Here is a 46,940-nt window from a genome sequence, read left to right on the forward strand (position 1 = left end):
TACGCGGCCGCCGGCGGTCACCTCGTACTCCCACTGGGGGTACTCGACACCACCCAGGGTGGCGGTGGCCAGGCGCCCACGCAGTCGGTGTTGACGGTCCGGATCCCGCATGGAGATCGGATCGCTGCGTAGCGTCTCGTAACACCGCCGGGTGTTACTCGCGGCCTCATTACACAGCTCCGCCCAGCCTTTCGCCGCGTCGGTCGTGGCGAAGCGTAGCCGCCACTCGTCGCCGACCGGTGGCGGCGGGACGTCGTCGCCCCGTTCCGGACTCATGGAGCGGGCACCTCTCCATGATCCTCATCGGGAAGAGAAGTGGTCAGCCGATCCGTCAGCTCCGGATCGGCCAGGATCCGCGCGGTGGCCCGCCACTCCACGATGACGCGGTGGAGGTTGGAATGTACGTCCAGTTCAGCCGCGTCACGGACGGCATCGACGAGATCGATCACGAACTCGCGAACCTCCGTCGCCGAGAGGTGGCGGACCCAGGGGAACACCTGCGGGAGGGCGAGGAGGACGGCACGAGCGCCTTCGTCGTTGCTGATCAGCGCGGTGAACAAACGTGTGGTGACGTCCGCGGTCTCTTCGCGCTGCCGGTCGTGATGCTCGGTGGTGAGGTACAGATCCTCACCATCACGCCGCGTGACATGCACACGCTGCGCACGTTCTACGGTCTCGGCGACCCGCTTGGAGTTCTTCGACAGCTCGGAGAACGAAACGACAGGAGTGGACACGACCACACAATAGTTCGGAATACGTTCCGAAGTCAATCGCTCTTGTCTCTCCCCGGTACCGAGACGACAGTCCCGGTCAGGATCACCTCTAGGCCTGCACGGAATCGCTGGTCGCGATCGCCGGTGAGGATCGCGACGGCGTCGGAGCTTCGACCGGCTTCAGTTCCGCCCTGGCGTGGCAGCGACTGGACGAGGGCCTCCCATTCCCCGCTCGACATGAGGGCGAGGTATGCCTGTTCTTCGATGACGAAGCCGGTGGTGTAGTTGCGGAGGGCATAGGCGATGTCTCCGGCGTCGAAGGACGGCAGGATGACGCCTTCCAGCAGCTTGCGCAGTGTGGCCGAGATCGTCGCAGTCGCGGCGAAAGGTGAGTAGGAACCTGCGACGACGCGGCCGCCGTCACGGAAGGCGAGCATCGCCGCGCGCATGCGTTCGCAGCAGGTGATCACCTGATCGACGGTGGGCGAGTTCACGTCGATGTCAGCCAGGTCGATTGTGGCGTAGACCGCGTCGGCCATCGCGCGTTGGAGATCGCGCCTGTCCCGGAAGTGCTTGTAGAGCGCGCCTGGCGTGACCTCGGCCGCGACGGCCAAACGGCGCATCGTCAGTGCGTCCAACCCGTTCGCCGCCACGTAGTCATGGGCGATCGCCACGAGCCGGCGCCGGCTCAATCCACGCGAAGACATCGCCGTACAGCCTAGAGCGGCACGTTGACCGTCCCGCCACTCCCGATCTATCGTCTGCCTGGTGAACAGTGTTTACCAGTCTCCGCGTGTTCTGAAGCCGACCGTTCCTCTGGTCGTTGTTCTCGTTCTCGCCTGCGGCGCGCAGCTCATGGTGGTGCTCGACGGACTGATCGTGAACGTGGCGCTGCCGCAGATGCAGGCGGAGCTGGGGCTGTCGGCGTCGGCGCAGCAGTGGGTGGTGAACGGCTACCTGATCTCCTTCGGCGGCCTGCTGTTGCTCGCCGCGCGGGCCACGGACCTGATAGGCCACCGGAAGATCTTCCTCGCCGGGGTCACGGTGTTCACCCTGGCCAGCCTCGCCGGCGGTCTCGCCCACGATCCGGCGACGCTGCTCGCCGCGCGCCTGGTGCAGGGAATCGGCGCGGCCGCGTTGGCGCCGAGCAGTCTGAGCCTGCTCACGATGACCCACACCGGCGAGCAACGCACCCGCGCCCTGTCCATCTGGAGCGCCACGTCCGGCTCAGCGGGAGCACTCGGCCTTGTATTGGGCGGAGCGATCACAAGCGGCCTGGGCTGGCGCTGGGTGCTGCTCATCAACGTCCCGATCGGCGCCGCGCTGTGGATCTCGGCATCGGCGTCCCTCATCCCGTCGCACAACCGCGACCGACGGCCCCTCGACCTTCCCGGAGCGGTCACAGTGACCCTCGGCGCAGCGGCACTGACCTTTGGCATCTCCCAGGTCGGCGGATACGGATGGACCTCAGAACGCGTCATCGTCGCCGTGCTCGCCGCGGCCGCCCTGCTGGGGCTGTTCGTCGTCGCCGAACAGCGCGGTCCGGCCCCTCTGGTCCAGCTGTCGATCCTGCGACGCGGCAACATCCTCGTCGCGAATGTGATCGTCGCCGGCCTCGGCGCGATCATGACGGCGACCCTGTACTTCCTGTCCCTCTACCAGCAGCGGGTCCTCGGTGACAGCCCTCTGCGAACCGGGCTCGCCCTTGTGCCGATGAGCGCCGTCCTGACGCTCGGCGCGATCACCTCCAAGTCGCTGCTACCCAGGTTCGGCGCACGCCGCCTCGTAGTCGCGGGAGGCCTCGTGATGGCGGGCGGTCTGGTTTGGCTGGCCACCATTTCGGCGCACAGCGACTATCTGCCGCACATCCTCGGGCCAACGCTGGTCTGGGCAGCCGGAGCGAGCATCGTGACCCTGCCCTGCGTCGCCCTCGCTACCGCCGGCGTCGATGCCGAACATGCGGGCCTCGCATCAGGACTCGTCAACACCGCACGACAGACCGGGGGTGCAATGGGTCTGGCCGCCCTGGCCACCGTCGCCAGTAGGGCAACCGCCCACTCGCGCTCCACCGAATCGCTGGACCGCGTCGTTCACGGGTACAGCGTCGCCATGCTTGTCGCGGGGGGTATCGCCGTGCTTGTTGCGCTCGTCGCACTGGGGCCCGGACGAACGAAGAGATGGAAGGCTGTTGGATCAGACACCATCGCTGACCGATAGGGGTGCGGGTCGGCCGGGGTGTGCAGAAGGCTCGGCGACCGCGTGTCCGAAAGGGACCTAAGCCCGCGCGTGGGCACTGCGGGCGGAGCTTTTCCGAGCCATCGGCACGGCCCTCTGACACCGCCCCCGGGACGGTCTGGGCATACGCGACGCATCGCGCGCCTGAGGCGCGTCTCGTCTCGCCGGTGTCCCCTCAGACGGTGCCTTGGGCCGGCTGAGGGGACGCCTGGGAACGCGATGGTGGCCGGCGGACGGCCGATCTGGGATCAGGGCAGGGCGGCGACGAGTTCGGAGACCGGCTTGCGGGCGCCGGTGTAGAACGGGATCTCCTCGCGGACGTGGCGCCGCGCCGCCGCGCCGCGCAGGTGGCGCATCAGGTCGACGATGCGGTGCAGCTCGTCCGCCTCGAAGGCCAGGATCCACTCGTAGTCGCCGAGCGAGAACGACGAGACCGTGTTGGCCCGCACGTCCGGGTAGCCGCGCGCCATCATCCCGTGCTCGGCGAGCATCGCGCGGCGCTCCTCGTCGGGCAGGAGGTACCACTCGTAGGACCGGACGAACGGGTAGACGGAGACGTAGGCGCGCGGCTCTTCGTCGGCGAGGAACGCCGGGACGTGGCTCTTGTTGAACTCCGCCGGGCGGTGCAGGGCCATCACCGACCACACCGGCTCGGAGGCGCGGCCGAGCGCCGTCCGGCGGAAGCGGTGGTAGATCTCCTGCAGGTCGTCGGAGCTCGGCGCGTGCCACCAGAACATGTAGTCGGCGTCGGCGCGCAGCCCGGCGACGTCGTACAGGCCGCGGGTCGTGACGTCCTTGGCCGCCGCCTGCTCGAGCAGGTCCTCGACCTCACGGGCGACCGCCGCGCGGTCCGCCTCGGCGAGGTCGCGGGCCCGGAACACCGACCACATGGTGTACCGGATGACCTCGTTGAGCTCCCGTGCCTTCGGTCGGCCCGTCTCTGCGGCACTCACGGTCGCACTCCTCATCGTTGTTCGGGGGACGCCTGCGGGGGTCACTCGGGCCGGCCGCCACGGTCGCCGACCGGCTCGGCGCCCCGGTTCGATTCTCCCCGACCCTTCAGGTGGTCGAGCACCCGGGCCGCCGCGACCCGGGCGGACGCGACGCACGCGGGGACGCCGACGCCGTCGTAGGCCGCGCCGCACACCGCCACACCGGGCAGCCCGGCGACCGCCGCGCGGATCCGCGCCACCCGTTCGAGGTGCCCGACGGTGTACTGCGGCAGCCCGCCGCCCCACCGGGTGACCCGCGAGTCGATCGGCAGCTCGTTGACGTCGGCGGTACGGGCCAGCTCCGTCATCGCCGCGGCCTTCAGCTCCTCGTCGGAACGCTGGAGCGCCTGCTCGTCGCCGTACCGGCCGATGGAACAGCGGACGACCACCAGGTCGGGCGAACCGTCGGTGAGGTGCGGCCACTTGGTCGTGCTGAACGTGACGGCCTTGACGTCCCGCGTCTCGATCGCGGGCACCAGGTAGCCGCTGCGGTACGGCCGCTCGGGGAAGGCCGTGACCGAGTACGCGAGTGTGATGATCGCCATGCTCGCGTACTCGACGCGGTCGAGTTCGGCGGCCGCGACCGGGGACGCGTCCTTCAGGAGGCGTCCGGTGGGCCGGGCGGGCACCGCCAGGACGACGGCGTCCACGTCGAGGGACTCGGGCGCGCGGGCGGGTCCGATCGTGAGGCGCCAGCCATCGGGCGTACGGGCCAGCTCGCGCACCATCGCCCCGGTGCGCACGGTGCCGCCGAGCTCGGCGACCTTGGCGGCCAGCGCGCCCGGCAGCGCGCCCATCCCGTCGACGAGCGTGGTGAACACCGGCCCGGGGTTGGCGGGCGCCGCCTCGACGACGGCGCGGGCGGCGTTGATCAGGGACCGGCGGCTCCGGGAGGCGGCGGCCAGCCCGCCCATCGTCGCCTCGAACGAGAGCTCCTCGACCCGTCCGGCGTACACCCCGCCGAGCAGCGGCTCGACCAGGCGGTCCACCACCTCGCGGCCGACGCGCGCGCCGACGTAGTCGGCCACCGACACGTCCTCGCCCCGGGGGGTCTCGGGGCGGACCAGGTCGAGCGGCACCCGGGCCAGGCCGGCGGGTGAGAGCACCTGGGAGCGGGCGAGGGCGGCCAGGTCGGCGGGCACGCCCATCACCTGCCCGGCGGGCATCGGGTGCAGGGCGCCCCGGCTCCAGATCGCCGACGACGTGGTGCCGGGGTAGACGAGCCGGTCGCCGAGCCCGAGCTCGCGGACGAGATCCAGGCCCTCGGGGCGGCGGGCGAGCATCGCCTCGGCGCCCTCGTCCACGGCGACACCGGCGATCTCGCTCGCCCTCAGCTTTCCCCCGACGTCCGTCGTCCCCTCCAGGAGGGTGACGCGGGCGCCCTGCTTCGCCAGCTCGTACGCGGCGGTCAGCCCGGCGACTCCCCCGCCGACGACGGCGACGTGGCCACGGTGCGACTGCTTGGTCATGGGTCCACGATGGCAGACGTTCCGGGCGACCGGCGTTCAGGGTCGCGGCGCGTCCGTGATCCCGGCGCGTCGGGAACGTGACGGGATCGCGACCGCGCCCCGCGAACCGTGATTCACGTCACGACGTCTTCTTTACATGAGGGCTTTTCTCTGGGTGTTAGTCACCGTGCTGCTCGTCGGAGGCTGCGCCGGCTCGAGCGGTTCGAGCGGCGTCAACGGTGCGGCCCGCTCGGGCGCGGCGGGGGCCGCGGCGCTGAGGGGACCGGCGGGCGGCGCCGCGAAGACCGCCGCGGCGGCGAACCTCACGCCCGCCCAGGCGATCGTGTACACCGCCTCCGTGACCGTGCGGGCCGGGGACGTCACCGCCGCGGCGTCGCGGGCGAAGCAGATCGTCACCGGCGCGGGCGGCTACATCGGCGGTGAGGACGCCGAGACCTCCTCCGGCTCCCGGCCGGGGACGACGATCACGTTCAAGGTCCCGGCGGCACGGTACGCGGAGGTCCTCGACCGACTGGGATCCGCGCGGATCGGCCGGCGGACGTCGCTGCAGCAACATGCCGAGGACGTGACGCAAGAGGTCGCGGACGTCGACAGCCGGGTCGCCTCGGCCAAGGCCACGCTCGCCTCGTTCCGCGCCCTCCTGGCCAAGGCGACGACCGTGAGCGAGGTGATACAGGTCGAGCAGGAGATCTCCCAGCGAGAGTCGGACCTGGAGTCGCTGCAGGCGCGTCAGCGGACGCTGGCCCGGCAGACGGCGTACGCGACCGTCACCCTGCGCGTCGAGGGCGGCGGCGCGCCGGCGAAGCGGCGGACGCACGGCTTCACCGGCGGGCTCGCGGCCGGCTGGCGGGCGTTCACCGCGTTCGTCGGCGTGCTCACGCTGGTGCTCGGGTGGGCACTGCCGTTCCTCGTCGTCGCCGCGGTGATCGGCCTGCCGGTCTACGGGCTGCGGAGGCGCCGGCGTCTCTCGCGGCCCGGAGCCGAACCGCAGGGTCCGGCCTGACCCGCGACGCCGCTCATCCGGCCCGGCGCCCCCTCGAGCCTGCGGCGTCGGTCAGCGGGCCGACTCCTCGTGGACGAGGTCGACGAGGCGGGCGAGCTTGTCGGGGTCGGTCGTGGGCAGCACGCCGTGGCCCAGGTTGAAGACGTGCCCCTCGGCGGTACGGCCGCGGGCGAGCACGTCGCGGGTGCGGTCCGCGATGACGTCCCAGGGGGCGAACAGGATCGCCGGGTCGAGGTTGCCCTGCAGCGCCTTGCCGGGGCCGACGCGCAGAACGGCCTCGTCGAGCGGCACCCGCCAGTCGACGCCGACGACGTCGGCGCCGGCCTCGCCCATCAGGCCGAGGAGCTCACCGGTCCCGACGCCGAAGTGGATGCGCGGCACGTCGTACGGCGCCAGCGCTTCGAAGATCTTGCGGCTGTGCGGCAGCACCGACGTCCGGTAGTCCTCCGGGCCGACGCCGCCCACCCACGAGTCGAACAGCTGGATCGCGCGTGCCCCGGCCTCGACCTGGACCTTCAGGTAGGCCGCGGCGATGTCGGCCAGCCGGTCGAGCAGGCGGGCCCACAGCTCGGGCTCGCCGTACATCATCGCCTTCGTCCGGTCGTGGGTCTTGGACGGACCGCCCTCGATGAGGTACGACGCGAGCGTGAACGGGCCGCCGGCGAACCCGATCAGCGGGGTGCCGCCGAGTTCGCCGGTGAGCGCCTGGACCGCCTCGGTGGCGAAGGCGACGTCGCCGGGCTCCAGCGGGCGCAGCCGGTCGACCGCGGCGGCGTCGCGGACGGGGTCGGCGATCACCGGGCCGACGCCGGGCTTGATGTCGAGGTCGATGCCGATCGCCTTGAGCGGCACGACGATGTCGCTGAAGAAGATCGCCGCGTCGACGGCGTAGCGCCGGACGGGCTGCATCGTGATCTCGACGACGAGGTCGGGCCGGGCGCAGGCCTCGAGCATGGGGATGCCCGCACGCGCCTCGCGGTACTCCGGCAGCGAGCGGCCCGCCTGGCGCATGAACCACACGGGCGTGTGCGGCACCGGCCGGCGGCGGCAGGCGAGCAGGAAGGCGCTCTCCTCGCCCGGCCCGGAGGCGGCCGTGGCGCTGTCTTGCGGCATGACAGTGCTCTCCCGTCTGGCTTCCCGCGAAACGTTGTGGGCTTGAGGCACGCTCTGGATCGTCCCACGAATCGGCGCGCCGCTACGCACCGGCCCGCGGACCGGCCCCGGCGGTGACCCGCTCCGGGACCCGCGCGGTCGAACGGCTCCGACGGTGGGCCCGCTCCGGACGTGCGCGTTGGAACGGTCCCGCAGCCGTTCCGGGTCCCATACGATGTGGTCCCGACGCGGGCGGACGGGAACGTCGTCAAGGGCATGGCCCTAAGTCCGTTATGAGAATCTTCAGGACACGCCGAGCGATGTCCTGCGATCGCGGCGGGGCACATGCGACCGTGTGAACGCTCCCCTGCCGAATCGAGGGAGGTCACCGAGATGGCCCTCACACGTCATTGTTCCGCCTGTGGCGGCGAACGCCGCTTCGAGCAGCCGCCGTGCGCGGACGGCCACGGCGTGGACTGCCCCGAGTGGGCGTGTGTGGACTGTGGCATGGCGATCCTGATCGGCGACACGCCCGAGATCCTGATCACCGTTCGATCCGAGGCCGCCTGAGGCCTCTTGTGCTGATTTGTCCGTCAACGCGTTCCGAGGTGTGCCCGGTGGATCGGCCGTACGCCCGATGACCGCCCGAAGTGACCCCGCTCCGGGACCGTTCCAACGCGCGCTTGAGACCTTGCGCGCCGTGGTCGACGCCGAACCGGCGCGACCGGAACTCCTGATCGAGGACATGCCCGCCCCGCAGCGGCTGGCGCCGTACGCCGCTGCGATCATGGCGACGGTGTACCGCGAGGACGACACCGAGCTCGCCGTCGGCCGCCTGATCGTGCTGTACGACCCCGAGGGGCAGCGCGGCTGGGACGGGGACTTCCGGCTGGTCGCCTACGTACGGGCCGAGCTGGAGCCGGAGATCGCGGCGGACCCGCTGATCGGCCCGGTCGGGTGGAGCTGGCTGACCGAGGCCCTGGAGGGTCATCGGGCCGGTTACAAGGCCGCGTCGGGCACGATCACCCGTGCGGTCTCGGAGAGCTTCGGGGACAAGGGCGCCGATCCGGCCACGACCGAGCTGGAGCTTCGCGCCTCCTGGTCACCGATGAGTGATGATATTGCTGGGCATATCAGTGCGTGGTGCGATGTTCTATGTCAGGCGGCCGGCTTGCCGCCGGCGGGAGTCACCTCACTGCCGAGTCCAGGAGCTTGAACACATACGGTAGGCGCGTGGAAGTGTCGGAAGCAGAAGTCGTACCCCTACTTGAACCACGGGAGGGCATTCCTCCGGTCATCGAGACTCCGGAGGTGCTCCAAGAGGCCGTCGAGCGCCTGGCCGCCGGGGAGGGCCCGGTCGCGGTGGACGCCGAACGCGCGTCCGGCTACCGCTATGGCCAGCGGGCCTACCTCGTACAGGTGCGCCGCCGCGGCGCCGGATCGTTCCTGATCGACCCGGTTCCCTGCTCCGACCTGTCCGCGCTGGACGCCGCGCTCGCCGACGCCGAGATGGTGCTGCACGCGGCCAGCCAGGACCTGCCGTGCCTGTCCGAACTCGGGCTGACGCCCCGGCGCCTGTTCGACACCGAACTGGCCGGCCGGCTGCTCGGCTACCCGCGCGTCGGCCTCGGCACGATGGTCGAGACCATCCTCGGCTTCACCCTGGAGAAGGGGCACTCGGCGGCCGACTGGTCCAGCCGTCCGCTGCCCGCCGACTGGCTCCGCTACGCCGCGCTCGACGTCGAGCTCCTGGTCGAGCTGCGCGACGCGCTGCAGGTGGAGCTGGAGGAGGCGGGCAAGCTCGAGTGGGCCCTGGAGGAGTTCGCCGCGATCCTGGCCACGCCGCCGAAGGAGCCCCGGCAGGACCCCTGGCGCCGCACCTCCGGCATCCACCGGCTGCGCAGCCGCCGGAGCCTCGCCGTCGTCCGCGAGCTGTGGACGACCCGCGACCGGATCGCCCGCGACCGCGACCTGTCCCCCGGCCGGGTCCTGCCCGACGCCGCGATCGTCGAGGCCGCGCTCGAACTCCCCCGCACCCCGGACGACCTGGCGGCGCTGTCGACGTTCCGCGGGCGCAACACCCGGCGGCACGCGCCGGCGTGGTTCCGCGCGGTGCAGCGGGGGCGCACGCTCCCGGACACCTCGCTGCCCGAGCACAGCGTTCCCGGTGACGGGCCGCCGCCCGCGCACCGCTGGGCCGAGCGCGACCCGGCGGCGGCCGAGCGGCTCAGCGCCCTGCGGTCCGTGGTCGCCGCGCTGGCCGACGAGCACACGCTGCCCACGGAGAACCTCCTGCAGCCCGATTCCGTACGCCGGCTCGCCTGGTCCCCGCCCGAGGAGGCCACGCCGGAGGCGGTGGGCGCCGCGCTCAGCGGCCTCGGGGCGCGTACCTGGCAGGTCACGCTGACGGCCACGCCTCTCGCCAAGGCGCTGTTCCGGCTGGCCGCCAAGCGTGAGTCCTGATCGGCGGGCCTCCGGCGCCGACCGGATCGTCACGCGACGTCTCGTCCTGGACCGGCTCGAACCTCGCTCCGCCCGCGCGCTCTCCCAGGGCGACTGCTCGGGGATGGTCCCCGCGCGCGGGTGGCCGACGGACGCGACCGCGATCGTCGCGCACCGGGCGGCCGTGGACGCCGAGGCGCTCACCTGGCTGATCCACCGGGAGGGCGCCGTGATCGGGGAGTGCGGGATCAAGCACGGCCCGGGCGCCGACGGGGCGGTCGAGATCGGCTACGGGCTCGGCGCGCCCTGGCGGTCGCAGGGGTACGGCACGGAGGCGGTCCGCGGGCTGCTGGGCCGGCTCGAGGAGCTCCCGGCCTGCCACCGGGCCACCGCCGAGGTCCACGAGGCGAACCTCCCGTCCCGGCGGCTCCTGGAACGGCTCGGGTTCTCCATCGACGCCCTCACACCGCCGTACGTCTGGTACGCCCGCGCCCTCGGGTGACAGGGCCTGAGCCGGACGCCCTCACAGGGCCAGAACTGGACGCCCTCACAGGATCGGAACTGGACGCCCTCACAGGGTCAGAGCTGGACGAATGACAGGCCGCGGGCCTGGAGCTTCGGGAGGACCTGCCGTAGCGCCTTGATCGTCTCGGAGCGGTCGCCGCCACCGTCGTGGCACAGCAGGATGTCGCCGCCCTTGGCGGCCAGCATGCTCCGTTTGATGTGGGCGGTGCCCGGGCGGGACCAGTCCTTCGGGTCGATGTCCCAGTCGATCGGCACCATCCCGTGCCGGGCGGCCGAGCCGAAGACCGCGCGCGACCAGGCCCCGCCGGGCGAGCGGAAGAACTTCGGGGCGACCCCGGTGGCGTCGGCGATCCGGTGGTGCGCCTCGGTGATCTCCTTGTCCACCTTGTGGGAGGACATCTCGGCGATCCACAGCGGGTGGTTCATCGTGTGGTTGCAGAGCTGGTGGCCCGCCTCGACGATCCGCCGCGCGAGTTTCGGGTACTGCTTCACCTGGATGCCGATCAGCGAGAATGTCGCCTTCACCTCGTGCTCGGCGAGCACGTCGAGCATCTTCGGCGTCCACTCCGGATGCGGGCCGTCGTCGATGGTCAGCGCGATCGCGTTGGGCGGCGCCTCCGGAAGGAGGTCGTGGACCCGGTGCACGGCCTCCTTGCGGCGCGGCACGGGCGGCAGCGGAGGCGGTGGCACGGGCTTCGGCGTGGGTGACGGGCTGGTGTTCACGGGCGGGATGACCGCCCGGCCCCGCGCGAGCGGAGGGCGGGGCCCGGCCGGTGCGCCCTTGACCCTGTCCCCGGCAAGGAGAAGTGCGGCGCCCGCGGCGCCGAGGGTCAGCATCCGACGGCGAGTCATCACGTCCCGAAACTCCACATGTCAAACGCTATGCCCTGACGGCGGGGACTGCGGACGTAATTGATCCGATCGGAGGGCGAGTATCGGGAACGTGACCCATCAGACATGGAAACCGGCGTCTGGGTGACATTCCGGGCTTGCGATCGCGCAGCCCCTCCCCCACACTCAGGTTAGGTTAGGTATGCCTAATGTGACCTGACGTCTGGTTCGTCCGAAGGAGCGCGTCCCTTGTTGCTCGGCAACTTCCTCATCGGCCTGCGCGAAGGGCTGGAAGCCTCGCTCGTCGTCAGCATCCTCATCGCGTACCTGGTCAAGTCGGGCAACCGTCGGGCACTCACCCCCGTCTGGGCCGGCATCGGCGCCGCGATCGCGATCAGCGTGGCGTTCTGCGTGCTGCTGAGCGTCGCCTCGGGCGAGATGCAGTTCAAGACGCAGGAGACGTTCGGCGGGACGCTGTCGATCGTCGCCGTCGGCCTGGTGACGTGGATGGTGTTCTGGATGCGCCGGGCCGCGCGGTCGATGAAGGCCGAGCTCGAGGGCAAACTGGAGGGCGCGCTGTCCCTGGGGACCGGGGCGCTCTTCGCCGTCGCGATCCTGGCGGTCGGCCGGGAGGGCCTGGAGACGGCCCTGTTCCTGTGGACCAACATCGACGCCGCCCAGAGCAACAGCGTCCAGCCGATCGTCGGCGCCGTGCTCGGCCTGCTCACCGCCGCCCTGCTCGGATATCTCCTCTACCGCGGCGGGCTCCGGCTCAACCTCAAGCGCTTCTTCACGATCACCGGCGCCGCGCTGATCGTGGTGGCCGCCGGGGTCTTCGGCTACGGCTTCCACGACCTGCAGGAGGCCGGCATCCTGCCCGGCCTCAGATCCTGGGCGTTCGAGCCGAGCACCTGGTTCGACGGCATGGGGACCCCCGGGCAGTGGCTGCAGACCGCCCTGCAGGGCGTCTTCAACCTGACGCCTCAGGTGACCACGGTCCAGGCCGTGATGTGGGTTCTCTACCTGGTGCCGGTCATGGCCCTGTTCCTCCGCCCGGCCAAGCCGTCCACCCCCAAGCCGCAGCGGCGGACCGCCGCCGCGCAGAGCTGATCACGCGGCCCGTACGGGCACGGTTCCCGCCTCGCCGAGCCGGCGGCGCGGCCCCGGGTTACCCGCCAGTCGTTACTGATGAGTAACCTATGGGTAGGAGTACCAGGAGTGCTCCGCAGACTCTGTCAGAAGGAGAACCGACCGTGCCCCGTACCGCACGTGACGTGGTCTTCGTCGACGGCGTTCGCACGCCGTTCGGCAAGGCGGGCCCCAAGGGGCTCTACGCCGAGACCCGCGCAGATGATCTCGTCGTCCGCGTGATCCGCGAGTTGCGGAGGCGCAACCCCTCCCTGCCTGCCGACCGCGTCGACGAGGTCGCGATCGCCGCGACCACCCAGATCGGCGACCAGGGCCTCACCATCGGCCGCTCGGCCGCCGTGCTCGCCGGACTGCCCAAGAGCGTCCCCGGATACGCCATCGACCGCATGTGCGCCGGCGCGATGACGGCCGTCACGACCGTGGCCGGCGGCATCGCATTCGGCGCGTACGACGTCGCGATCGCCGGCGGCGTCGAGCACATGGGCCGGCACCCGATGGGCGAGGGCGTCGACCCGAACCCGCGGTTCCTCGCCGAGAAGCTCGTCGACCCCTCAGCACTGGTGATGGGGTCGACGGCGGAGAACCTGCACGACCGGTACCCGCACATCACCCGCGAGCGCGCCGACGCGTACGCCCTGCGCAGCCAGCAGAAGGTCGCCGCGGCGTACGAGGCCGGCAAGATCCAGCCCGACCTGGTGCCGATGGCGATCCGCTCGCCGGAGAAGGGCTACGGCCTGGCCACCCGCGACGAGCCGCCGCGTCCCGACACGACGCTGGAGGGCCTGGCCGGCCTGAAGACGCCGTTCCGGCCGCACGGCCACGTCACCGCGGGCAACGCCGCCGGCCTCAACGACGGCGCCACCGGGTGCATCGTCGCGGCCGAGGACGTCGCCGCCGAGCTGGGCCTGCCGGCCAGGATGCGGCTCGTCGACTACTCCTTCGCGGGCGTCGAGCCCGAGGTCATGGGCGTCGGCCCGGTACCGGCCACCGAGAAGCTCCTGGCCCGTAACTCGATCACGGTGGACGACATCGGCCTGATCGAGATCAACGAGGCGTTCGCCGTCCAGGTCATCGCCTTCCTCGATCACTTCAAGATCGCCGATGACGACCCGCGGGTGAACCCCTGGGGCGGCGCGATCGCGCTCGGCCACCCGCTCGCGTCCTCCGGGGTTCGGCTGATGATGCAGCTGGCCCGCCAGTTCGCCGAGCGGCCCGACGTCCGCTTCGGCCTGACGACGATGTGCGTCGGGATGGGCATGGGCGGCACGGTCCTGTGGGAGAACCCGAACTTCGAGGGGGGCAAGTGAGCACGGTGCAGACCTGGCGGTCGCTGCTGGAGGGCGACGGCCCGAGCCACGACGAGGTCGTGACGCACGCGCGCGTCCTCGACGTCGAGCTGCCGTACGGCGCGGGCACCCTGGCGCTGATCACGCTCGACAACGGGTTCGACCACACCAAGCCGAACACCTTCGGCCCGCGCGGCCTGCTCGAGCTGAACGACGCCCTCGACCAGGTGGCCGCGCGCGACGACCTCGCGGCCGTCGGTGTGACCGGCAAGCCGTTCATCTTCGCGGTCGGCGCGGACCTCAAGGGCGTCTCGGCGCTGGAGGGCCGCGAGCAGGCCGAGCTGGTCGCCCGGCTCGGGCACGACGTGTTCCGGCGGCTCGGCGAGCTGACCGTCCCGTCGTTCGCGTTCGTGAACGGCGCGGCCATGGGCGGCGGCGTCGAGGTGGCGCTGCACTGCGCGTACCGGACCATCTCCTCGGGCGTGCCGGCCCTGGCGCTGCCCGAGTGCTTCCTGGGCCTGGTGCCCGGCTGGGGCGGGACGTACCTGCTGCCGCGGCTGATCGGCGCGGCGAACGCCCTCAAGGTCATCATCGAGAACCCGCTGAACCAGAACAAGATGCTCCGCGGGCCGCAGGCGTACGAGCTGGGCATCGCGGACGCCATGTTCGAGCCGGCCGACTTCCTGGAGGAGTCGCTGCGCTGGGCCGCCCGGGTGCTGACCGGCGAGACGACGGTCGAGCGCGCCGAGGTCGACACCGGCAAGGCGTGGGACGACGCCGTCGCGCAGGCCCGGTGGTTCGCCGAGGGCAAGCTGCACGGCGCGGCCCCCGCGCCGCTGCGGGCGCTGGACCTCGTGGCCGCGGCCAAGGACCGCAGCCGTGACGAGGGGTTCGCCGCCGAGGACGAGGCCCTCGCCGACCTCATCATGAGCCCGGAGTTCCGGTCCGGTCTGTACTCCTTCGACCTGGTGCAGAAGCGCGCGAAGCGGCCCGCCGGAGCCCCCGACAAGGCCCTCGCGCGGCCGGTGACGAAGGTGGGCGTGGTCGGCGCCGGGCTGATGGCCTCCCAGCTGGCCCTGCTGTTCGCCCGGCGGCTGAACGTCCCGGTCGTGCTCACCGACCTGGACCAGGAGCGCCTGGACAAGGGTGTCGGGTACGTCCACGGCGAGGTCGACAAGCTGCTCGGCAGGGGCCGCGTCTCGGCGGACGAGGCGTCGCGGCTCAAGGGCCTCGTCACCGGCTCGCTGACCAAGGACGCGTTCGCCGACGCCGACTTCGTCATCGAGGCCGTCTTCGAGGAGATGGGCGTCAAGCAGAAGGTCTTCGCCGAGGTCGAGGCGGTCGTCTCGCCCGAGTGCGTGCTGGCCACCAACACCTCCTCGCTGTCGGTGTCCGAGATGGCCGCGAAGCTCAAGCACCCCGAGCGGGTCGTCGGCTTCCACTTCTTCAACCCGGTCGCGGTCCTGCCGCTGCTGGAGATCGTCCGTGGCGAGCGGACCGACGACGCCGCGCTGGCGACGGCGTTCGCCACCGGCAAGGCGCTGAAGAAGTCCTGCGTGCTGGTCAAGGACGCCCCCGCGTTCGTGGTCAACCGCATCCTGCTGCGACTGCAGGCGGAGATCCTCAAGACGGTGCAGGAGGGCACGCCGATCGAGGTCGTCGAGCGCTCCACGAACCCGCTCGGCCTGCCGATGTCGCCCTTCGTGCTCATGGGGCTGGTCGGCCCGGCCATCGCGCTGCACGTCGGCGAGACGCTGCACGCGGCGTTCCCCGAGCGCTTCCCGCTCTCGGACGGCCTGGCCAAGCTGGTCGCGGCGGGCAAGCCCGGCGTCTACCGGCCGGACTTCAGCCTCGACCCCGAGGCCGTCGCGCTGTTCGAGGGCGGCACGTCCCCGTCCACGGAGGAGCAGGTCCTCTCCCGGGCCCTCGACGGGCTCGCCGAGGAGATCAAGATCATGCTGGACGAGGGCGTCGTCGCCGCGCCCGAGGACATCGACCTGTGCCTGATCCTGGGCGCGGGCTGGCCGTTCCACCTGGGCGGCATCACGCCCTACCTCGACCGCACCGGCATCGCGGAGAAGGTCGACGGAGCGCGTTTCCACTCCTGACGCCCGCTCCACCTCGCCGTTCCACCACGCTGCTCCACCGCGGGCGCCCCGGCACGTCGTGCCGGGGGCGCCGCCGCCGCGGCGGCGGGGGGCGGGGGGGGGGCGGGGGGGGCGCGCGGGGGGCCCCGGGGCGCCCGCGTACGCGTACGGTCGTCAGGGCGTGTGCGGGCGGCAGGCGCGGCGGAGGGCGTCCCAGCCGGTCAGCTTGACCCGTTCGCCGCGGGCGAGCGAGCGGGCGAGCTCGATCTCCTCGGCGTCGATGCCCAGCCAGTCGTCGTACGTCACCGCGCGGACGTTGCGCGCCTCCAGCAGCCCCTCGATGGACGGATGTTCGCGGACCCTGCCGTCCAGGTCCGCGAGCAGGGCGCGGACCGTCTCGGCGGCGTCGGCCTTGTTCGTGCCGATCACCCCGGTGGGGCCCCGTTTGAGCCAGCCGGCGACGTACTCCCCCGGAGCCGGCGCGCCGTCCTCGCCGAGCACCCGCCCGGCCTCGTTCGGGACGACGTACGCCCGCGGGTCGAACGGCACGCCGGGCAGCGGAACGCTCTGGTAGCCGACCGAGCGCAGCACCATCCCGACCGGCAGGGTCTCGTACTCGCCGGTGCCGACGACCCGGCCCTCGGCGTTCAGCGCGGTGCGTTCCAGGCGCAGGCCCTCGACCCGATCGGTGCCGAGGATCTCCACGGGCCGCAGCCAGAACCGCAGGTCGAGCCGGCGCGGCCGGCCCTCGACCGGGCGGCCGACCCAGTCGCGCATGACCGCGACGTTGCCGCGCACGTGCCGGTCGGACTCGGCGAGCGCGGCGCTCGCCGGGTCGAGCTCCAGGTCCGCGGGCCGGACGTGGACCTCGGTGTGCGGCAGCGCGCCCAGCTCACGCAGCTCCTTCGTGGTGAACTTGGCCTGCGCGGGCCCGCGCCGGCCGATCATGTGGATGTGCCGCACGCCGCTGCCGCCGAGCAGGTCGAGCACCGGTTCGGGCACGTCCGTGGCGCGCAGTTCGTCCGCGGTCTTGGCGAGGATCCGGGCGACGTCGACGGCGACGTTGCCGACCCCGATGACCGCCACCTCGTCGGCGGACAGGTCGACGTCGAGGCCGGAGGCGTCGGGGTGGCCGCAGTACCAGTTGACGAAGTCGGTGGCCGCGACGCTGCCCGGCAGGTCCTCTCCCGGCACGCCGAGGTGCCGGTCGACCATGGCGCCGGTCGCGTAGATCACCGCGTCGTAGCAGGCGAGCAGGTCGTCCCGCGTGACGTCGGAGCCGAACTCCACGCCGCCGAGGAAGCGCACCCCGGGGTGCTCCAGCACCCGCTGCAGGTAGCGCGCGATGGATTTGATCGACGTGTGGTCCGGCGCGACGCCGTACCGTACGAGGCCGTACGGCGTCGGAAGCCGGTCGAAGACGTCGACGAGTACGTTGCCGTCCGCCTGCTTCACCAGGGCCTCGGCGGCGTAGATGCCCGCCGGCCCGGACCCGATGACCGCCACGCGGAGCGGATGTGTGTCCGCCACCTCGCCATTGTGCGCACAGACCCCGCCGGAACATCAGGACCGGCGTGGCCACATCACCGGGATTCGACCGACGGTTTACCGGCCCTGCTGTGGGCGTGCCCGTACGAGAAGTAGATGACGAAGCCGATGAGCATCCAGAGGACGAACCGGATCCACGTCTCGACGGGCAGGTTCAGCATGAGGTAGACGCAGGCCAGGACGGACAGGATCGGCACCACGGGCGACGCCGGGACGCGGAACGACCGCGGCAGGTCCGGCCGGGTCCGGCGCAGCAGCACCACGCCGATCGAGACGACCACGAACGCGAACAGGGTGCCGATGTTGACCAGGTCGGCCAGGGCCGACAGCGGGACCAGGCCGGCGATGACCGCGACGACCACCCCGATGATGACGGTCATCCGGGCGGGCGTGCCGTACTTGGGGTGGACCTCGGCCAGCCACGCCGGGAGCAGCCCGTCCCGGCTCATCGCGAAGAACACCCGGCTCTGGCCGAGGATGAGGATCAGCACGACGGTGGTCAGGCCGGCGAGCGCGCCGATGCTGATGATCGTGGCGAACCCGGAGTGGCCGATCGCCTTGAACGCGTCGGCCAGCGGCGCGTCGACGCTCAGCTGCCGGTAGTTCTGGATGCCGACGACGACGAGGGACACGGCGACGTACAGCGCGGTGCAGATGACGAGCGAGGCGATGATGCCGATCGGCATGTCGCGCTGCGGCTTCTTGGTCTCCTCGGCCGCGGTGGCGACGATGTCGAAGCCGATGAAGGCGAAGAAGACGATCGCCGCGCCCGCGAAGACGCCGGCCCAGCCGTACGTGGACGGCACGAAGCCGAAGATGACCTGGATCAGCGGCGTCTTCCCGCCGTGCGCCTCCGGCGTGGGAACGGCCTTCGGGACGAACGGGTGGTAGTTGGCGCCCTTGATGAAGAACAGGCCCGCGACGATCACGAAGAGGACGACGACGATCTTGATCGCCACGATGACGGCGTTCACCCGTGAGGAGACCTTCACGCCGAGGACGAGGACGCCCGTCACGACCAGCACGATGAGAGCCGCGGGGATGTTGAAGGTCGCGTGCTCGCCGGCGACCGATGTGGGCAGGTCCCAGCCGAGGTCGCTGAGCAGTGTTCTGGCGTAGCCGGACCAGCCCACCGCCACGGTCGCCGCCGCGAGCGCCAGCTCCAGGACCAGGTCCCAGCCGATGATCCAGGCGGGTAGCTCGCCGAGCGTCGCGAACGAGAACGTGTACGCGGAGCCCGCCACCGGAACGGTCGAGGCGAACTCCGCGTAGCACAGCGCGGCGAGACCACAGGCGATGGCCGCGGCGACGAAGGACAACGCCACCGCGGGCCCGGACTTCTCCTTGGCGACCTCGCCGGTGAGCACGAAGATGCCGGTGCCGATGATGACCCCGACGCCGAAGACGGTCAGGTCGAGTGCGCTGAGATCCCGTCGTAGTCGGTGACCGGGTTCGTCCGTGTCTTGAATGGACCGCTCAACCGATTTTGTACGGAATACACGCACCGTCGCTCCTCGATGGGCTCTTTTGGCCCCTCCTCTACCCAGCGTTGGGAATATTAACGAACGATTTAATGATCAGGATTCGGTGGGTTCGAGTACTTCGTCCCTGGCGGTGGCCGCCGTGATCTCCCGGGCGAGCCCCTGCGGGGTCAGCCCCATGTCGGTGAGGAGCTGCGCGCGCTTCGCGTGGTCGAGGAACCGGTCGGGGATGCCGAACGTGCGGACCGGCACGTCGACGTCGGCGTCGCGCAGCGCCCGCGCCACCGCGTCGCCCACCCCGCCGACCCGGCAGTTGTCCTCGACGACCGCGACGACCCGGTGCTCGGCCGCCAGGCCGGGCAGCGCCGCGTCCAGCGGCTTGACCCAGCGCGGGTCCACGACCGTGACGCCGATGCCGTGCGCGTCGATGGTCCGGGCGGCCTCGACCGCGACGCCCGCCATCGGGCCCGCCGCGACGATCAGCACGTCGTGCTCGCCCGACCGGACGAGGACGTCCATCCCCCCGACCCGGTCGACGGCCGGGACGTCCTCGGCGACCGGCCCCTTCGGGAACCGGAGGACCGTCGGCCCGTCGGCGACGCCCACCGCCTCGCGCAGCAGCTCCGTCAGCCGCGTTTCGTCCCGCGGCGCGGCGACGCGCAGGCCCGGCACGACCTGCAGGATCGACATGTCCCACATGCCGTTGTGGCTCGGCCCGTCGTCGCCGGTCACCCCGGCCCGGTCGAGGACGACCGTGACCGGCAGCCGGTGCAGCGCGACGTCCATGAGCAACTGGTCGAACGCGCGGTTGAGGAACGTGGCGTACACCGCGACGACCGGGTGCATGCCGCCGAAGGCCAGGCCCGCGGCGGACGTCACCGCGTGCTGCTCGGCGATCCCCACGTCGAACGTGCGCTCGGGGTAGGCCTCGGCGAACGCGGCGAGCCCGGTCGGGTGCAGCATCGCCGCGGTGATGGCCACCACCTCGGGACGCTCGGCGCCCAGCGCCACGAGCTCGTCGCTGAACACGTTGGTCCAGGTACGCGAGCTCTTGGCGAGCTTGCGCCCGGTGGCCGCGTCGAACAGGCCGGGGGCGTGGAACGCCTCCTCCTCGTCGTTCTCCGCGGGCGCGTAGCCGAAGCCCTTGCGGGTGATGCAGTGCACGATCACCGGCTCGCCGAAGTCCTTGGCCTTGCGCAGCGCGTGCTCGACGGCCTCCTCGTCGTGCCCGTCGATCGGTCCGAGGTACTTCAGGCCGAGGTCCTCGAACATCGCCTGCGGCTGCAGGATGTCCTTGATCCCCTTCTTGATGCCGTGCAGCGCCTCGTACGCCATCGGCCCCACGACCGGGGTGCGCGGCACGGTGCGCTTGATGAGGTCCAGCGCGTGCTCGTACCCCCGCGTCATCCGCAGGTCCGCGAGGTGGCTGGCCAGCCCGCCGATCGTCGGGGAGTACGACCGGCCGTTGTCGTTGACGACGATGACGACCTTGCGGTCCCTGCCCGCCGCGATGTTGTTCAGCGCCTCCCAGGCCATGCCGCCGGTCAGCGCGCCGTCGCCGATGAACGGCACGACGAACCGGTCGCCCTCGCCGCGCAGCTGGTAGGCCTTGGCCAGGCCGTCGGCGTACGACAGGGCGGTGGAGGCGTGGGAGTTCTCGATCACGTCGTGCTCGGACTCGGCCTGGCTCGGGTAGCCGGACAGGCCGCCGGCCTGCCGCAGCGTGCCGAAGTCCTGCCGCCCGGTGAGCAGCTTGTGGACGTACGCCTGGTGGCCCGTGTCGAAGAGGATGCGGTCGCGCGGCGAGTCGAAGACGCGGTGCATGGCGATGGTGAGCTCGACCACTCCGAGGTTGGGGCCGAGGTGACCGCCGTTCTTCGACGTCGACACCGCGGTGACGAGGAGGTCTCGTATCTCGCCGGCGAGCTGCGGAAGCTGCTCCGGAGCCAGGCGCTTGAGGTCCTCGGGCCCTCGGATCGAGTCAAGAAGGGTCACGCGGGTCATCTCCTCGTTTTTTCTGCGGATGCTGATTTTAGTGGCCGCTCGACTATGAGACGCGAAGCCCCTGCGCCGAGTTCACGTGGCGCAGCGTAGCGATCGGATATAAAGAGAGTGATGGATGACGAACGAATCGTGCTGCTGGGCGCCGACGGCCATGCCATCGGCACTGCCCCGAAGGCGTCGAGTCACCACGACGCCACGCCCCTTCATCTGGCGTTCTCGTGCTACCTCGTGGACCCGGCCGGGCGCATCCTGATCACTCAACGAGCGCACGGGAAGCGAACGTTCCCATCCGTGTGGACCAACAGCTGCTGCGGTCATCCCGCACCCGGCGAGGGCCTGCGCGACGCCGTGCGCCGTCGCGTCCGCCTGGAGCTGGGGCTGGAGATCGAGAGCATGACGCTCATTCTCCCGGAGTTCCGCTACCGCGCGACCGCCGCGGACGGCGTCGTGGAGTACGAGCTGTGCCCCGTGGTCCGCGCCGCCGCCGACGGCGACCTGCGCCTCCATCCGGAGGAGACCGCCGCGGCCGACTGGCGCGACTGGGCGGCCTGCGTGGCGCTGGTGGACGACCCTTCGGCGTCCCCGTGGTACCGCGAGCAGATGGCCGAGCTCATCCCGCTGGGCAAGCCTGCCGACTGGCCGGCCGCGCCCACCTCCCTGCTGCCGCCCGCCATCGCCTGGTAGCCGCGGCGCGCGGTCCGGCGGCTCACGTTCCTTCGGCGGCTCACGCTCACGTTCCTCCGGCCGCTCACGCTCACGTTCCTCCGGCCGCTCACGCTCACGTTCCTCCGGCCGCTCACGCTCACGTTCCTCCGGCGGCTCACGTTCCACGGACCTGCTTCGCATGCCGGCCTCACCCGCTCCTTGACCTTCACATCAATGTGAAGGCCTACCCTCCCGTCATCCAGTGATCCCGAAAAAGGAGCCGGTGATGCCGGGTGCAGTGATCATCGGAGCCGGGCCGGGCATCGGCCGCGCGGTGGCCCGCCGGTTCGGCCGCGAAGGCCTGCCGGTCGCCCTGCTGGCCAGGACGGACTCGACGCTGAAGGCGTCGGCCGACGCGGTGGCCGCCACCGGGACACGGGCCCTCCCTCTCACCGCCGACGCGGCCGACGAGACGTCGCTGCGCGCCGCCCTCGACACGGCCGCCGCCGAACTCGGGCCGCCGGACGTCGTCGTGTACAACGCCGCGATCATCCGGCCCGACGGTCCGGGCGACCTGACCGTGCGCGAGCACCTGGACTTCTGGGCCGTCAACGTGGTCGGCGCGATCGTCGCCGCCGCCCACGCCGCCCCCGGGATGGCGGCGCGCGGCGGCGGCTCGTTCCTCATCACCGGCGGGATGCCGGAGCCGAAACGCGAGTACGTCAGCCTCTCTCTCGGCAAGGCCGGGGTGCGCACGCTGGTGGAACTGCTCGACCAGGAGTACGGCCCCTCGGGCGTCCACGTGGCGAGCGTGACCGTGGCCGGCCCGGTCGCCCCGGGCACCGCCTTCGACCCCGACGACATCGCCGAGCACTATTGGCGGCTGCACACCCAGCCCCGCGAGGAGTGGCAGCGGGAGGTCGTCCACTGGGGAGCCTGAGATCATCGCCACGGGGAATCCGCGCCAGATCTCCGGACCCCGTGGCGTGGCCCTACTGGGCGGTCTCCCTGACGCGGCGGAACTCCTCGGCCAGCGCCGCCGGCGTGTAGTGCGCGTTGAGGCCGGAGGGATTCGGCAGGATCCACAGGACCGCCCCGGCCAGGTGGTCCGCCTGCGGGCCGATCTTGACCTTCGGCCGCCCGAACGCCGTACGGAACGCGGTGACGCCGAGCACCGCGACGATCCGCGGCCGGTGCCGCGCCACGAACTTCTCCAGCAGCGCACCGCCCTCCCGCAGCTCGTCGGCGGTCAGCTCGGCGGCCTGCGCGGTGGCGCGGGCGGCCAGGTTGGTGATGCCCGCGCCGTACGACGGCAGCAGGTGCTGTTCGCTCGGGTGCAGCAGCCGGTCGGTGAACCCGGACCGGTGCAGGGCGGGCCAGAACCGGTTGCCCGGCCGCGCGAAGTGCCACCCGGTCGCGGCCGAGTAGAGGCCGGGGTTGATCCCGCAGAACAGCACGCCGCCCGCTGGCGGCACGACGTCCGGGATCGTCCGGTCCCGCGCGGCCTCCAGGTCCGCGGCGGTCGGTCGGCTCGTCACCCTCGGACCATACCGGCCGGTCGGCCCGGTCAGGGCTGGACCTCGGCGAGGAACGACCCGATCCGCCCGGCCAGATCCTCCGGCGCCTCCTCCGCCATGTGGTGGCCGCAGTCCAGGCCGCTGCCACGCAGGTCGGTCGCCCAGGGGCGCCAGACGGCGAGCGGGTCGCCGTACAGCTCCTCCATGTCGTCCTTCACCCCCCACAGCACCAGCGTCGGGCAGGAGACCCGGCGACCGGCGGCCCGGTCGGCGTCGTCGTGCGCGCGGTCCACGCCGAGCCCGGCGCGGTAGTCCTCCATCATCGCGTGCACGGTCGCCGGATCGTGGATGGCGTTCTGGTAGTCCGCCCACGCCTCGGGCTCCATGTACTCGTCCGTCGCGGTGTACCAGGCGTCCGGGCCGGCGTTGATGACCCGCTCCGCCGGCTTCTCGGTCTGTGCGAAGAAGAACCAGTGCCACCAGCTCGCCGCGAACCGCGCGTCACAGCGCGCCAGCGCCTCCCCGATCGGCACCACGTCCATGGCGATCAACGCCGTGACCGCGTCGGCGTGGTCGAGCGCCGTGCGCAGAGCCACGTAACCGCCCCGATCGTGGCCCGCGACGGCGAATTCCTCATGCCCGAGCGCCCGCATCAACGCCACGCAGTCGCGCGCCATCGCCCGCTTGGAATACGGCGCGTGGTCCGGCGTCGTGGGCGGCTTCGACGACTGTCCGTACCCCCGCAGGTCAGGGCAGACGACGGTGTACCGGTCGGCGAGCAACGGCGCGACCTTATGCCACGTCGCGTGCGTCCGCGGATGCCCGTGCAGCAGCAGAAGCGCCGGCCCGGATCCGCCATACCGCACCCGCAGCTCGGCCTCCCCGACGTCCACCCGTTCAAGGCTGAATTCCTCGAAGAACATGCCGGCCGATCTGCCCGGGCAGGCACGCCGCAAACTGACCATTGATCACTGACGCTTACTGCGTCCTAGGAGCAGCAATCGCCAGCGATCACGCGGGTCCCGTGAATCCGATCGCCGCACGACGACCTCGACACACTCGCCGCCCGTGCCATCGCTGTAGCTGCTCTTGTGCCACTGAACACTCGGCCGGCCCTGACAGCTCACAGATACTCCTTACGCGTCCGCTTCATCAGTTCGATGGATTCAGCCTGGCTTAGAGCCTCCCCGATCAGTGTGTTGAAATCCATGCCTGCCTTGAACACCTTGTCCCTGTCGTCGAGTAGCTGGCTGACGCCTCCTGATTCGATGTAGATGAGGTCTGTGTCATCCTCGAAGCTCAGCAGGATGAATCCGCCACCCAACGCGACCGAGGTGGTCCTTTCGAAGAGCATGATCCGCACCTGCACACGAGGTGACCACGCCAAGCCGATCAGGTGATCGACCTGTTCCACCATCACCTTGGCACCGCCGATCGGCCGTCGGAGTACGGACTCGTCGAGAACGAACATGGTCATCGGCGGCTTCTCGCGGGTAAGAATCGCTTGGCGTTCCATCCGCCCCTTGACACGGGCTTCTTGGAGCCGCCCAACTGGCGCTGGACGAGCCGAATGCTCGGTGAAGCCACCGAAACCAGCGCCCTTATCAGGACGAATAGCCCGCCAGCGCAGCCCTTCCCCGAGCATTACGCCTGGCCGAGCCCGGCTTGAGGCCATCCAGCCGGAACGATCAGCCACATTGACGTCGGTATGGGCCTACCAAGACCGGCGAACCGGGCATCACCTCGGCAACCCCGACGGCAACGCGGCCACAACAGCGGCGAAGTCGCGCAGCAACGGTCAGTTCGGTTCCGACTGTCCGGTCCGGAAGGCCCGGCGGTAGGCGCCTGGCGTCGTGCCCAGAGTGCCGAGGAAGCGCCGGCGGAGGTTGGTGGCCGAGGAGAGGCCGACGCGACGGGCGACGGCGTCCACGGGGAGGTCGGAGGACTCCAAAAGGCTCCGGGCCGTGGCGATCCGCTGGGCGAGCAGCCACTGTCCCGGACTGGTGCCGAGCTGCTCGACGAAACGTCGGGTGAGCGTTCGCGCCGAGACGCCCGCGTGCGCGGCCATGCTCTCGACGGTCAGCGGTTCGCCGAGTCTCCCGGTGATCCACTCCAGCAACGGCGCGAGCGAGCCGTCGATCTGTGCAGGGTGTGGCGGCGCCGCGTACTGCAACTGCCCGCCCTCGCGGTGGGGCGGCATGACCATGGTCCGCGCGACATGGGCGGCGTACCGCGCGCCCTGGTCACTGCGGACCAGGTGCATGCACAGGTCGAAGCCCGCCCCGGCGCCGGCGCTGGTGGCCACGTCACCGTGGTCCACGTACAGCACATCCGGATCGACCCGGATGCGCGGGAATCGCGCGGCGAACTCGTCCGCCAGCGCCCAGTGCGTGGTCGCCTCTCGTCCGTCCAGCAGACCGGCGTGCGCCAGCGCGAAGGCGCCGGAGCAGATGCCGGCCACCCGCGCTCCGCGGGAGTGCGCCCGGCGCAGTGCCCGGACGACCGCGCCCGAGGGTGGCTCGCCGGTGGGCAGCCAGCCCGGGACGACCACGGTGTCCGCCCGATCGAGCGCGTCCAGCCCGTCGGTCACGAACATGTCGTACCCGGCGTGGGTCGCGACCGGGCCGGGACGCTCGGAGCACACGCTGAAGGCGTATCGCGTCGGAAGTCCTGGCCGCTCGATCCCGAACACCTGGGCCGCACAGGCGAGTTCGAAGGTCGACTGCGGCGGGCGTACGAGCGCCACCACTTCATGCATGGCGGGAAAGTACCTCATGATGTCTTTCCTGACACTCGGCGGATCAATGGTCGCCCGCCAGGCTGACCACCATGACGCCAGAACAGAGCACGCCCGCCTACGTGTGGTCCGCCGTCCAGGACGCCCCGGTCCGCGAAATCTTCCCGGGCATCCGGCTGCGCCCGCTGTGGAGCGGGGACAACGGCGCGAAGGCCTTCGTGCTGGAGATGGACGCGAACACGTGCTGGCAGGGAGTCGACGTCCACGAACCGGGTCCCGAGGAGGTCTTCGTGGTCTCCGGCGTCTTCAACGACGGCGACCGGGACTATCCGGCGGGCTCCTTCATCCACGCCCCCGCGGGTTCCTCGCACGTCCCGCAGACGACGACGGGCTGCACCCTGTTCCTCTTCTACCCGGAGGGTTAGAGAAAGGGCCGTCCCGCCTCCGGGTGGAGGCGGGACGGCCCGTTTCGTTGCGGGTTACTTCTTCAGGAGGGAGCGGAGGACGTACTGCATGATGCCGCCGTGGCGGTAGTAGTCCGCCTCGCCCGGCGTGTCGATGCGGACGACCGCCTGGAACTCCTTGTCGCCGGCCTTGACCGTGACCTCGCGCGGGGTCTCGCCGCCGTTCAGCGCCTCGACGCCAACGATGTCGTAAATCTCGTGGCCGGTCAGGCCGAGCGACTCGACCGACTCGCCGTCCTTGAACTGCAGCGGCAGGACGCCCATGCCGATGAGGTTCGAGCGGTGGATGCGCTCGAACGACTCGGCGAGCACGGCGCGGACGCCGAGCAGCGCGGTGCCCTTGGCCGCCCAGTCACGCGAGGAGCCGGAGCCGTACTCCTTGCCGCCGAGCACGATCAGCGGCGTGTTCTCGGCGGCGTACGCCTGCGCGGCGTCGTAGATGGACTGCTGCTCGCCGTCCTTGACGGTGACGCCGCCCTCGGTGCCGGGCGCGAGCAGGTTGCGCAGCCGGATGTTGGCGAACGTGCCGCGGATCATCACCTCGTGGTTGCCGCGCCGGGAACCGTAGGAGTTGAAGTCACGCCGCTCGACGCCGTGCTCGGTCAGGTACCTCCCGGCCGGGCTGTCGGCCTTGATCGCACCGGCCGGCGAGATGTGGTCGGTGGTGACCGAGTCGCCGAGCAGCGCGAGGACCTTGGCGCCGCGGATGTCCTCCACCGGCTCCGGCTTGTCCGTCATGCCGTCGAAGTACGGGGCCTTGCGGACGTAGGTGGAGTCGGCGTCCCACTCGAAGGTGTTGCCGGTCGGCACCGGCAGGGCCTGCCAGCGCTGCTCGCCGGCGAACACGTCGGCGTAGTCGCGGCTGAACATCTCCTGCGCGATCGCCGAGTCGACGACCTCCTGGACCTCCTGCGGCGACGGCCAGATGTCCTTCAGGTACACCGGCTGCCCGTCGGAGCCCGTGCCGATCGGGTCCTTGGCGATGTCCACGTCCATGGAGCCGGCCAGGGCGTACGCGACGACGAGCGGCGGTGAGGCCAGGTAGTTCATCTTGACGTCGGGGTTGATCCGGCCCTCGAAGTTACGGTTGCCGGACAGCACCGAGGTGACGGCCAGGTCGTTCTCGTTGACGGCCGCGCTGATCTCCTCCGGCAGCGGGCCGGAGTTGCCGATGCAGGTCGTGCAGCCGTAGCCGACCAGGTTGAAGCCGAGCTTCTCGAGGTACGGGGTGAGGCCCGCGCGGTCGTAGTAGTCCATGACGACCTTGGAACCCGGGGCGAGGGAGGTCTTCACCCACGGCTTGCGGGACAGGCCCTTCTCGACGGCCTTCTTGGCGAGCAGCGCCGCGCCGATCATGACCGACGGGTTCGAGGTGTTGGTGCAGGAGGTGATCGCGGCGATCACCACCGCGCCGTGGTCGAGCTCGAACTCGGCGCCGTCCAGGCTGACGGTGATCGGGTTGCTCGGCCGGCCGGCCTTCGGGTCGGCGGCGCCCTCGTGGGGCCGGTCGCCGTTGGAGCCGTGCGAGATCGCCGGGGAGTCCGAGGCCGGGAAGGACTCGGCGGAGGCCTCGTCCGTGGGGCCCTCGAGGCCGTCCGGGACGTAGTCGCGGACGGCGGTGCGCCACGCGGACCTGGCGTCCGACAGCGCGATGCGGTCCTGCGGGCGCTTCGGGCCGGCGATCGAGGGGACGACGGTGGACAGGTCCAGCTCGAGGTACTCGGAGTACTCGGCCTCGCGGGACGGGTCGTGCCAGAGGCCCTGCTCCTTGGCGTACGCCTCGACGAGGTCGACCTGCTCGGCCGGGCGGCCGGTGAGCCGCATGTAGGTCACGGTCTCGTCGTCGATCGGGAAGATCGCGCAGGTGGAGCCGAACTCCGGGCTCATGTTGCCGATGGTGGCGCGGTTGGCCAGCGGCACCGCCGCGACGCCCTCGCCGTAGAACTCGACGAACTTGCCGACCACGCCGTGCTTGCGCAGCATCTCGGTGATCGTGAGCACGAGGTCGGTGGCGGTGGTGCCGGCCGGCAGCTCGCCGGTCAGCTTGAAGCCGACGACGCGCGGGATGAGCATCGAGATCGGCTGGCCGAGCATGGCCGCCTCGGCCTCGATGCCGCCGACGCCCCAGCCGAGGACGCCCAGACCGTTCTGCATGGTGGTGTGGGAGTCGGTGCCGACGCAGGTGTCGGGGTACGCCACGCCGTCGGTGTCGAAGACCACGCGGGCCAGGTGCTCGATGTTCACCTGGTGCACGATGCCGGTGCCCGGGGGGACGACCTTGAAGTTGTCGAAGGCCTTCTGGCCCCACTTGAGGAACTGGTAGCGCTCCTTGTTGCGGCCGTACTCGAACTCGACGTTCCGCTCGAAGGCGTCCTCCCGGCCGAAGACGTCGACCTGAACGGAGTGGTCGATGACCATCTCGGCGGGGTTCAACGGGTTGATCTTCGCCGGGTCGCCGCCGAGGTCGCGGACGGCCTCCCGCATCGTCGCCAGGTCCACGACGCACGGAACGCCGGTGAAGTCCTGCATGATGACCCGGGCCGGCGTGAACTGGATCTCCTGGTTCGGCTGGGCGTTCGGGTCCCAGGACGCCAGTGCGCGGATGTGCTCGCCGGTGACGTTGGCGCCGTCCTCGGTGCGCAGCAGGTTCTCCAGCAGGACCTTCAGGCTGTACGGGAGGCGCGCCGAACCCTCGACGGCATCCAGCCGGAAGATCTCATAGGACGCCTCGCCGACGCGCAGCGTCTGGCGGCTGCCGAAGCTGTTCAAGTCTTTTCCTCCTCTACGCGCTCCCCGAGCGCGGCTACCGCTCGTTCAGCGTACGCGGGGATTCATGGGTGGATACGTCAGCGATCCTGCCCCAGTAGCCCGCCGGCGCGCGCACCGGGGCTCGCCTAACTTCGCCGCAATTTCTCTCGACATCAAGGTATCACGAATATCTCGACATCAAGGTATCGACCCCTCCCTCTTGACAGCGAGCGGTTCCGATATATCGTTTGAGTATCGCGAACGCTCTCAGATGGTTCTCGGAAGGGAGTACCGAACATGCACAACGCGACATTCGACGCCCCGTGGCAGGCGTGGGCCGGCGGTCGCCGTGGCGGCCGGGGTCGAGGCAGGCGCGGCGGGCCCTGGGGTCCCCCGTTCGGCCCGTGGAGCGGGCCCCCGCCCTGGGCCGAGGGCCGGGCGAAGGCCCGGCGCGGCGACGTCCGCGCGGCGATCCTGGCTCTGCTCGCCGAGGAGCCGCGCAACGGCTACCAGCTCATCCAGGCGATCGAGGAGCGCAGCAACGGCGAGTGGCGGCCGAGCCCCGGCGCGGTCTACCCGGCGCTGCAGCAGCTCACCGACGAGGGGCTCATCGAGGGCACCGAGGGTGACGGCCGGAAGACCTTCCGGCTCACCGAGGCCGGCCGCGCGTACGTCGAGGAGCACGCCGACGAGGTCGGCGCGCCCTGGGAGGCGATGACCTCCGACGTCCGCGACGACGTGCGGGACCTTTTCAAGACCGCGGCCGGTGCCGGCGGGGCGGTCATGCAGATCGTCCGGACGGGCTCGGAGAGCCAGGTCGCCCAGGCCAAGGAGATCCTGGCCGAGACCCGCCGCCGCCTCTACCACCTGCTCGCCGAGGACGAGTGACCCGGCGCGATTCCCCCGGAGGACTCAGATGAACAGCGAGCTGCGGATCGGGGACGCGGAGCGGGACGCGGTCGCGTCGGCCCTGCACGAGCACTTCGCCCAGGGGCGACTGGACCGGGAGGAGCTCGACGAGCGGCTCTCGGCGACGCTGGCCGCCAAGACCGTCGGCGACCTGCGGCAGGTCACCCGCGACCTGCCCGCGAGCCCGGACGCGATCGCACCGCCGTTCGGCGCCGCGGACGAGACGGACCGGTTCGGCCGGCCGGGTCCGCGGTTGGGCGGCCCGTACTGGGGTGGTCCGTACTGGGGCGGGCCCCGGTGGCATGGGCGGTCCTGGGCCGAGCCGCACCCGGGCGGCCCGCCGTGGGCCCGGCACGCGGCGGCGAGGCGGATGGCCCACGGGGGCCGGCATCCGCGGTTCGCACCGCGCGCCGGCGTGTTCCTCATCGCGCTCTTCGCCGTCGCGGCCCTGACACGCGGGTGGTTCCTCTTCCCGCTGTTCGCCGTCGTCTGGTGCGCGATGGCCTTCGCCGGGATCCGGCACGCGCGCCACCGGCATCGCCTCAGCAGGTGACCGCGCCGCGAGCGGTAAGGCGGGTGGCAGGGCCCTCGGTGAGGGGAGCCCCGCCACCCGCGCCGTCAGTCGGCCGTGACGGCGAACCGGTCGAACTGCGCGTTGATGTACGAATCCAGCGCCAGACCCGACTGGCCGTGTTCGAAGGTCGCGTCGGTCACGGCGGCGACCTCCTTACCGTCGATCAGCGCGCCGACGGCCGTGCCCTGGAAGCGCAGCGCCAGGCGGTGCCAGGTGCCGGTGCCGAGGGCGTCGACCGTTCCTTCGGCGATGGTCCGGGGCGTGCCGTCGGCCTGGATGACGTACAGGGACCACTCGCCGGTGTCGGACACCTTGAAGTGGTAGCCCTGCCAGAGGACCAGGTTGGGCTTCTTGCGCGGGTCGTGCTGGCCGTTGATCCGGCCGAGCAGCACTTCGCCACCCCACGCCGCCGGCCAGTTGTTGACGTTCCTCCCCCGCCCGAAGGCGCGGGATTCCAACCCGATTTCTACCCGGGGGTGAGAACAGGTTGAGGTTCGCCGTTCACGGCCCCGCCCAGTGGCTGGAGGGCTCCTCGCGCTGTCACGGCACGTCCTGCCGCATGTTCTTGGCCGCGTTCACGTCCGCGTGATCGGTATGCCCGCAGGCGCGACAACGAAAGACCGCTTGGCTCTCACGGTTCTCCGCGGCGCAGTGCCCGCAGGCATGACAGATCTGAGACGTGTACGCGGGATCGACCTTCATGCCAGCGCCCCGCCCGATCCCGCCTCACCCGAAACGACTTCGCCTCGTCGGGGACCTGGCGGGACCAGCGGAACCGCACCCAGCCCACCTTCGGAATCGACACCTCACCGACTTTGCGAGACAGGCGGCATACGTCCCAGTGCTTGCCGCGTTTGCCGACGATCCGGAACCCCTCGTGCACGCCCGCCTTACGCCAGGTCGGCCGTCGGTGTGTCCCGGCGAAGAAGTTCGCCATGGCCTGGGCGAAGTCCCGCAAGGCCTGCTGCTGCACCGTCTGCGAACCCGCCGCCAACCACGCGAACTCCCGTCTGGTCTCGGTCAACTGGCGGGCCTGCTCGGCATAACCCGGTGCGCTCGCCCGGCCCGGCCGCCAGTGCTAATGCTGCTCGACCGCCAGATTCCACACATATCGGGCGTGCGAACAATGCTCCAGCAGCCCCTGCTCTTGAGCAGGCGTGGGCGCAAGCCGGAACCGCATGCCCGCAACCCAACCACCACCACCGACACCCTGAGGAGAAACGGCGCTGCCTTCCCGACCCGAAGGCCGGGGGCCTCCAGACAAACAGCCGATCAACGCCGTCATGCGGCCTTCGAAGTACGTGATATGTCAAGATCCTGCGCGGAGAGCGACCCGGGGAAGGTTAGGCGGCGAGGCTGGTGAGGACGCCGATCGGGTCCTCGAGGAGCGGCGCGAAGGCCAGCTCGGCCGCGCCGACCAACTGGGCGTCCGGGCCCAGCACGGAGGCCGCCATCCGTACCTGCTCGCGCGGCGCGACGAGGGACGACCGGGCGACGGTGTCGCGTACGACGTCCTCGGTCAGGACGAACAGCTCACCGAGCGGCCCGCCGAGCACGACGATGTCCGGGTTGAACGTGTTGACCAGCATGCCGACGCCGATCCCGAGCCAGCGGGCGACCCGCGCGGCCGCCGCCACCGCCTTCGGCTCTCCGGCGGCGACCTGGGCCAGCACCGCGCGGTAGACCTCCAGCCCGCTGTCGGCCGACAGGCCCGCGGCGCTCAGCAGTGACTCCACGCCGGTCTCGGTCTCCAGGCAGCCGACGGACCCGCACCGGCAGAGCCGTCCGTCGGGGTTGACGCGCAGGTGCCCGATCTCGCCCGCGTACCCGCCACGACCGCGCAGCGGCCGCCCGCCGACGAGGATGCCGCCACCGAGGCCGATCTCCCCGGAGATCACCACGACGTGGTCGTACCCGACGGCGGCGCCGCGCCAGTGCTCGGCGAGCGCGCCGAGGTCGGCGTCGTTGGCGAGGAAGGCCGGCAGGTCGAGCCGCTCCCCCAGCCGCGCGCCGAGGGGCAGGTCGATCCAGCCGAGGTTCGGAGCGAACCGCAGCAGCCCGTCGCCCTGGCGGACCACGCCGGGCACGGACAGGCCGACTCCGACGCAACGGGCGCCCTGCGGCGCTCCGTCACGCAGGCGGCGGCAGTTGTCGACGATCGCGTCGATCGTCGCGTCGAGCTCGCTCCAGTCCCGCCCGGAGTCGACCTCAACCCGGTCGAGCACCCGCCCGCCGAGCCCGACCCTCGCCATCACGAGGTGCCGGACGCCGAGGTCGACCGCGAGGACGTACGCGGCCTGCGGCGACGGCAGGACCTCGAGGGAGGGACGGCCGGCCCGTCCTCGAGCGCTCGCGGAGCGCTCGAGGACGAGACCGGCGTCGACGAGCTCGCTGACCAGATCCCCGATGGTGCTCCGGTTGAGCCCCATCTCCGCGGTCAGCTCGGCCCGGGACCGGCAGCCGTGCCGGTGCACCTCGGTCAGGATCGCGCCCAGGTTGTGCCGACGTACGTCGTCCTGGGTCGATCCGCGGATGCGCCGACGTGTCACCGGATCGCTCCCGGCGCTCAGCGACCGGTCGCGGAGCGCCGGCGCCGGGCCAGGGCGTCGATGCTCGCGGCGAGCAGCAGGAACCCACCTGTGATCAGGTAGTTGGCGTACGCCTTCGCCCCCAGCAGGCCGAGGCCGTTGTCGATGATCGCGATGACCAGACCACCGAGGATGGCGTCCCGGGCCTTGCCCTTGCCGCCGAACAGGCTGGTCCCGCCGATGACGGCCGCGCCGACGGCGTACAGCAGCGTGTTGCCGGCACCGGCGTCCGGGGTCACCGAGTTCAGCCGGGACGCGGCCACGATGCCGCTGACGGCGGCGAGCAGCGAGCCGATCATGAACACGGACATCCGGATGCGGTTGACGTTGATGCCGGCCCGTCGCGCCGCCTCGGCGTTGCCGCCGACCGCGTACACGTGACGGCCGTACGCGGTACGGCTCAGCACGAACGTGCAGACGATCAGGAGCACCGCGACCAGGGGCACGCCCCAGGGGATGCCGCCGAAGAACGGCGCCAGCGGGGTGCGCGCCCGGTTCAGGTTGAGGATGTACGCGCCGCCCAGCAGCGCGATCGCGACCAGGACGACCTGGACGACGACGAGGACGAGGGGCTGCCGGGACAGGCCCTTGGCGTTCTGCCGCTGCCAGCGCAGCAGCTTGACGGCGGCGAACAGGAGGACGCCGACGACCGCCACCGTCCAGCCCAGCCAGACCGGCATGTACTTGTTGGCCAGCGCGTAGACGACCTTGTCGTGGACGGGAACGGTCCCACCCTCGCCGATCAGCTTCAGCGCGATGCCCTGCAGGCCGAGGAACAACGCCAACGTCACGACGAACGACGGGATGCGCACGATCGCCACCAGCGCGCCGATGGCGGCGCCGATGACCAGGCCGGTCACGGCCGCGGCGAGGACCGCGACGACCCAGTTCTGGCCCGCGTCGACCATGAGCTTGGCCATCACCGCGGCGCACGCGCCGCTGGCGACGCCCGCCGACAGGTCGATCTCGCCGAGGAGCAGGACGAACACCAGGCCCATCGCGAGGATCGTGACGGGCATCGCCTGCGTGAGCAGGTTGGCGATGTTGCCCTTGCTGAGGAAGGTCTCCGGGCGCAGCGCGTAGAAGAGGATGATCAGGACGATCAGCCCGAACACCGCCGGCAGCGCGCCGAGATCTCCGGAGCGGAGCTTGATGACGTAGCCGTTGATCGCCGACGAGACCGTCTGCTCACGGGTGTCGGCGGAGAAGTCCGAGTCCGCGAGGGTCGCCGTCGCCGCCCGCTTCTCGGGCACCGGGTCGACCACGTTCGGCTCGGGGGTTTCGGTGGACATGTGAACCTCAGATGCTTTCTGCCGCGGTCGAGGGAGCGAGGCCCAGGTCACCCGAGCGTCCGGTGGTGATCAGCTCGACCACCTGGCTGTGGGTGACGTCGGACCGTTTGACGTCGGCGGCGACGCGGCCGAGGTAGAGGCAGGTGATCCGGTCCGCCACCTCGAAGACGTCGTTCATGTTGTGCGAGATCAGCACGACGCCGTGGCCGGTCTCCGCGAGGCGGCGCACCAGGTCCAGGACCTGCCGGGTCTGCGCGACGCCGAGCGCCGCGGTCGGCTCGTCCAGGATCACGACCTTGGACTCCCACAGCACGGCCTTGGCGATCGCCACGGTCTGCCGCTGACCGCCGGACAGGCTCGCCACCTGCTGGCGGACCGACTTGACGGTGCGCACCGAGAGCTTGGCCAGCGTCTCGCGGGCGGCCTGCTCCATGGCGCCCTCGTCCAGGACGATGCCCTTCTTGCGCTCCCGGCCGAGGAACATGTTCTGGGCGATGTCCAGGTTGTCGGCCAGGGCGAGGTCCTGGTAGACGATCTCGATGCCGAGATCGGCGGCGTCGCGGGGGCCGCTGATGCTCACCGGCCGGCCCTCGAACCGCACCTGGCCCGAGTCGGTCGGGTGGATGCCGGCGATGCACTTGATCAGCGTGGACTTGCCCGCGCCGTTGTCGCCGACGAGCGCGGTCACCTGTCCCGGGTAGACCGCGAAGTCGATGTCGTGGAGCACATGGATGGCTCCGAAGCTCTTGTTGATCCCCGCCAGTTCGAGGGTCGGGGTTCCGTTGTCAGGCAACGCTGCGTACTCCCTAAAAGGCGCGATGGGGCGCCCGGTGACCCGGGCGCCCCTCGTTCCTTACTGAATTCCGGCGGTCTTGCACTTGGCGGCGTAGGCGCCCTTGCAGAGGTCGGCGGCGGTGATGCCGCTACCGCCGTCGGTGACGACCTGCTTGACGTTGTCCTTGTTGATCAGGACCGGGTTCAGCAGGATCGACGGCACCTGCCGGTGGCCCTGCGGGTCGTTGGAGGTGGCGTTGGTCTGCGGCTTCTGGCCCTTGGCCAGCGCGGTGACGACCGAGACGAGGCTGTCGGCCTCCAGCTTGTTCGGCTTGTAGACCGTCATGCACTGGGTGCCGTCGAGGATGTTCTGCAGGCCCTGCACGGTCGCGTCCTGACCGGTCACGGGGACCTTGCCGGCCTCGTTGTTCTTCTTGAGGATGGAGATCGCGGCGTTGCCGAGGCCGTCGTTGGCGGCGAGGACGCCGTCGATCTTGCCCTTCTGCTGGGTGTACATCTGCTCGAAGATGGTGGCGGCCTGCTGGTTGTCCCAGTCGGGCACGGCCTGCTCGGCGACCTGCTTGTAGTTGGACACCTTGTCCAGGACCTCGTGCGCGCCCTGCTTGAACAGGGTGGCGTTGTTGTCCGTCGGCGAGCCGTCCAGGTAGACGATGTTCGACGCCTTGTCACCGAGGCACTTCTGCAGGCCCTGGCCCTGGACCCGGCCGACCTGGACGCCGTCGAACGACACGTAGTAGTCCGCGGACCCACCGAGGGTCAGGCGGTCGTAGTCGATCGTCTGGACGCCCTGCGCCTTGGCCTTCTGCTCGATCGCCGCGCCGGAGTTGGAGTCGAGGTTCACGATCGCCAGCATGGTCACGCCGCTGGTGATCATCTGGTCGGCGATGGTCTGCATCCGCTGCTTGTCGCCCTCGGCGTTCTGGATGTCGGCGGGGATGCCGGCCGCCGCGAACGCCTTCTTGAGCACCGGGAGGTCGAAGTTCTCCCAGCGGACGGACGACTTCGTGTCGGGCAGGATGATGCCGACCTTGGCCTTCGCCTTGGCCGAGCCGCCACCCTTCTTGTCGTCACTGCCGCCGCAGCCGGTGAGGGCGGCGGTCGCCATGGCCGCGATCGCGGCGAGACATGCCGTGCGCTTGAAGATCAAGTCGACACCTTCTTCGGGGTCCCCAGGAACGGTTTGTTTGGCCGCACAACGTATTCCGCCGTTACGGGTTCGTATAGAGGGAGAAAGCCGGAGAAATCCGACGGTTACGACATCGAAATGTTCTCGTCACATAACGCCCTGCAGCCGTGAAGTCACTCTCGGCGGCCCGCCGTCCGGGGCGCTGGGTGAAATCGATTTCCCCCGGCGTCGCCCTCCAACGCGAGCCGCGCGCGTGCCCCTCGAGGCGCGGAGGTTAGTGTCGGCATCATGGGTAGCCAGATCGGTGTCACCGGGCTCGCCGTCATGGGCCAGAACCTCGCGCGGAACATCGCGCGCCACGGGTTCCCGGTGGCCGTGCACAATAGGACCGAGAGCCGCACCAAGCAGCTCATCGAGCACCATGGTGACGAGGGCGACTTCACGCCCGCGTACTCCCTCGAGGAGTTCGTCGCCGCGCTGGACCGGCCCCGCCGGATCATCATCATGGTCAAGGCGGGCGCACCCGTCGACGCCGTGATCAAGGACCTGCTGCCGCTGCTCGACGCCGGCGACATCATCATCGACGGCGGCAACTCCCACTTCGAGGACACCCGGCGGCGCGTCGCCGAGCTCGCCGAGCACGACATCCACTTCGTCGGCGCCGGCATCTCCGGCGGCGAGGAGGGCGCCCTGAACGGGCCGAGCATCATGCCGGGAGGCCCGCGCGAGGCGTACGACCCCGTCGAGCCGATCCTCACCGCCATCGCGGCACAGGTGGACGGCACGCCGTGCTGCGCATACATCGGGCCGGACGGCGCCGGCCACTACGTCAAGATGGCGCACAACGGCATCGAGTACGCCGACATGCAGCTCATCGCGGAGGCGTACGACCTGCTCACGCACGCCGCCGGGCTGAGCGCCCCGGAGATCGCGCGCGTCTTCCAACAGTGGAACGAAGGCGACCTGGAGTCGTTCCTCATCGAGATCACCGCCAAGGTGCTCGCGCACATCGACGAGACGACCGGCAAGCCGCTCGTCGACGTGATCCTCGACGAGGCCGAGCAGAAGGGCACCGGCCGCTGGACCGCCCAGTCGGCGCTGGAGCTCGGCGTTCCGGTGACCGCGATCACCGAGGCGGTGTTCGCGCGGGCGCTGTCCGCGCGCAAGGACGAGCGGACCAAGGCGTCGAAGATCCTGCCGGGCCCGTCCGCCGGGCAGGCGGGAGGCGACTTCGTCGACGCGGTGCGCGACGCGCTGTACGCCTCGAAGGTCGTCGCCTACGCGCAGGGGTTCGAGCAGATCCGCGCCGCGTCCAACGAGTACGGCTGGGACGTCCAGCCCGGCACGCTCGCGACGATCTGGCGCGGCGGCTGCATCATCCGCGCCCGGTTCCTCAACCGGATCAAGGACGCCTACGACCGCGACCCGGAGCTGTCCAACCTCCTCCTGGACGACTACTTCCGGGACGCCGTCGCGGGCGCTCAGGACGCCTGGCGCAAGGTCGTGCGCACGGCGGTCGAGCTGGGCGTGCCCACTCCCGCCTTCTCCTCGGCGCTGGCCTACTACGACGGCTTCCGCCGGGAGCGCGGCCCCGCCTCGCTCATCCAGGGCCTGCGGGACTTCTTCGGCGCGCACACCTACCGTCGCACCGACCGGGAGGGCGTCTTCCACACGCTCTGGTCCGAGGACGGCCGCGAGGTCTCCGCGGACTGAACGGGTCCGACCGGGCCGCGTCGCCGGCCGCCGGCGCCCGTCGGCACGAGACGGCACCGCCGGTCGCCGGCACCGCCGGTCGCCGGCACGAGGCGGTGCTCCCGGCCGCCGGCGTCCGTCCGGACGTCGGCGGCCGCGAGCGCGTCAGCGGGCGGGAGCGTGTCCTCGACCGGGAGCGCGTCAGTGGGCGAACGGGCCGCCCGCGGCGAAGGCGTACGCGGCGAAGCGCTCCCCCATCCGGCGGTACCCGGCGGCGTTCGGGTGCAGCGCGTCGGGCAGGTCGGCGAGGTCCGATTCGCCGAACAGCTCGCGTCCGTCCAGGTAGTGCAGGTTCGGGTCCGTGGCCGACCGCTCCCCCACGATCCGGTGCAGGGCCTCCCGGATCACCGAGAGGCTCAGGGCGCCCGCGGCGAGTCCCGCCGGGTCGCCGACCGAGCGGAAGCGCACGACCCCGTCCTCGATGTCGTCGAACGTCGGGCCGGGCCGATCCTCCACCATCGGGCACAGGATCGGCGAGATGACCAGCAGCGGCGTCTCCGGGTGGCCCTCGCGCACGGTGTCGAGGAAGCCGTGCACCGCGGGTTCGAAGGCCCGCAGCCGCATGGTGTCGCCGTTGACGACGTTGATGCCGAGTTTGAGGCTGATCAGGTCGGCGGGCAGGTCGCGGATGGTCCGGGCGGTGAACGGATCGAGCATGGCGTTGCCCGCCAGCCCGAGGTTCAAGACGTTCACGTCGGCGGCCCGCGCCGCGACGACGGGCCAGGTGCCGAGCGGGTTGTCGGCCTCCACGCAGTGGCTGATCGAGCTGCCGTGGTGCACCCAGCGCGGCCGGGGATCGGGCTGCGGCGGATGCACCGGCCCGTCGGCGCGCAACGCGATCAGCTCCACCGGGGCGCTCTGCGGAAGCCAGATCTCGACCTCCTTGCGCCCGGGCGGCAGCGGCCCGAAGCGCACGGTGGCGGGCTCACCCGGCGTGATCTCCGGGGGCTTGACGCCGGACGTGTCCATGGCGAGCACATTGCCGTCGGGCGTGGCGACCCGCTCCCCCGGCACACCGTCCACCACCAGCTCGAACACACCGCCGGAATTGGGCTCGCCCGTGGAGCCCAGCGTCTTGGTGGTCAGCACGTCGAGTTCCAGCCCCGTCGCCTCAGTGGCGAACACCATCCGGACACCGGACGGCATGGCCACCACGAGCTCACAGAACGGGCTCGGGATCTGCGGCCTCGTCCAGCTCGGCAGACGCCGGGGGCGAAGCCCGGCCTCGGTGCGCTCCAGATCCAGCGCGCCTCGGATCTCGACCGGGCCGTCGAGCAGGGGGACGTCGGCGAATGCCATTCGATCGACCTTTCGTTCCGGGCCGCGGCGGCGGCCACCACCGAACGTACGGCCCCCGGCGCGCCGCGCGGAAGATCGCGGATGCGTCCTCCGCGCGACGCCCGAAGATCACAGCCCGGAGTTCGAGGCCCGGGGACCACAGCCCGGAGGGCAGGGCCCGTGAACCGGAACCCGGAGGGCAGGCCCCGACCTCAGAGGCGGGGGTCGACGGGCTCGGACTCGAGCGCGAGCACGCCGAACACCGCCTGGTGGACCCGCCAGAGCGGCTCTCCGGCCGCCAGCCGGTCCAGGGCCTCCAGACCGAGGGCGTGCTCCCGCATGGCGAGGGACCGCTTGCGGCCCAGCGACCGCTGCCGCAGCCGTTCGAGGTGCTCCGGCTCGGTGTAGTCCGGCCCGTAGATGATCCGCAGGTACTCCCGGCCCCGGCACTTCAGGCCGGGCTGTACGAGGCGGCGCTCCCCGTCCGGCCCGGCCGGCGCCGGTCCACCGCCCTCGGCCGGGGGCAGCGGCTTGACGACCATGCCCTCGCCGCCGGCCGCGGTCAGCTCCGTCCACCACGCGACCGCGGCGGACTCGTCGCCGTTCAGGTCCAGGACGTGCGACCGGGTCGGCGCGAACAGCTCCGCGTCGGCGGCGGCCAGCCGGTCGGCGACCGCCAGGTGCCACAGGTGGTCCCGCTCGGCGTACGAGCGGCCCTCCCCGGCGAGCACCTGGAACGGGGCCAGCCGCAGTCCCTTCAGCCCTTCCGTCGGCCAGCAGTAGCGCGCGTAGGCGTCCCGGAACAGCTCCGCGTTGGCCGACCGGCGGGTCACGCGGTCGCGCAGCGCGGCCACGTCCAGGCCGCGCGCGGCGGCGCGGTCGAGGACGTCCGCGGCCATAGGCAGCGCGGCGCGGGCCGCCGCGCCGGTCGCGGCGTACTGGGTGCGCAGCAGCTCGACGGCCTTGGCCGACCACGGCATCAGCTCGCAGTCCAGCACGAGCCACCCGGTCCCGAGCTCGGCGAACAGCCCGCCCGCGGCCGCCCGGACCCGCGCCAGGAACTCCTCCGTCGTCGCCGGGTCCGGGAAGAACGGCCGGCCGGTCCGCGTGTAGACCGCCCCGGTCGTGCCGTCGTCCACCCCGAACCGGTCGGCGGCGGCGCGCTCGTCGCGGGCGACGACCACGACGGCACGCGAGCCCATGTGCTTCTCCTCGCACACGACCCGCGCGACGCCCTGCCGCCGGTACTCCTCGAACGCCTCGGCCGGGTGCTCCAGGTATCCCTCGAACGCGGACGTGGGAGCGGGGGCCATCGTCGGCGGCAGGTACACCAGCCAGCGTGGGTCGACGCCGAACCGGCTCATGACCTCCAGGGCCGGCCAGACGTTCTCGTCGCGGACGCTGACGCGGCCCATCAGCCGCGTCCGGACCGCCTCCCGTACGTCGGCGATGCGCAGCACACCGGACTCCCGGTGCGAGCCGGGCGCGGTCGCGGTCTCCGGGACGAGCGGCCGGACCGGCTCGTACCAGACCTCGTGCGCGGGGACCGAGACGAGCCTCTTCTCCGGGTAGCGCAGCGCGGTCAGCCGGCCGCCGAAGACGCAGCCGGTGTCGACGCACAGCGTGTTGTTGACCCACTCCGGCTCGGGCACCGGGGTGTGGCCGTACACGACCATGGCCTCGCCCCGGTAGTCGTTCGCCCACGGGTACCGCACGGGCAGGCCGTACTCGTCGGTCTCGCCGGTCGTCTCGCCGTACAGCGCGAACGACCGTACGCGGCCCGACGCCCGTCCGTGGTAGGCCTCCTTGAGCCCCGCGTGCGCCACGACGAGGCGCCCTCCGTCGAGGACCAGGTGGCTGACGAGGCCGTCCATGAAGGCCAGCGCCGCCGCGCGGAACTCCTCGGGCTCGTTCCCGAGCTGTTCGAGCGACTGGGCGAGGCCGTGGCCGACCGTGACCCGGCGGCCCCTGAGCGCGCGTACGAGCTTGTTCTCGTGGTTGCCGGGGACGCACAGCGCGGTCCCGGCGGCGACCATGCCCATGGCGAGACGGAGCACGCCGGGGGTGTCGGGCCCCCGGTCGACCAGGTCGCCCAGGAAGACGGCGGTCCGGCCCTCGGGATGCGCGGCGCCCACCGGGCGGCCGAGCGGGTCGCGCTCGATCGCGTACCCGAGCTCGGTGAGCAGGTCCTCCAGCTCGGCCCGGCAGCCGTGCACGTCGCCGATCAGGTCGAACGGGCCGGTGATGTGCCGCTTGTCCGACCACGCCTTGTCGTACGTGACGACGGCCCGGTCGATCTCCTCGCCGCGCAGCACGTACGCGCGCTTGAACTCCCGGTGCAGTCCGCGCAGCCCGCGCCGCAACTCGCGACGCTGCCGGGGAACGACGTGGTCGGGCAGGTCCCGGTCGGTCCGGGCGGCGTTGCGCTCCATCGCGACCGACTCGGGCACGTCGAGGACGACCGCGACGGCGAGCACATCGTGCTCCTTGGCGATCCGCACCAGCTGCTCGCGCGAGCGCGGCTGCACGTTGGTGGCGTCCACGACCGTGAGCAGGCCGCGCCGCAGGCGCGTGCGCACGATGTAATGCAGCAGGTCGAAGGCGTCGGCGGTGGCCGACTGGTCGTTCTCGTCGTCCGACACGACGCCCCGGCAGTAGTCCGAGGACACCACCTGGGTCGGGGCGAAGTGCCGGCGGGCGAAGTGGGACTTGCCGGAGCCCGACACGCCGACCAGCACGACGAGCGCCAGCTCCGGGATCACGAGCTCCCGGGCCTCGACCTCCGTACTCTCGAGCTCTGTCATCGGGTGAAAACCCCCATCTGGGTCGGCGCGCCGACCTCGCTGTCGTCGTCGCCGACCGGGACGTACCGGACCTGGTAGCCGTACGCTCCGGCGACCCGTGCGGCCCACTCCCGGAACTCCGCGCGGGTCCACTCGAACCGGTGGTCCGGGTGCCGGAAGCCGGTGAGGCCCTCGTAGCGGACGTTGTACTCGGCGTTCGGCGTCGTGACGACCACGACCCGTGGCCGGGCGTCGCCGAACACGACGCGTTCGACGGCGGGCAGCCGCGGCACGTCCACGTGCTCGATGACCTCCATCAGCACCGCCGCGTCGTAGCCGTGGAACCGGTCGTCGGCGTAGGTGAGCGCCGCCGTGAAGAGGCTCAGCCGTTCCTCCTGCGCACGCGTGAGGCGCGCGGGCTTGAGCCGCCGCTGGGCGATCATGATGGCCCGCGGCGAGACGTCGGTGCCCGCGACGGAGCGGAAGTACGGGTCCTGCAGCAGCCGGGTCAGCAGCTTCCCGGAGCCGCAGCCGAGGTCGATGACCCGCTGCGCCTCTTCGGCCCGCAGCACGTCGAGCACCGCCTGGACGCGGCGTTCGGCGAGCGGGACCGGCGGGGCCGCCGCCTCGGTGCCGGTCTCCGCGTCGCCCGGCTCGGCGGCCGCCGGGTCGGACACGGTCGGCTCCTCGTCGATCGGGTCCCGGTCGAGCGCGTCCTCCGGACGGTCGTCGGCCTCGGCAAGACGGGCCAGCGCCGTACGGACCAGGCCGCGGCGGTTCGCCAGGTAACGGCGGGTGATGCGGCCGCGCTCCGGGTGCGCCGCCAGCCAGCCCGCGCCCGCCCGGATCAGCTTGTCCACCTCGTCCGAGGCGATCCAGTAGTGCTTTGAATCATCGAGGACGGGCAGCAGGACGTACACCTGGTTCAGCGCGTCGGCCAGCTTCAGCTCGCCTTCGAGCGTGAGCGTGACGTACCGGGAGTCGCCCCACTGCGGGAACTCCGGGTCGAGCGGGACCGGCCGGGCCGTCACCCGCCAGCCGAGCGGCTCGAACAGCCGCCGGGCCGCCTCCGCGCCGCCCCGGCACGGCAGCGCGGGCAGCGTGACCGTCAGCGGGATCGGCGTCGCCGCCAGCGCGGCGCGGTCCCGGCTCGCGCCGCGCATCGCGGTGCGGAAGACGTTCGCCATCGCCGAGGCCAGCAGGGACGACGCGGCGTACGGCCGGTCGTTGACGTACTGCCCGAGGGACAGGTCCGGCGTCTTCCGCGCCTTCGCCAGCTTGATCGGGTCGACGTCGAGGAGCAGCGCCGCGGTGCACCGGTCGGGTGACGCGTCGGGGTAGAAGACGTGCGCGGTGCCGAAGGACTGCTCGAACGTCTGCACCCGCTCGGGGTGCTTGACCAGCAGGTACCCGAGATCGGTGGCCGGGCGCACGGTCGTGGTGATCGTCAGCAGCACACGGCACAGTGTTCCGGATGCCCGGCTCCTCCCCCACTGGTTTTCGTTGGGCGGAGGTCTCGCGATCGACATTCAGCGCGTGCGCCGACCGGCACCTCAGTGCCAGTACGCCTTGGAAAGCACGTCCGGAAGGTCGGGATTGGAGGTCACATCGATGATGAGGACCTGCCGGTCGGCGATATACCATTCACGCTCGGTATAACCACTGGTGGTCCGGTGAGCGCCGCCCTGCTCGGCGCAACTGACGGCGTATTCGCTGTACGTCGCGGGACGCCCGCCGATCCGGCGCTGCTCCGTCACCACCGGCTTCTTCGGCATGACGATGAAGTCCTCCGGAAAGTTCGGGCACGGTTCGACGTCTGAGGCCGGATAGTACATCTGCCTTCCCGCCAGATAGCTGCCGAAGCCGTGCGCCGCGGTGTTGATCTGTTTCGCGCCCATCACCCAGAATCCGGTGCACGGCGTCCTGAAGAATTCGGCCTTCGGGTCCGTGCACCGATCGGTCAGCACGTGCTTCCCGGAGAACTCGGTGTCGACGACGGTCCAGCCGGAGCGCAGCGGCAGGCCCAGCGTGTCGAACCACGTGAGGTTCGCCGGGGGTGTCGGCGTCGGCGTGGGCGTCGGCTTGTGCGTACGGCCCGCCCCGGCGTTCCAGGGGACGAGCGTCACGGCGACGGCCACCAGCGCCGCGACGACCACCGCCCCCGCTCCCAACGCCGTCCGTCCTCCGGACCCTGACCGCGAGGCGGCGGGACCACCGGGTCCGTACGGCTCCCTGGTGGTGGCGTACGGATGCGCCGAGGGCGTGGTGACGGACGGCGCCGCACCGGGAGCCCAGGGAACGGGTGCAGGGTGCCGGCGAACGGTCGGTCCGGCCGTCCCCTGCCCGGGGGATGGCAGCGGCTCCTCGCCGAGCAGCCAGGCCAGGGCCTGCCGCGCCGACGGCCGCCGGGCCGGGTCCTTGTCCAGGCAGGCCGCCGCGATCACCCGCAGGGGGCCCTGGAGGTCGCCGAGGTCCGGCGGCGCGTGCTGGATCCGGCTCACCACCGCGCCGATGTGGTCCTGCCCGAACGGGGGCCGGCCCGTCGCCGCGTACACGATCGTCCCGCCCCAGGCGAACATGTCCGCCGCCCGTCCCGGCGGCTCGTTGCGCAACTGCTCCGGCGCCATGAACGCCGGGGTCCCGGTGATGTGACCGCTGAGCGTGGCGTCGACGACGTACGCCACCCCGAAGTCGATCACGCGTGGCCCGTCGGGCCCCATCATGACGTTGGCCGGTTTGAAATCACGGTGGACGACCTCCGCCTGGTGGATCGCGACCAGGGCGGTCGCCGTGCCGATCGCCAGCCGTTGGAGCGCCGACCCGCGCAACGGGCCGTTCTCCCCCACCACCTGACGCAGCGACGGGCCGTCGATGAACTCGCTGACGATGTAGGGCACCTCGCCCTCGACATCGGCCGCGAGGATCCGCGCCGTACAGAACGGGTCGACCTTCCGCGCGGCGGCCAGTTCCTTGGCGAAGTACCGCCGCTCGCGCGCGTCACCGGCGGACCGCAGCAGCTTGACGGCCACCCGCTCGCCGGACGGCGACTCGCCGAGGCAGACGACTCCCTGGCCGCCTTCGCCCAGCCGGCCGAGCAGGCGATAGCCGGCGATCTCCGGCGGGTCCTGGGACGTCAACGGCCGTAGAGAGGGCATGCCGGGATTCTGCCGCAAAAAAGGGCGATCGCCCGGCGTCCTCCGACACCGGGCGATCAACCTGGCATGACCGTCACACCTGGCGGAGCACCTCGCTCGCGATGAGCTCGAGGTGGTCCAGATCGTCGAGGTCGAGCACCTGGAGATACATCCGCTCGGCGCCGAGCTCACGGAACCGGCCGATCTTCTCCACCACTTCGGCCGGGGTGCCGGCCAGGCCGTTCTCGCGCAGTTCGTCGACCCGCCGGCCGATCGCTTCGGCCCGGCGCGCGATCTCCGCCTCGTCCCGCCCGCAGCACACGACCTGCGCGGCGGAGAAGGTCATCGACTGGCAGGACCGGCCACCCTGCTCACAGGCCGCCCGCACGCGCTCGTACGCCGACCCGGTCTCCTGCAGCCCGTTGAAGGGCACGTTGTACTCGTCGGCGTACCGCGCCGCCAGCCGGGGTGTCCGCTTCGCGCCGACGCCCCCGATGATCAGAGGGGGGCGCGGCTGCTGCGCGGGCTTCGGCAGCGCGGGCGAATCCGTCACCCGGTAGTGGTCGCCCTCGAAGGAGAACGTCTTACCGGTCGGCGTCTCCCACAGCCCCGTCACGATCTGCAACTGCTCGTGCAGCCGGTCGAAACGCTCGCTCAGGCTCGGGAACGGGATGCCGTACGCGGTGTGCTCCTCCTCGAACCATCCCGTGCCCAGCCCGAGCTCGACGCGTCCTCCGCTCATCTGGTCGACGTTGGCCACGGAGATGGCCAGCGGACCGGGCAACCGGAAGGTCGCGGCGGTCACCAGCGTGCCGAGACGGATCCGCCGGGTCTCCCGGGCCAGTCCGGCCAGGGTGATCCAGGCGTCGGACGGCCCCGGCAGGCCGCTGACGTCTCCCATCTTCAGGTAATGGTCGGAGCGGAAGAACGCGTCGAAGCCGCACTCCTCGGTGGCCTTGGCGACGCGGAGCAGGGTGTCGTAGCTCGCCCCCTGCTGGGGCTCTGTGAAGATCCGCAGAAGCATGGCTCCCATCCTGCTACCCCGCCACCGTCTAATGCACTATTTGGTCTAGACCTCTTCGCCGCGCCGCGCGCGACCGATCCACACCAGGAGGAGGCCGACGGCCGCCAGTCCCATCCCCGACAGCGCCACCGTCGCGTACGGGAAGCCGGTGTGCGGCAGGCGATGGACGCCCGGGACCGGCCGCACCGGCATCGGCCGGGCGTTGCGGGTGTGGCAGGCGACACTGTTGTTGGCCGGGTTCTCGTCCGGCGTCCCGGACGCGACCGTGCTGAGGCAGCGGAGCCTGCCCGGGTGGGCGTGCGGCCGGGCCCGCACGGCCAGCCGGAGCTTGCGGGTCCTGCCCGGCGGGATGGCGCCGAGCGGGCAGACGAAGCCCGGCCCCTGCGTCAGGCAGTGGCGGTCCTTGCCGATCACGATGGGCGTGTCCTCGCTCGGAGCGGGCCGCTCCGGCCCGATGCCGGGCCCGATCGGCGCCTCGGCCGTACCGCCGCGGTGGATTCCGCTGTCGACTCCGGTCGCGGCCGCCTTGCCGGGCTCGGCCGCGACGCGCGCCGGCGACGAGGCGCACGGGGCGCCGGCCGGGTGGTCGGCGACGTTCCCGGCCGGCCCGTTCACCGCGGAGCCGCACGCCGGGACACCCTGTTGTCCCGCGCAGGCACCGCACGCCGGGACACCCTGCTGACCCGCGCAGGCACCGCACGCCGGGACACCCTGTTG

At 71.3% G+C, this 46,940-nt stretch carries 44 protein-coding genes (1 of these 44 running past the window's edge); 15 read left to right on the forward strand and 29 right to left on the reverse strand.

Going from position 1 to position 46,940, the window contains the following annotated elements:
- The 3 genes in view from AB0K82_RS25300 to AB0K82_RS25310 are tightly spaced (each overlapping or abutting the next) and all read right to left on the reverse strand, a layout consistent with a single transcriptional unit that may run on beyond the window.
- Positions 1-276, reverse strand: the 5' portion of a protein-coding gene (locus tag AB0K82_RS25300) for a hypothetical protein (protein WP_364401138.1). Its footprint begins 81 nt before the window's first position; 276 of the gene's 357 nt are visible here — the first part of the coding sequence; its start codon is at positions 274-276; its stop codon lies off the left edge, out of view.
- The gene (locus tag AB0K82_RS25305; protein WP_364401141.1) at positions 273-770 is read right to left on the reverse strand and encodes a hypothetical protein; all 498 of its coding nucleotides are present in this window, start codon (positions 768-770) and stop codon (positions 273-275) included. The genes AB0K82_RS25300 and AB0K82_RS25305 overlap by 4 nt, the downstream gene beginning before the upstream one ends.
- Positions 767-1,420 carry a TetR/AcrR family transcriptional regulator gene (locus tag AB0K82_RS25310; RefSeq protein ID WP_364401143.1) on the reverse strand — a complete coding sequence of 218 codons (654 nt, stop codon included), beginning with the start codon at positions 1,418-1,420 and terminating at the stop codon, positions 767-769. Before AB0K82_RS25310 ends, AB0K82_RS25305 begins: the two co-directional genes overlap by 4 nt.
- A 61-nt stretch (positions 1,421-1,481) precedes the next feature.
- On the opposite strand from AB0K82_RS25310, the gene AB0K82_RS25315 reads away from it, so the two are divergent.
- Positions 1,482-2,930, forward strand: a complete 1,449-nt coding sequence (locus tag AB0K82_RS25315; RefSeq protein ID WP_364401146.1) for an MFS transporter — start codon at positions 1,482-1,484, stop codon at positions 2,928-2,930.
- 266 nt (positions 2,931-3,196) lie between these two features.
- On the opposite strand, the gene hemQ is transcribed toward AB0K82_RS25315, so the two are convergent.
- Both hemQ and hemG read right to left on the reverse strand, forming a co-directional pair.
- Complete coding sequence (gene hemQ / locus AB0K82_RS25320; RefSeq protein ID WP_364401147.1) at positions 3,197-3,901, reverse strand: hydrogen peroxide-dependent heme synthase; 705 nt, start codon at positions 3,899-3,901, stop codon at positions 3,197-3,199.
- A gap of 41 nt (positions 3,902-3,942) precedes the next feature.
- Entirely contained in the window at positions 3,943-5,409 is a 1,467-nt protein-coding gene (hemG, locus tag AB0K82_RS25325) for a protoporphyrinogen oxidase (protein WP_364401150.1), read from the reverse strand.
- A 136-nt stretch (positions 5,410-5,545) separates the two neighbouring features.
- On the opposite strand from hemG, the gene AB0K82_RS25330 reads away from it, so the two are divergent.
- On the forward strand, positions 5,546-6,412 hold the full coding sequence (locus tag AB0K82_RS25330; RefSeq protein WP_364401152.1) for a DUF4349 domain-containing protein: 867 nt from the start codon (positions 5,546-5,548) through the stop codon (positions 6,410-6,412).
- A 51-nt stretch (positions 6,413-6,463) separates the two neighbouring features.
- On the opposite strand, the gene hemE is transcribed toward AB0K82_RS25330, so the two are convergent.
- Positions 6,464-7,525 carry a uroporphyrinogen decarboxylase gene (gene hemE, locus AB0K82_RS25335; protein ID WP_364401155.1) on the reverse strand — a complete coding sequence of 354 codons (1,062 nt, stop codon included), beginning with the start codon at positions 7,523-7,525 and terminating at the stop codon, positions 6,464-6,466.
- A gap of 372 nt (positions 7,526-7,897) precedes the next feature.
- Between hemE and AB0K82_RS25340 the strand changes: the two genes are divergently transcribed.
- The 4 genes from AB0K82_RS25340 (at position 7,898) to AB0K82_RS25355 (ending at position 10,448) form a co-directional block, all read left to right on the forward strand.
- On the forward strand, positions 7,898-8,074 hold the full coding sequence (locus AB0K82_RS25340) for a hypothetical protein (RefSeq protein ID WP_364401157.1): 177 nt from the start codon (positions 7,898-7,900) through the stop codon (positions 8,072-8,074).
- Between the two features lie 67 nt (positions 8,075-8,141).
- Positions 8,142-8,720: a DUF3000 domain-containing protein gene (locus AB0K82_RS25345; protein WP_364401159.1), complete on the forward strand. Its 579-nt coding sequence runs from the start codon at positions 8,142-8,144 to the stop codon at positions 8,718-8,720.
- 23 nt (positions 8,721-8,743) lie between these two features.
- A complete protein-coding gene (locus AB0K82_RS25350) occupies positions 8,744-9,967 on the forward strand; it encodes a ribonuclease D (protein ID WP_364401249.1) in 1,224 nt (407 codons plus the stop codon).
- On the forward strand, positions 9,957-10,448 hold the full coding sequence (locus AB0K82_RS25355) for a GNAT family N-acetyltransferase (RefSeq protein WP_364401162.1): 492 nt from the start codon (positions 9,957-9,959) through the stop codon (positions 10,446-10,448). The genes AB0K82_RS25350 and AB0K82_RS25355 overlap by 11 nt, the downstream gene beginning before the upstream one ends.
- 77 nt (positions 10,449-10,525) lie before the next feature.
- Here the strand turns inward: AB0K82_RS25355 and AB0K82_RS25360 are convergent, their stop codons facing one another.
- On the reverse strand, positions 10,526-11,323 hold the full coding sequence (locus AB0K82_RS25360; RefSeq protein WP_364401163.1) for a polysaccharide deacetylase family protein: 798 nt from the start codon (positions 11,321-11,323) through the stop codon (positions 10,526-10,528).
- Positions 11,324-11,551: 228 nt separating this feature from the next.
- Between AB0K82_RS25360 and efeU the strand changes: the two genes are divergently transcribed.
- The 3 genes from efeU (at position 11,552) to AB0K82_RS25375 (ending at position 15,845) form a co-directional block, all read left to right on the forward strand.
- Positions 11,552-12,412 carry an iron uptake transporter permease EfeU gene (gene efeU / locus AB0K82_RS25365; RefSeq protein WP_364401165.1) on the forward strand — a complete coding sequence of 287 codons (861 nt, stop codon included), beginning with the start codon at positions 11,552-11,554 and terminating at the stop codon, positions 12,410-12,412.
- Between the two features lie 143 nt (positions 12,413-12,555).
- Positions 12,556-13,758, forward strand: a complete 1,203-nt coding sequence (locus tag AB0K82_RS25370; RefSeq protein WP_364401168.1) for a thiolase family protein — start codon at positions 12,556-12,558, stop codon at positions 13,756-13,758.
- Positions 13,755-15,845 carry a 3-hydroxyacyl-CoA dehydrogenase NAD-binding domain-containing protein gene (locus AB0K82_RS25375; protein WP_364401170.1) on the forward strand — a complete coding sequence of 697 codons (2,091 nt, stop codon included), beginning with the start codon at positions 13,755-13,757 and terminating at the stop codon, positions 15,843-15,845. The genes AB0K82_RS25370 and AB0K82_RS25375 overlap by 4 nt, the downstream gene beginning before the upstream one ends.
- 153 nt (positions 15,846-15,998) lie before the next feature.
- Here the strand turns inward: AB0K82_RS25375 and AB0K82_RS25380 are convergent, their stop codons facing one another.
- The 3 genes from AB0K82_RS25380 to dxs form a co-directional block, all read right to left on the reverse strand.
- Positions 15,999-17,354 carry an FAD-dependent oxidoreductase gene (locus AB0K82_RS25380; RefSeq protein WP_364401173.1) on the reverse strand — a complete coding sequence of 452 codons (1,356 nt, stop codon included), beginning with the start codon at positions 17,352-17,354 and terminating at the stop codon, positions 15,999-16,001.
- Positions 17,355-17,407: 53 nt separating this feature from the next.
- Entirely contained in the window at positions 17,408-18,877 is a 1,470-nt protein-coding gene (locus AB0K82_RS25385) for an amino acid permease (RefSeq protein WP_364401176.1), read from the reverse strand.
- 72 nt (positions 18,878-18,949) lie between these two features.
- Positions 18,950-20,848 (reverse strand): 1-deoxy-D-xylulose-5-phosphate synthase, encoded by a 1,899-nt coding sequence (gene dxs, locus AB0K82_RS25390; protein ID WP_364401179.1) that lies wholly within the window; start codon positions 20,846-20,848, stop codon positions 18,950-18,952.
- A 120-nt stretch (positions 20,849-20,968) separates the two neighbouring features.
- Here dxs and idi point away from each other — a divergent pair, with 120 nt between their 5' ends.
- A complete protein-coding gene (gene idi, locus AB0K82_RS25395) occupies positions 20,969-21,541 on the forward strand; it encodes an isopentenyl-diphosphate Delta-isomerase (RefSeq protein ID WP_364401182.1) in 573 nt (190 codons plus the stop codon).
- A gap of 247 nt (positions 21,542-21,788) precedes the next feature.
- A complete protein-coding gene (locus tag AB0K82_RS25400) occupies positions 21,789-22,442 on the forward strand; it encodes an SDR family NAD(P)-dependent oxidoreductase (protein ID WP_364401184.1) in 654 nt (217 codons plus the stop codon).
- A gap of 52 nt (positions 22,443-22,494) precedes the next feature.
- On the opposite strand, the gene mug is transcribed toward AB0K82_RS25400, so the two are convergent.
- The 5 genes from mug to AB0K82_RS25425 all read right to left on the reverse strand — a co-directional run bounded on the left by mug (position 22,495) and on the right by AB0K82_RS25425 (position 25,777).
- The gene (mug, locus tag AB0K82_RS25405) at positions 22,495-23,040 is read right to left on the reverse strand and encodes a G/U mismatch-specific DNA glycosylase (RefSeq protein WP_364401187.1); all 546 of its coding nucleotides are present in this window, start codon (positions 23,038-23,040) and stop codon (positions 22,495-22,497) included.
- A gap of 29 nt (positions 23,041-23,069) precedes the next feature.
- A complete protein-coding gene (locus tag AB0K82_RS25410) occupies positions 23,070-23,942 on the reverse strand; it encodes an alpha/beta hydrolase (RefSeq protein WP_364401190.1) in 873 nt (290 codons plus the stop codon).
- Positions 23,943-23,987: 45 nt separating this feature from the next.
- Positions 23,988-24,146: a DUF397 domain-containing protein gene (locus tag AB0K82_RS25415; RefSeq protein ID WP_364401192.1), complete on the reverse strand. Its 159-nt coding sequence runs from the start codon at positions 24,144-24,146 to the stop codon at positions 23,988-23,990.
- A complete protein-coding gene (locus AB0K82_RS25420; RefSeq protein ID WP_364401195.1) occupies positions 24,143-24,715 on the reverse strand; it encodes a DUF5753 domain-containing protein in 573 nt (190 codons plus the stop codon). The genes AB0K82_RS25415 and AB0K82_RS25420 overlap by 4 nt, the downstream gene beginning before the upstream one ends.
- 102 nt (positions 24,716-24,817) lie before the next feature.
- Positions 24,818-25,777: a helix-turn-helix domain-containing protein gene (locus AB0K82_RS25425; protein ID WP_364401198.1), complete on the reverse strand. Its 960-nt coding sequence runs from the start codon at positions 25,775-25,777 to the stop codon at positions 24,818-24,820.
- Positions 25,778-25,848: 71 nt separating this feature from the next.
- Here AB0K82_RS25425 and AB0K82_RS25430 point away from each other — a divergent pair, with 71 nt between their 5' ends.
- Positions 25,849-26,181, forward strand: coding sequence for a cupin domain-containing protein (locus AB0K82_RS25430; RefSeq protein ID WP_364401201.1), 333 nt, complete (start codon positions 25,849-25,851; stop codon positions 26,179-26,181).
- Between the two features lie 54 nt (positions 26,182-26,235).
- Here the strand turns inward: AB0K82_RS25430 and AB0K82_RS25435 are convergent, their stop codons facing one another.
- Positions 26,236-28,989, reverse strand: a complete 2,754-nt coding sequence (locus AB0K82_RS25435) for an aconitate hydratase (protein ID WP_364401204.1) — start codon at positions 28,987-28,989, stop codon at positions 26,236-26,238.
- Positions 28,990-29,265: 276 nt separating this feature from the next.
- On the opposite strand from AB0K82_RS25435, the gene AB0K82_RS25440 reads away from it, so the two are divergent.
- Both AB0K82_RS25440 and AB0K82_RS25445 read left to right on the forward strand, forming a co-directional pair.
- Positions 29,266-29,856 (forward strand): PadR family transcriptional regulator, encoded by a 591-nt coding sequence (locus tag AB0K82_RS25440; RefSeq protein WP_364401206.1) that lies wholly within the window; start codon positions 29,266-29,268, stop codon positions 29,854-29,856.
- Between the two features lie 28 nt (positions 29,857-29,884).
- Positions 29,885-30,430 (forward strand): DUF1707 domain-containing protein, encoded by a 546-nt coding sequence (locus AB0K82_RS25445; RefSeq protein ID WP_364401209.1) that lies wholly within the window; start codon positions 29,885-29,887, stop codon positions 30,428-30,430.
- 65 nt (positions 30,431-30,495) lie between these two features.
- Here AB0K82_RS25445 and AB0K82_RS25450 read toward each other — a convergent pair whose 3' ends face one another.
- From AB0K82_RS25450 to AB0K82_RS25480, 7 genes are all read right to left on the reverse strand, one after another.
- Positions 30,496-30,909: a hypothetical protein gene (locus AB0K82_RS25450; RefSeq protein ID WP_364401212.1), complete on the reverse strand. Its 414-nt coding sequence runs from the start codon at positions 30,907-30,909 to the stop codon at positions 30,496-30,498.
- Between the two features lie 82 nt (positions 30,910-30,991).
- On the reverse strand, positions 30,992-31,153 hold the full coding sequence (locus tag AB0K82_RS25455) for a transposase (protein ID WP_364401213.1): 162 nt from the start codon (positions 31,151-31,153) through the stop codon (positions 30,992-30,994).
- Between the two features lie 376 nt (positions 31,154-31,529).
- Complete coding sequence (locus AB0K82_RS25460) at positions 31,530-31,736, reverse strand: helix-turn-helix domain-containing protein (RefSeq protein ID WP_364401216.1); 207 nt, start codon at positions 31,734-31,736, stop codon at positions 31,530-31,532.
- Between the two features lie 58 nt (positions 31,737-31,794).
- Positions 31,795-33,000, reverse strand: coding sequence for an ROK family transcriptional regulator (locus AB0K82_RS25465; RefSeq protein ID WP_364401219.1), 1,206 nt, complete (start codon positions 32,998-33,000; stop codon positions 31,795-31,797).
- 17 nt (positions 33,001-33,017) lie between these two features.
- On the reverse strand, positions 33,018-34,331 hold the full coding sequence (locus tag AB0K82_RS25470) for an ABC transporter permease (RefSeq protein ID WP_364401222.1): 1,314 nt from the start codon (positions 34,329-34,331) through the stop codon (positions 33,018-33,020).
- Positions 34,332-34,338: 7 nt separating this feature from the next.
- Positions 34,339-35,124: an ATP-binding cassette domain-containing protein gene (locus AB0K82_RS25475; RefSeq protein ID WP_364401225.1), complete on the reverse strand. Its 786-nt coding sequence runs from the start codon at positions 35,122-35,124 to the stop codon at positions 34,339-34,341.
- 60 nt (positions 35,125-35,184) lie between these two features.
- Positions 35,185-36,273, reverse strand: coding sequence for a substrate-binding domain-containing protein (locus AB0K82_RS25480; protein ID WP_364401227.1), 1,089 nt, complete (start codon positions 36,271-36,273; stop codon positions 35,185-35,187).
- A gap of 267 nt (positions 36,274-36,540) precedes the next feature.
- Between AB0K82_RS25480 and gndA the strand changes: the two genes are divergently transcribed.
- Complete coding sequence (gndA, locus tag AB0K82_RS25485; RefSeq protein ID WP_364401229.1) at positions 36,541-37,965, forward strand: NADP-dependent phosphogluconate dehydrogenase; 1,425 nt, start codon at positions 36,541-36,543, stop codon at positions 37,963-37,965.
- Positions 37,966-38,145: 180 nt separating this feature from the next.
- Here the strand turns inward: gndA and AB0K82_RS25490 are convergent, their stop codons facing one another.
- From AB0K82_RS25490 to AB0K82_RS25515, 6 genes are all read right to left on the reverse strand, one after another.
- Positions 38,146-39,303 (reverse strand): GDSL-type esterase/lipase family protein, encoded by a 1,158-nt coding sequence (locus AB0K82_RS25490; RefSeq protein ID WP_364401231.1) that lies wholly within the window; start codon positions 39,301-39,303, stop codon positions 38,146-38,148.
- Between the two features lie 191 nt (positions 39,304-39,494).
- Entirely contained in the window at positions 39,495-42,086 is a 2,592-nt protein-coding gene (locus AB0K82_RS25495; RefSeq protein ID WP_364401234.1) for a polynucleotide kinase-phosphatase, read from the reverse strand.
- A complete protein-coding gene (locus tag AB0K82_RS25500; RefSeq protein ID WP_364401236.1) occupies positions 42,083-43,522 on the reverse strand; it encodes a 3' terminal RNA ribose 2'-O-methyltransferase Hen1 in 1,440 nt (479 codons plus the stop codon). Before AB0K82_RS25500 ends, AB0K82_RS25495 begins: the two co-directional genes overlap by 4 nt.
- A gap of 96 nt (positions 43,523-43,618) precedes the next feature.
- On the reverse strand, positions 43,619-45,220 hold the full coding sequence (locus tag AB0K82_RS25505; RefSeq protein WP_364401238.1) for a serine/threonine-protein kinase: 1,602 nt from the start codon (positions 45,218-45,220) through the stop codon (positions 43,619-43,621).
- 73 nt (positions 45,221-45,293) lie between these two features.
- A complete protein-coding gene (locus AB0K82_RS25510; RefSeq protein WP_364401241.1) occupies positions 45,294-46,223 on the reverse strand; it encodes an LLM class F420-dependent oxidoreductase in 930 nt (309 codons plus the stop codon).
- A 45-nt stretch (positions 46,224-46,268) separates the two neighbouring features.
- Positions 46,269-46,940 (reverse strand): hypothetical protein (locus AB0K82_RS25515; RefSeq protein WP_364401243.1); only part of this gene is annotated, 672 nt, incomplete at its 5' end.

The sequence above is a fragment of the Actinoallomurus sp. NPDC052274 genome, from assembly GCF_040679475.1.
In the GTDB taxonomy this organism is placed as follows: Bacteria; Actinomycetota; Actinomycetes; order Streptosporangiales; family Streptosporangiaceae; genus Actinoallomurus; species Actinoallomurus liliacearum.

Coding starts and splice junctions, on each gene's coding strand:
- AB0K82_RS25440 (WP_364401206.1), top strand. CDS start 29,266: ATGCACAACGCGACATTCGACGCCCCGTGGCAGGCGTGGGCCGGCGGT.
- AB0K82_RS25510 (WP_364401241.1), bottom strand. CDS start 46,223: ATGCTTCTGCGGATCTTCACAGAGCCCCAGCAGGGGGCGAGCTACGAC.
- AB0K82_RS25330 (WP_364401152.1), top strand. CDS start 5,546: ATGAGGGCTTTTCTCTGGGTGTTAGTCACCGTGCTGCTCGTCGGAGGC.
- hemG (WP_364401150.1), bottom strand. CDS start 5,409: ATGACCAAGCAGTCGCACCGTGGCCACGTCGCCGTCGTCGGCGGGGGA.
- AB0K82_RS25345 (WP_364401159.1), top strand. CDS start 8,142: ATGACCGCCCGAAGTGACCCCGCTCCGGGACCGTTCCAACGCGCGCTT.
- AB0K82_RS25455 (WP_364401213.1), bottom strand. CDS start 31,153: ATGAAGGTCGATCCCGCGTACACGTCTCAGATCTGTCATGCCTGCGGG.
- AB0K82_RS25340 (WP_364401157.1), top strand. CDS start 7,898: ATGGCCCTCACACGTCATTGTTCCGCCTGTGGCGGCGAACGCCGCTTC.
- AB0K82_RS25470 (WP_364401222.1), bottom strand. CDS start 34,331: ATGTCCACCGAAACCCCCGAGCCGAACGTGGTCGACCCGGTGCCCGAG.
- AB0K82_RS25360 (WP_364401163.1), bottom strand. CDS start 11,323: ATGACTCGCCGTCGGATGCTGACCCTCGGCGCCGCGGGCGCCGCACTT.
- AB0K82_RS25430 (WP_364401201.1), top strand. CDS start 25,849: ATGACGCCAGAACAGAGCACGCCCGCCTACGTGTGGTCCGCCGTCCAG.
- AB0K82_RS25445 (WP_364401209.1), top strand. CDS start 29,885: ATGAACAGCGAGCTGCGGATCGGGGACGCGGAGCGGGACGCGGTCGCG.
- gndA (WP_364401229.1), top strand. CDS start 36,541: ATGGGTAGCCAGATCGGTGTCACCGGGCTCGCCGTCATGGGCCAGAAC.
- AB0K82_RS25400 (WP_364401184.1), top strand. CDS start 21,789: ATGCCGGGTGCAGTGATCATCGGAGCCGGGCCGGGCATCGGCCGCGCG.
- AB0K82_RS25505 (WP_364401238.1), bottom strand. CDS start 45,220: ATGCCCTCTCTACGGCCGTTGACGTCCCAGGACCCGCCGGAGATCGCC.
- AB0K82_RS25460 (WP_364401216.1), bottom strand. CDS start 31,736: ATGACGGCGTTGATCGGCTGTTTGTCTGGAGGCCCCCGGCCTTCGGGT.
- idi (WP_364401182.1), top strand. CDS start 20,969: ATGGATGACGAACGAATCGTGCTGCTGGGCGCCGACGGCCATGCCATC.
- hemE (WP_364401155.1), bottom strand. CDS start 7,525: ATGCCGCAAGACAGCGCCACGGCCGCCTCCGGGCCGGGCGAGGAGAGC.
- AB0K82_RS25495 (WP_364401234.1), bottom strand. CDS start 42,086: ATGACAGAGCTCGAGAGTACGGAGGTCGAGGCCCGGGAGCTCGTGATC.
- AB0K82_RS25410 (WP_364401190.1), bottom strand. CDS start 23,942: ATGTTCTTCGAGGAATTCAGCCTTGAACGGGTGGACGTCGGGGAGGCC.
- AB0K82_RS25425 (WP_364401198.1), bottom strand. CDS start 25,777: ATGCATGAAGTGGTGGCGCTCGTACGCCCGCCGCAGTCGACCTTCGAA.
- AB0K82_RS25490 (WP_364401231.1), bottom strand. CDS start 39,303: ATGGCATTCGCCGACGTCCCCCTGCTCGACGGCCCGGTCGAGATCCGA.
- AB0K82_RS25310 (WP_364401143.1), bottom strand. CDS start 1,420: ATGTCTTCGCGTGGATTGAGCCGGCGCCGGCTCGTGGCGATCGCCCAT.